57 protein-coding genes and 1 pseudogene (1 of these 58 only partly in view) are annotated in these 55664 nt (G+C 53.6%); 30 read left to right on the top strand and 28 right to left on the bottom strand.

Annotated features, from left to right (window positions below):
• Window positions 1-139: 139 nt before the first annotated feature.
• Window positions 140-1018, top strand: a complete 879-nt coding sequence (gene cho, locus ACT9TW_RS14610; RefSeq protein ID WP_446492832.1) for an excinuclease Cho — start codon at window positions 140-142, stop codon at window positions 1016-1018.
• Here the strand turns inward: cho and ves are convergent.
• The 7 genes from ves to astC form a co-directional block, all read right to left on the bottom strand.
• Entirely contained in the window at window positions 996-1553 is a 558-nt protein-coding gene (gene ves / locus ACT9TW_RS14605) for an environmental stress-induced protein Ves (RefSeq protein WP_014069878.1), read from the bottom strand. The two genes, cho and ves, sit on opposite strands and share 23 nt — an antisense overlap.
• A 298-nt stretch (window positions 1554-1851) precedes the next feature.
• Complete coding sequence (spy, locus tag ACT9TW_RS14600) at window positions 1852-2349, bottom strand: ATP-independent periplasmic protein-refolding chaperone Spy (protein WP_315688374.1); 498 nt, start codon at window positions 2347-2349, stop codon at window positions 1852-1854.
• A gap of 371 nt (window positions 2350-2720) precedes the next feature.
• Window positions 2721-3686, bottom strand: a complete 966-nt coding sequence (gene astE / locus ACT9TW_RS14595; RefSeq protein WP_446492831.1) for a succinylglutamate desuccinylase — start codon at window positions 3684-3686, stop codon at window positions 2721-2723.
• Window positions 3687-3696: 10 nt separating this feature from the next.
• Complete coding sequence (gene astB / locus ACT9TW_RS14590; protein WP_315688372.1) at window positions 3697-5022, bottom strand: N-succinylarginine dihydrolase; 1326 nt, start codon at window positions 5020-5022, stop codon at window positions 3697-3699.
• The gene (gene astD, locus ACT9TW_RS14585; protein ID WP_446492830.1) at window positions 5009-6496 is read right to left on the bottom strand and encodes a succinylglutamate-semialdehyde dehydrogenase; all 1488 of its coding nucleotides are present in this window, start codon (window positions 6494-6496) and stop codon (window positions 5009-5011) included. The genes astB and astD overlap by 14 nt, the downstream gene beginning before the upstream one ends.
• Window positions 6493-7527 carry an arginine N-succinyltransferase gene (gene astA / locus ACT9TW_RS14580; RefSeq protein WP_446492829.1) on the bottom strand — a complete coding sequence of 345 codons (1035 nt, stop codon included), beginning with the start codon at window positions 7525-7527 and terminating at the stop codon, window positions 6493-6495. The genes astD and astA overlap by 4 nt, the downstream gene beginning before the upstream one ends.
• Window positions 7524-8744 (bottom strand): succinylornithine/acetylornithine transaminase, encoded by a 1221-nt coding sequence (astC, locus tag ACT9TW_RS14575; RefSeq protein ID WP_446492828.1) that lies wholly within the window; start codon window positions 8742-8744, stop codon window positions 7524-7526. The genes astA and astC overlap by 4 nt, the downstream gene beginning before the upstream one ends.
• A 433-nt stretch (window positions 8745-9177) precedes the next feature.
• Between astC and xthA the strand changes: the two genes are divergently transcribed.
• From xthA to ACT9TW_RS14545, 6 genes are all read left to right on the top strand, one after another.
• Complete coding sequence (gene xthA / locus ACT9TW_RS14570) at window positions 9178-9984, top strand: exodeoxyribonuclease III (RefSeq protein ID WP_446492827.1); 807 nt, start codon at window positions 9178-9180, stop codon at window positions 9982-9984.
• A gap of 6 nt (window positions 9985-9990) precedes the next feature.
• Window positions 9991-10671: a TVP38/TMEM64 family protein gene (locus ACT9TW_RS14565; protein ID WP_446492826.1), complete on the top strand. Its 681-nt coding sequence runs from the start codon at window positions 9991-9993 to the stop codon at window positions 10669-10671.
• A 22-nt stretch (window positions 10672-10693) separates the two neighbouring features.
• Window positions 10694-11857 carry an ABC transporter substrate-binding protein gene (locus tag ACT9TW_RS14560; protein ID WP_446493838.1) on the top strand — a complete coding sequence of 388 codons (1164 nt, stop codon included), beginning with the start codon at window positions 10694-10696 and terminating at the stop codon, window positions 11855-11857.
• Window positions 11830-13365, top strand: a complete 1536-nt coding sequence (locus tag ACT9TW_RS14555) for a thiamine ABC transporter permease (protein WP_446492825.1) — start codon at window positions 11830-11832, stop codon at window positions 13363-13365. Before ACT9TW_RS14560 ends, ACT9TW_RS14555 begins: the two co-directional genes overlap by 28 nt.
• Window positions 13365-13985 (top strand): ATP-binding cassette domain-containing protein, encoded by a 621-nt coding sequence (locus tag ACT9TW_RS14550; protein WP_446492824.1) that lies wholly within the window; start codon window positions 13365-13367, stop codon window positions 13983-13985. Before ACT9TW_RS14555 ends, ACT9TW_RS14550 begins: the two co-directional genes overlap by 1 nt.
• An 85-nt stretch (window positions 13986-14070) precedes the next feature.
• Complete coding sequence (locus ACT9TW_RS14545; protein ID WP_446492823.1) at window positions 14071-15378, top strand: sulfurtransferase; 1308 nt, start codon at window positions 14071-14073, stop codon at window positions 15376-15378.
• Here ACT9TW_RS14545 and ACT9TW_RS14540 read toward each other — a convergent pair.
• Both ACT9TW_RS14540 and ACT9TW_RS14535 read right to left on the bottom strand, forming a co-directional pair.
• Window positions 15375-15992, bottom strand: coding sequence for a CDP-alcohol phosphatidyltransferase family protein (locus ACT9TW_RS14540; RefSeq protein ID WP_446492822.1), 618 nt, complete (start codon window positions 15990-15992; stop codon window positions 15375-15377). The genes ACT9TW_RS14545 and ACT9TW_RS14540 overlap by 4 nt on opposite strands.
• A complete protein-coding gene (locus ACT9TW_RS14535) occupies window positions 15985-16554 on the bottom strand; it encodes a carboxymuconolactone decarboxylase family protein (RefSeq protein ID WP_446492821.1) in 570 nt (189 codons plus the stop codon). Before ACT9TW_RS14535 ends, ACT9TW_RS14540 begins: the two co-directional genes overlap by 8 nt.
• Before the next feature lie 75 nt (window positions 16555-16629).
• Between ACT9TW_RS14535 and ACT9TW_RS14530 the strand changes: the two genes are divergently transcribed.
• A complete protein-coding gene (locus ACT9TW_RS14530; protein WP_446492820.1) occupies window positions 16630-17040 on the top strand; it encodes a pyrimidine (deoxy)nucleoside triphosphate diphosphatase in 411 nt (136 codons plus the stop codon).
• Here ACT9TW_RS14530 and ACT9TW_RS14525 read toward each other — a convergent pair.
• Entirely contained in the window at window positions 17006-17278 is a 273-nt protein-coding gene (locus ACT9TW_RS14525) for a YnjH family protein (protein ID WP_446492819.1), read from the bottom strand. The genes ACT9TW_RS14530 and ACT9TW_RS14525 overlap by 35 nt on opposite strands.
• 227 nt (window positions 17279-17505) lie before the next feature.
• On the opposite strand from ACT9TW_RS14525, the gene gdhA reads away from it, so the two are divergent.
• A complete protein-coding gene (gene gdhA / locus ACT9TW_RS14520) occupies window positions 17506-18849 on the top strand; it encodes an NADP-specific glutamate dehydrogenase (protein ID WP_446492818.1) in 1344 nt (447 codons plus the stop codon).
• Between the two features lie 71 nt (window positions 18850-18920).
• Here gdhA and ACT9TW_RS14515 read toward each other — a convergent pair whose 3' ends face one another.
• The 3 genes from ACT9TW_RS14515 to ACT9TW_RS14505 form a co-directional block, all read right to left on the bottom strand.
• Window positions 18921-20828 (bottom strand): DNA topoisomerase III, encoded by a 1908-nt coding sequence (locus ACT9TW_RS14515; RefSeq protein ID WP_446492817.1) that lies wholly within the window; start codon window positions 20826-20828, stop codon window positions 18921-18923.
• A gap of 4 nt (window positions 20829-20832) precedes the next feature.
• Entirely contained in the window at window positions 20833-21876 is a 1044-nt protein-coding gene (gene selD / locus ACT9TW_RS14510; RefSeq protein WP_315688359.1) for a selenide, water dikinase SelD, read from the bottom strand.
• A 116-nt stretch (window positions 21877-21992) separates the two neighbouring features.
• Window positions 21993-22544: an NAD(P)H nitroreductase gene (locus ACT9TW_RS14505; RefSeq protein ID WP_446492816.1), complete on the bottom strand. Its 552-nt coding sequence runs from the start codon at window positions 22542-22544 to the stop codon at window positions 21993-21995.
• Between the two features lie 167 nt (window positions 22545-22711).
• Here ACT9TW_RS14505 and sppA point away from each other — a divergent pair, with 167 nt between their 5' ends.
• The 4 genes from sppA (at window position 22712) to ACT9TW_RS14485 (ending at window position 27900) form a co-directional block, all read left to right on the top strand.
• Window positions 22712-24568, top strand: a complete 1857-nt coding sequence (gene sppA, locus ACT9TW_RS14500; RefSeq protein WP_446492815.1) for a signal peptide peptidase SppA — start codon at window positions 22712-22714, stop codon at window positions 24566-24568.
• A gap of 60 nt (window positions 24569-24628) precedes the next feature.
• A complete protein-coding gene (gene ansA, locus ACT9TW_RS14495; protein WP_182060617.1) occupies window positions 24629-25645 on the top strand; it encodes an asparaginase in 1017 nt (338 codons plus the stop codon).
• 9 nt (window positions 25646-25654) lie between these two features.
• A complete protein-coding gene (gene pncA, locus ACT9TW_RS14490; protein ID WP_446492814.1) occupies window positions 25655-26296 on the top strand; it encodes a bifunctional nicotinamidase/pyrazinamidase in 642 nt (213 codons plus the stop codon).
• A gap of 344 nt (window positions 26297-26640) precedes the next feature.
• Window positions 26641-27900 carry a glycoside hydrolase family 18 protein gene (locus ACT9TW_RS14485; RefSeq protein ID WP_446492813.1) on the top strand — a complete coding sequence of 420 codons (1260 nt, stop codon included), beginning with the start codon at window positions 26641-26643 and terminating at the stop codon, window positions 27898-27900.
• A 56-nt stretch (window positions 27901-27956) separates the two neighbouring features.
• On the opposite strand, the gene ACT9TW_RS14480 is transcribed toward ACT9TW_RS14485, so the two are convergent.
• The gene (locus ACT9TW_RS14480) at window positions 27957-28235 is read right to left on the bottom strand and encodes a YeaC family protein (RefSeq protein WP_217187204.1); all 279 of its coding nucleotides are present in this window, start codon (window positions 28233-28235) and stop codon (window positions 27957-27959) included.
• Between the two features lie 41 nt (window positions 28236-28276).
• Window positions 28277-28690 (bottom strand): peptide-methionine (R)-S-oxide reductase MsrB, encoded by a 414-nt coding sequence (gene msrB, locus ACT9TW_RS14475; RefSeq protein WP_182060613.1) that lies wholly within the window; start codon window positions 28688-28690, stop codon window positions 28277-28279.
• A 340-nt stretch (window positions 28691-29030) separates the two neighbouring features.
• Here msrB and gapA point away from each other — a divergent pair, with 340 nt between their 5' ends.
• Both gapA and ACT9TW_RS14465 read left to right on the top strand, forming a co-directional pair.
• Window positions 29031-30026, top strand: coding sequence for a glyceraldehyde-3-phosphate dehydrogenase (gene gapA / locus ACT9TW_RS14470; RefSeq protein ID WP_182060612.1), 996 nt, complete (start codon window positions 29031-29033; stop codon window positions 30024-30026).
• A gap of 75 nt (window positions 30027-30101) precedes the next feature.
• The gene (locus tag ACT9TW_RS14465) at window positions 30102-30986 is read left to right on the top strand and encodes a D-hexose-6-phosphate mutarotase (protein ID WP_182060611.1); all 885 of its coding nucleotides are present in this window, start codon (window positions 30102-30104) and stop codon (window positions 30984-30986) included.
• A 51-nt stretch (window positions 30987-31037) separates the two neighbouring features.
• Here the strand turns inward: ACT9TW_RS14465 and ACT9TW_RS14460 are convergent, their stop codons facing one another.
• The gene (locus tag ACT9TW_RS14460) at window positions 31038-31892 is read right to left on the bottom strand and encodes an aldo/keto reductase (protein ID WP_446492812.1); all 855 of its coding nucleotides are present in this window, start codon (window positions 31890-31892) and stop codon (window positions 31038-31040) included.
• 89 nt (window positions 31893-31981) lie between these two features.
• Entirely contained in the window at window positions 31982-32728 is a 747-nt protein-coding gene (locus ACT9TW_RS14455) for a MipA/OmpV family protein (RefSeq protein ID WP_182060609.1), read from the bottom strand.
• A gap of 432 nt (window positions 32729-33160) precedes the next feature.
• Here ACT9TW_RS14455 and yeaG point away from each other — a divergent pair, with 432 nt between their 5' ends.
• On the top strand, window positions 33161-35095 hold the full coding sequence (yeaG, locus tag ACT9TW_RS14450; protein WP_182060608.1) for a protein kinase YeaG: 1935 nt from the start codon (window positions 33161-33163) through the stop codon (window positions 35093-35095).
• A gap of 95 nt (window positions 35096-35190) precedes the next feature.
• On the top strand, window positions 35191-36474 hold the full coding sequence (locus ACT9TW_RS14445; protein WP_166716914.1) for a YeaH/YhbH family protein: 1284 nt from the start codon (window positions 35191-35193) through the stop codon (window positions 36472-36474).
• Window positions 36475-36507: 33 nt separating this feature from the next.
• On the opposite strand, the gene ACT9TW_RS14440 is transcribed toward ACT9TW_RS14445, so the two are convergent.
• A complete protein-coding gene (locus ACT9TW_RS14440) occupies window positions 36508-37404 on the bottom strand; it encodes a diguanylate cyclase (RefSeq protein WP_446492811.1) in 897 nt (298 codons plus the stop codon).
• A 161-nt stretch (window positions 37405-37565) separates the two neighbouring features.
• On the opposite strand from ACT9TW_RS14440, the gene ACT9TW_RS14435 reads away from it, so the two are divergent.
• Complete coding sequence (locus ACT9TW_RS14435) at window positions 37566-38066, top strand: YbaK/prolyl-tRNA synthetase associated domain-containing protein (RefSeq protein ID WP_446492810.1); 501 nt, start codon at window positions 37566-37568, stop codon at window positions 38064-38066.
• Window positions 38067-38087: 21 nt separating this feature from the next.
• On the opposite strand, the gene yoaI is transcribed toward ACT9TW_RS14435, so the two are convergent.
• On the bottom strand, window positions 38088-38192 hold the full coding sequence (yoaI, locus tag ACT9TW_RS14430; protein ID WP_315688690.1) for a small membrane protein YoaI: 105 nt from the start codon (window positions 38190-38192) through the stop codon (window positions 38088-38090).
• A 149-nt stretch (window positions 38193-38341) separates the two neighbouring features.
• Here yoaI and ACT9TW_RS14425 point away from each other — a divergent pair, with 149 nt between their 5' ends.
• A complete protein-coding gene (locus ACT9TW_RS14425) occupies window positions 38342-38788 on the top strand; it encodes a DUF441 domain-containing protein (protein WP_446492809.1) in 447 nt (148 codons plus the stop codon).
• On the opposite strand, the gene ACT9TW_RS14420 is transcribed toward ACT9TW_RS14425, so the two are convergent.
• Window positions 38772-39563 carry an AraC family transcriptional regulator gene (locus ACT9TW_RS14420; RefSeq protein ID WP_446492808.1) on the bottom strand — a complete coding sequence of 264 codons (792 nt, stop codon included), beginning with the start codon at window positions 39561-39563 and terminating at the stop codon, window positions 38772-38774. The two genes, ACT9TW_RS14425 and ACT9TW_RS14420, sit on opposite strands and share 17 nt — an antisense overlap.
• Window positions 39564-39662: 99 nt before the next feature.
• On the opposite strand from ACT9TW_RS14420, the gene ACT9TW_RS14415 reads away from it, so the two are divergent.
• Complete coding sequence (locus tag ACT9TW_RS14415) at window positions 39663-40853, top strand: CynX/NimT family MFS transporter (RefSeq protein WP_446492807.1); 1191 nt, start codon at window positions 39663-39665, stop codon at window positions 40851-40853.
• A gap of 30 nt (window positions 40854-40883) precedes the next feature.
• Here ACT9TW_RS14415 and ACT9TW_RS14410 read toward each other — a convergent pair whose 3' ends face one another.
• Window positions 40884-41591, bottom strand: coding sequence for a CTP synthase C-terminal region-related (seleno)protein (locus tag ACT9TW_RS14410; protein WP_446492806.1), 708 nt, complete (start codon window positions 41589-41591; stop codon window positions 40884-40886).
• A gap of 145 nt (window positions 41592-41736) precedes the next feature.
• On the opposite strand from ACT9TW_RS14410, the gene ACT9TW_RS14405 reads away from it, so the two are divergent.
• A complete protein-coding gene (locus ACT9TW_RS14405) occupies window positions 41737-42090 on the top strand; it encodes a DUF488 domain-containing protein (RefSeq protein ID WP_446492805.1) in 354 nt (117 codons plus the stop codon).
• Here ACT9TW_RS14405 and ACT9TW_RS14400 read toward each other — a convergent pair.
• A complete protein-coding gene (locus ACT9TW_RS14400; RefSeq protein ID WP_446492804.1) occupies window positions 42083-42388 on the bottom strand; it encodes a hypothetical protein in 306 nt (101 codons plus the stop codon). The genes ACT9TW_RS14405 and ACT9TW_RS14400 overlap by 8 nt on opposite strands.
• 73 nt (window positions 42389-42461) lie before the next feature.
• Window positions 42462-42710, bottom strand: a complete 249-nt coding sequence (locus ACT9TW_RS14395) for a putative hemolysin (protein WP_446492803.1) — start codon at window positions 42708-42710, stop codon at window positions 42462-42464.
• A gap of 317 nt (window positions 42711-43027) precedes the next feature.
• On the opposite strand from ACT9TW_RS14395, the gene ACT9TW_RS14390 reads away from it, so the two are divergent.
• Window positions 43028-44050: a sensor domain-containing diguanylate cyclase gene (locus ACT9TW_RS14390; RefSeq protein ID WP_446493837.1), complete on the top strand. Its 1023-nt coding sequence runs from the start codon at window positions 43028-43030 to the stop codon at window positions 44048-44050.
• 45 nt (window positions 44051-44095) lie between these two features.
• Complete coding sequence (locus tag ACT9TW_RS14385) at window positions 44096-44194, top strand: YoaK family small membrane protein (RefSeq protein ID WP_014883431.1); 99 nt, start codon at window positions 44096-44098, stop codon at window positions 44192-44194.
• A 129-nt stretch (window positions 44195-44323) separates the two neighbouring features.
• Here the strand turns inward: ACT9TW_RS14385 and ACT9TW_RS14380 are convergent, their stop codons facing one another.
• Window positions 44324-44572 (bottom strand): GlsB/YeaQ/YmgE family stress response membrane protein, encoded by a 249-nt coding sequence (locus ACT9TW_RS14380; protein ID WP_315688345.1) that lies wholly within the window; start codon window positions 44570-44572, stop codon window positions 44324-44326.
• Between the two features lie 436 nt (window positions 44573-45008).
• Between ACT9TW_RS14380 and yncL the strand changes: the two genes are divergently transcribed.
• Window positions 45009-45101 carry a stress response membrane protein YncL gene (yncL, locus tag ACT9TW_RS14375; protein WP_446492802.1) on the top strand — a complete coding sequence of 31 codons (93 nt, stop codon included), beginning with the start codon at window positions 45009-45011 and terminating at the stop codon, window positions 45099-45101.
• A 34-nt stretch (window positions 45102-45135) separates the two neighbouring features.
• On the opposite strand, the gene ACT9TW_RS14370 is transcribed toward yncL, so the two are convergent.
• Window positions 45136-46668: an EAL domain-containing protein gene (locus tag ACT9TW_RS14370; protein ID WP_446492801.1), complete on the bottom strand. Its 1533-nt coding sequence runs from the start codon at window positions 46666-46668 to the stop codon at window positions 45136-45138.
• 259 nt (window positions 46669-46927) lie between these two features.
• Between ACT9TW_RS14370 and ACT9TW_RS14365 the strand changes: the two genes are divergently transcribed.
• Window positions 46928-48439 (top strand): EAL domain-containing protein, encoded by a 1512-nt coding sequence (locus ACT9TW_RS14365; protein ID WP_446492800.1) that lies wholly within the window; start codon window positions 46928-46930, stop codon window positions 48437-48439.
• Between the two features lie 321 nt (window positions 48440-48760).
• On the opposite strand, the pseudogene ACT9TW_RS14360 reads toward ACT9TW_RS14365, so the two are convergent.
• The 3 genes and pseudogenes from ACT9TW_RS14360 to icd all read right to left on the bottom strand — a co-directional run.
• Window positions 48761-49393 (bottom strand): annotated as a pseudogene (locus ACT9TW_RS14360) (hypothetical protein); the annotation flags it as partial.
• A gap of 261 nt (window positions 49394-49654) precedes the next feature.
• Window positions 49655-49900, bottom strand: coding sequence for a YmjA family protein (locus ACT9TW_RS14355; RefSeq protein WP_182060569.1), 246 nt, complete (start codon window positions 49898-49900; stop codon window positions 49655-49657).
• A gap of 134 nt (window positions 49901-50034) precedes the next feature.
• On the bottom strand, window positions 50035-51285 hold the full coding sequence (icd, locus tag ACT9TW_RS14350) for an NADP-dependent isocitrate dehydrogenase (RefSeq protein WP_063142859.1): 1251 nt from the start codon (window positions 51283-51285) through the stop codon (window positions 50035-50037).
• Between the two features lie 117 nt (window positions 51286-51402).
• Between icd and rluE the strand changes: the two genes are divergently transcribed.
• The 5 genes in view from rluE to purB are tightly spaced (at most 40 nt apart) and all read left to right on the top strand, a layout consistent with a single transcriptional unit that may run on beyond the window.
• Window positions 51403-52056 carry a 23S rRNA pseudouridine(2457) synthase RluE gene (gene rluE, locus ACT9TW_RS14345; RefSeq protein WP_446492799.1) on the top strand — a complete coding sequence of 218 codons (654 nt, stop codon included), beginning with the start codon at window positions 51403-51405 and terminating at the stop codon, window positions 52054-52056.
• A 9-nt stretch (window positions 52057-52065) separates the two neighbouring features.
• Window positions 52066-52539 carry an NUDIX hydrolase gene (locus tag ACT9TW_RS14340; protein WP_446492798.1) on the top strand — a complete coding sequence of 158 codons (474 nt, stop codon included), beginning with the start codon at window positions 52066-52068 and terminating at the stop codon, window positions 52537-52539.
• A gap of 40 nt (window positions 52540-52579) precedes the next feature.
• Window positions 52580-53692, top strand: a complete 1113-nt coding sequence (gene mnmA / locus ACT9TW_RS14335; RefSeq protein WP_446492797.1) for a tRNA 2-thiouridine(34) synthase MnmA — start codon at window positions 52580-52582, stop codon at window positions 53690-53692.
• Window positions 53693-53720: 28 nt separating this feature from the next.
• Window positions 53721-54350: a high frequency lysogenization protein HflD gene (gene hflD, locus ACT9TW_RS14330; RefSeq protein WP_014069825.1), complete on the top strand. Its 630-nt coding sequence runs from the start codon at window positions 53721-53723 to the stop codon at window positions 54348-54350.
• Between the two features lie 19 nt (window positions 54351-54369).
• Window positions 54370-55664, top strand: partial view of an adenylosuccinate lyase gene (gene purB / locus ACT9TW_RS14325; protein ID WP_446492796.1) — the 5' portion only. The gene runs 76 nt beyond the window's last position; only the first 1295 of its 1371 coding nucleotides appear in the window; its start codon is at window positions 54370-54372; its stop codon lies beyond the right edge, outside the window.

The following is a 55664-nucleotide window of genomic DNA, read 5'->3' as shown; positions in this document are numbered from 1 at the left end:
GCGCTTCGCTTGCACGGTCCTACTATATATAGGTCGGGTAAGCAAAGTGCCTCCCGGCAATTCCCCCTGCGCCACAGCCTCTTTTTTAACCACCCCACACCTGCTAGACTGTATGCATAAACAGTATCCGGAGTGCTATGTGAGCAGGCGTCAATCTGCCCCGCGTCTTGAGTTTGAAGCGGCGGCTATATATGAATATCCCGAACATCTTCGCCCCTGGCTTGAAGCATTACCGAAACAGCCGGGCGTGTATCTCTTTCACGGCGAAAGCGACACTCTGCCGCTGTATATCGGCAAAAGCGTCAATATTCGCAGCCGGGTTATGTCCCATTTCCGCACGCCGGATGAGGCGGCAATGCTTCGCCAGTCCCGGCGAGTCACCTTTATCAGGACGGCTGGCGAGCTGGGTGCGCTGTTGCTTGAGGCACGCCTGATTAAAGAACAACAACCGCTTTTTAATAAACGCCTGCGCCGCAATCGCCAGCTCTGCTCTTTACAGATACTCAACGGCAAGCCGCAGGTGGTTTACGCGCGTGAAGTCGATTTCGCTCATACGCCCAACCTGTATGGCCTGTTTGCCAGTAAACGTGCCGCGCAGCAAACATTGCAGACGCTGGCTGACGAACTCCAGCTCTGTTACAGCCTGTTGGGGCTTGAAGCCACAACCAGAGGTCGCGCCTGTTTTCGCTCCGCGCTAAAGCGCTGTGCCGGAGCCTGCTGTGGAAAAGAGAGTATTGCGGATCACCAGGCACGTTTGCTTGCCGGGCTGGCGGCCATCAGCATTACCTGCTGGCCGTGGGAAGGCGCCATTGCGCTAAAAGAAACCGGGGATGAAATGACGCAATATCACATCATCCGCAACTGGCTATGGTTGGGGACGGTCGACAGCGTAGACGATGCGACAACATTACTGCGCATACCCGCCGGATTCGATCACGATGGCTACAAAATTCTCTGTAAGCCATTATTCACCGGCGAGTATGAGGTTATTTCACTCAGTGACCTGCCAGCCAGATGATCTCACCAAACAGCAGCGTGCCTTCGGATTCAAGCAGACGCAGGGTATGCGTCCCGTCATCCCAACTGGCACCCTGATCCGCCGTCAGCAGTTTATCGCCAAGCTGCCATGCGCCGCTGAGCACAAACGCCACACCGCCGCGTGAAGCAAACGTGGTGAAGGTACGGTCGGCCACGCGCACTTTCGCTTTACAGCGATCGCGACGGGTCATGACGTTGAAGTCCATCGACATCTGGCCATCACTGAGCAGAGCCTTCACCGGCAGATCGCCTGTGAAGCTAAAGGGCTGGTGGTGCTTCAGGGTATGGCAAAATGCCTGACCGGCATCCAGCGTCACTTCTCCCCCTTCCAGCAGGGTAATAACCCGGTCGACCCCCGGGAAAGAAGAGAATTCGCCGTTGCTGGCGATAGTCGCAATACTGGCGCGCCAGGAAAAATCGCGCGTCGCGGGAGGAAAACAGCAAATTTCACGTGTCTCGCCGGCACCATTGCGCCAGAGACTGACCGGCATTTTACGGATATCAAAGAACTCCATCACCACTCCTGAAAGGCACAACATGTGCCAGGGCAGCAATATCGCTATCACTGCATTCTTGGTTGTTATCGTTGGGAACTCACAGACGTATTATCGGCAGCAGAACGCGCAGGCCTTAGACGGGCGGAAAGAAAAAAATAACGCCATGACTCTGCTGAACATTCTCTGGAGCGACTACAGGAGGATACCGCGCTTCTGGCGGCAGACAAGAGGGTATAAAAGAAAAAACCGCCGGTCCTGTCCACAGCGTTTGCGCTTTTGTGGACAGGATCCCGGCGGTCTTAAGATGTTGAACCGATTATTCGGTTGGTGCAGGCATTTTACCTTCCGGCGCCGGGCGTTCTGTCAGACGCTTCTCAAAATTGGCATTAAATTGTTTTTTCTGTTCCGGGGTCAGAATGTTGTAGATCTTGTTCTGGGTTTCCATGCGAGCCAGCATTCCTGCTTTGTGCTGCTCAGCCATTTTGTCGATCTGCGCTTCGGCTTTCGCTTTATCGAAGCTGTCGCTGGCGATGATGTCATGCATCGCGCGGCGTTCTTCCAGCGGCGGACGTTTCATCTGGTCACGCTGGCTTTTCATGATGTCGCGAACCTGCTGTTTCTGTGCATCGGTCAGGTTCAGATCATTGAACATCATCATGTCGTGGTGCATCCCCGGCTTGCCTTTATGATGCATCATCATTTTGCCTTCAGTTGGCGCGGCAGTCGTGGTGGTCGCGGTATCTGCGGCGAACGCCACGCTGGTAGCGCCCAGAGCCAGGGTAGAAGCAACAAACAGTGCAGTTAACTTACGCATAATTTATTTCCTTACTTTCAGTTATTCTTCGGCGCTATGCCGTGTTGACGAGATTAACTTTACGGGGTTTATCGTCAATAAGTCAGAGCAACGGTAAAACAATGAAAGTGTAAAAAACAAATTATCGCCAAATGTGGAGAAATTAAGGATAAAACGTGGAGAGTTGAAACAAAAATATACAACATGGTGATTTTAAAGAGATTATGAAGGAGTATATAGAATCGATGATTATTTTAAAAGCAAATAACCAGGAATAATCTGCAAAAAACAGCATTCCGCAATAATAGCTAAGAAAATAAGTTTGTCAGTGTCAGTGAAAATAACTATTCGGGACTGCGGCCCACAGCCTGCTGCTGAGGGCCACAACAGTATTAACGCATTTTTTCCAGCATCAGCCCTGCTCGCAGGCCAAATGCCACAGAAGGGTTTGGAAACAGCACATACTCTGTTGTTTCATGCACTTCATAACGTTCATCACCATCCTCTGCCAGTAAAACCCCCTGACGAAACGGCGTGAAGTTCAGCGTATGCGCGGCCATGTGCAACTGGAACGCATCGCTGCGCCGCGTGATCTGCTGTACCACCCGATAGCGCTCAACATGTTCCTGGCAATGTTCTGGCGAAGTGCCACCCAGCAACGCCCGCAGCGCCAGATGCGTAGGGGCAAAACGCGAGAGATCGTTCTGCCCGAACGGCAGCGCTTTGCCCAGCTCCAGCGTGCAGGCCAGCGCGCCAAATTTATCGCAGGTGAAGTGGGTAAAGGTCCCGCCAGGCGACTGATGGAACACCAGTGCCTCAAGGCCCGCATCGCCCAGCCAGGCCAGGAATTCCTCATCCCACGGCTGATTACGCTGCGGTAAAACGCCAAATCGCACATGGTATGAGGCGCGGATCGCCGTATGCAAATCGAGATGCCAGCGGTTTTCCCCGCCAGTGGCGAAAAAGTCTGTCACCACATTTTCCAGCCACTGCGCGCGGTCGGTTTCATCACTTTGCGGGAACTGCGACCAGCGGCCACCAAACATCCGGTTAATGTCGCTGACGACATAACGTTTGTTTTGCGCCAGCGCCAGCGGGTTTCCTAATACCACCAGCAGCCGACAATGCAGGGCGATATCACCGCCATACAGCGCGTGTAACAGCAAATCGACAATCTCAACCGGCGCGGTTTCGTTGCCATGAATACCGCAAGAGAGCACCAATGACCGCTCGCTTGTCTCCCGTGGCGTCAGTTCAAGAACGCCCCGCCCCAGCCACCGCCAGCGGAACGAGGGGCCGTCACCTTCTTGCTGCTCGGGTGTTTCATCCGCCAGCGTCAGCGCCAGTAAATTCTCCATAACTGCTCCTTTAACGCTGGAACGGGTAAACAGAGCCCAGTTGCAGAATGGTGGTGAGGTCATCCAGCGCCTCACGTCCTTCGCGCAACAGTTGTGGGTCGACCAGATCGGCCTGGGTTAACCTGTCGCGGTAGTAGCGATCCACCCAGTTATTCAGCGTGTTAAACAGATTTTCATTCATCATCACCGCGGGATTAACCGCCTGCATCTCCTGCTGGGTTAACACCACGCGCAGGCGCAGACATGCTGGCCCACCGCCATTTGCCATGCTTTCGCGCAAGTCAAACACCCGCAATTCATCGATGGGGTTATCCGCCTTCACCAGTTCGCTCAGATAGCGCCACACGCCAGCGTGATTGCGCGATTCTTGCGGCAGTACCAGCACCATACTGCCGTCATCCCGGCTCAAAAGCTGGCTATTAAAGAGGTAGGTTTCTACTGCATCCTGCACGCTTACCGCGTCTGTTGGCACCTGCACCGGCATAAAGCCTGGCACGCGTTCATGCAGCGTGGCCAGGAGTTTGTCCTGATGCGCAAATGCCTGTTCATGGCAGAACAACACCTGGCGGTTAGAGACGGCAATCACGTCGTTATGGAACACGCCCTGATCGATAACGTGCGGGTTTTGCTGGGCAAAAATCACCTGCTGCGGGTTAACCTGGTTCAGACGAGCTACCGCCTGGCTTGCCGCCAGCGTCTGACGCGCCGGATAGCGGGATGGTGCCGTACTGCCGCCCTCGTCACGCCCGTAAATAAAGAGTTGCAGACCCGGTTCCCCGTAATCCCCACCCAGACGATTGTGGTTAGCGGCACCTTCATCGCCAAACATCGCCACCTGCGGCAGCGCCGGATGCACACTAAAATGCGCATCATGGCTGAAAATGGCGCGCAGGACACGCTCGGTGGTTTCCGCTTCAGTGGCGCGATGGAATTTGTTATTCAGGTTTGCAACGGTCAGATGCACTTTACCATCCAGCGTATCTGCTGAAGGCGCGACGGTTGCGGCATTCGCCACCCACATCGAGGACGCGGAACTGGCGGCGGAGAGCAGATAAGGTGCCTGAGTTCCGGCTTTCTCGACAACCTGCTCATCACTGCCGCTGAACCCTAGTTGGCGCAATACCGGTACATTTGGGCGTTCCTGCGGCGGAATAACCGCCTGCGGGAACCCGGCATCCGCCAGGGCTTTCATTTTCAGAAGCCCCTGCTTCGCCGCCAGCTTCGGATTAGACATCTGAAAACGGTGCTTTGTAGAGGCCTCATTACCAAACGACAGCCCGGCGTAGTGGTGCGTAAGCCCCACAAGCCCGTCAAAGTTTACTTCACGCGCTTTCATGGCCATTCCCCTGCGTAAAATCCAGACCCGGGTTCAATGTTTCCGGCAGCGTCAGCGCTGGCGTTTCGAGGCTAGCCATCGGCCATGCGCAATAATCTGCGGCATACCACGCGCTCGCACGGTGGTTCCCCGACGCCCCCACGCCACCAAACGGCGCGGTGCTTGCCGCACCGGTAAGCGGTTTGTTCCAGTTCACAATCCCGGCTCGCGCTTCCAGCAGAAGCTGGTCGAATTTTTCACGCTGCGGCGAAATAAGCCCGCTCGACAGGCCATAACGGGTGTTATTCGCCATCACAATGGCGCTGTCAAAGTCATCGTAACGCCAGACGCACAGCAGCGGGCCAAAGACCTCTTCATCCGGTACGTTGCTCGTGCCGCTCATCTCAATAATGCCCGGCGACAACAGCGAGGTCCCCGCCTGCACCTGCCTGGGCTCCAGCAGCGTTTTCGCCCCACGCGCCACATGATCCTGCCAGGCTTTCAGCACGTTCAGCGCCGCGTGTTCAGAGATCAACCCGCCGATAAACGGCTGGGGATCGGCATCCCATTTCGCGGGCACCAGACGCGCAGTGACTTCAACCAGACGTTTCAGGAACGCATCACCTTGCGCGCCACGTTTTACCAGCAAGCGACGCGCACAGGTGCAGCGCTGCCCGGCGGTAATAAAGGCGGACTGAATGGTGAGATGCACTGCAGCATCGATATCATCAGGATCTTCAACAATCAACGGGTTATTGCCACCCATCTCCAGCGCAAGAATTTTTTCCGGCTGCCCCGCCAGCTGGCGATGCAACTGATACCCGGTTCCGGCGCTACCGGTAAACAGCAAGCCGTCGATATCGCTAAGCGCACTCAGCGCCTGGCCGGTTTCACGTCCGCCCTGCACCAGGTTCAGCACCCCTGGCGGCAGGCCAGCCTGCTCCCAGAGTTTGACCACGACTTCACCACTCAGCGGCGTTAACTCGCTGGGTTTAAAAATCACGCTATTGCCCGCCAGCAGCGCAGGCACGATGTGTCCATTCGGCAGATGACCCGGGAAGTTGTACGGCCCAAACACCGCCAGCACGCCGTGTGGACGATGGCGCAGGGTGGCCGCACCATCCGGCATCTCTGTCTGTTGCTCACCGGTACGGGTATGGTAAGCCTTCACTGAAATGGCGATTTTATTGATCATCGCTGTGACTTCAGTGGCTGCTTCCCAGCGAGGTTTACTGGTCTCTGACGCAATAATGCGCGTCAGCTCAGCTTTGTTGGCGTCGAGCAGTGCGGCAAATTTCTCAACCACCGCCTGGCGCACGGTAAAGGGCAGTTTGGCCCAGGCCGGGAACGCGCGTCTTGCCGCTCTACAGGCCTGTTCCACCTGCGCGGCACTGGCATCGTTCCCCTGCCACAGCACCTCTTTGCCCACCGGGTTGGTTTTAATGCGTTGTTCGCCTTCGCCCGTTACCCAGTCACCATTAATCCATAAACTCATGCTGTTTTCTCCTCAGGGCAGAGTCTCACCAGGCGAACCGTGTCGCCGGCATTACATTTCAGGGAATCCAGCTGCGCAGGCGTCAGCACCAGACGTTCACATTTCGGGTTGGTATGTACCAGCATGGCGCGGAAATTGTCATAGTGCTCGTTGGCAACCAGGCAGGCAGGCCACTCACCCGGAGCGGGCTGGCCTTCAGACACTTCTACCAGGCGGCTTTTGCGGATTGCACGAACCCGGTCGATATCGCACTCAAGCGTTGGCCCACCGTCGAAGATGTCCACATAGTTACGGTAGCGGAAACCCTCTTTCTCAAGCACTGCCCGGGCAGGCGCAGTTTGCGGATGCACTTGGCCAATCACCGCCTGCGCTTCGGGGCTTAAAAAATGGGTATAGATAGGATGTTTTGGCATCAGTTCGGCAATAAAGGCTTTCTGCCCGGTGCCGCACAGATAATCCGCACGGCTGAACGCCATCGAGAAAAAGCGCTCGCCCAGGCTTTCCCAGAATGGGGAATACCCTTTGTCATCGATAACACCGCGCATCTCGGCAACCACTTTTTCATTAAAACGATCGCGAAAAGCGGCCATAAACATAAAGCGCGACTTCGAGAGCAGATACCCGTTGCCCTCTTTGCGCCAGGCCGGATCCAGGAACAATGTGCAGAGTTCGCTTGCCCCGGTGTGGTCATTGCAGAGAAAAAGCGTTGGCAGCGCGTTATAAACGTTCAGCTCTTTCGATGCATGAACCATCGTGCCAACGCGGTAGTTGTACCACGGGTCGTTTAGCCCAACCGCCACCTCAATGGCGCAAATCCCGGCAACGGTTCCCGTTTCAGTATCTTCCAGTACGAACACATAGCCCTGTTCGCTTTTTGGCAACGTCCCCTGCCAGGTATGCAGGGCGCGCTCAATGCGCGCCGACAGCGTTTTTTCATCGGCAGGAAGCGAGGTCAGCCCGCCTCCCGTCTTTCCGGCAAGCAGCATGAGCCCGGCAAGATCGCCGCGCTCAACGGGACGGATGACCATCATGATGACACCCCGGATTTCACGTGTTCACAGGCCAGCGCAAAACGGTCTAAACCGGTTTTAACCTCTTCATCGCTAACGATAAGCGCAGGGGCAAACCGCACCACATTGGCACCGGCAATCAGCACCATCACGCCCATTTTTGCGGCTTCCTGTGAAATAAGTTTAGCTTTTCCGGCAAATTCAGGCATGAGTTCGCAGCCAATTAACAGCCCCAGACCGCGGATCTCTTTAAACAATCCCGTCTTGCTGTTGATGGCGTTCAGACGCTCAACAAACCAGTCATGACGCTGCTTCACGCCATTAAGCACTTCTGGCGTATTGATGATATCCAGTACCTGGCCAGCCACAGCAGAAGCCAGCGGGTTACCGCCGTAGGTGGTTCCGTGGGTGCCGACCGTCATCACGCTCGCACATTTATTGGTGGTCAGCATCGCCCCGACCGGGAAACCGCCGCCCAGTGCTTTAGCGGTAGAGAGTACGTCCGGCGTCACACCGTAGTGCATATAAGCATACAGTTCACCAGTACGACCAACCCCGGTCTGCACTTCATCGAAAATCAGCAGCGCGTTGTGGCGGTCGCACAGTTCACGCAAACCTTGCAGGAACGCTTTTTGCGCCGGAAGCACGCCGCCTTCGCCCTGCATAGGTTCAACAATCACCGCGCAGGTGGTATCGTCAATCAGCTCTGCGGCCGATTGCAGATCGTTGTAAACGGCGTGGCGGATATCCGGTGGCAGTGGCGCAAAATCTTGCGAATACGACGGCTGACCGCCTGCGCTCACTGTGAAGAGCGTACGGCCATGGAAGGCGTTCTTAAAGGCAACAATACCACTCTTATGCGCGCCAAATTTATCGTGGGCATATTTACGTGCCAGCTTCAGCGCCGCTTCGTTGGCTTCTGCCCCGGAGTTACAGAAAAAGACTTTTTCGGCAAAAGTGGCATCAATCAGTTTTTTCGCCAGACGCAGCGCAGGCTCGTTGGTATAGCCGTTACCGGTGTGCCAGAACTTCGCAGCCTGATCGTTCAACGCCTGACGCAGCGCCGGGTGCGCATGGCCCAGCGCGTTTACCGCAATCCCACCCGCAAAGTCGATATACTCTTTGCCCTGCTGATCCCACAGGCGCGAGCCTTCCCCACGAACCGGAATAAAAGCCGCCGGAGCGTAAACCGGCATCATCCATTCATCGAAATTTTCACGCGTAATTGACAGAGACATAGCGACCTCATCCGGTAAATAAAAGGTTGTTTAAATGTTAAATAATTGAGTGTTTGCACTGTGAATGTAGATTGCAGACTTCGTGCCAGCCAGCGATAAAAATGCATAAAAGGGGTGAGAGAACAGAATATCAATAAGTTATGATATGGAGTTATTCACTGTTATTGCATAAAAAGTGAATATTTTTACGATAAGCGGCGGTTTGCCGAACGAAAACATGAAAGACTATTCACAGGCCAAATATAATTCTGGAATTGTGATCGCCAGCGAAATTTATTGGCCATTTACGCACCGTTTGAGGGCGTGGCGCGTTGGAATGGTGCAAATTTTGCACCGTTGGCATTATCTGTCGCAGTTATTGGTCATACCCGGTAACAGATGCGCCAAATTCTGCTACCATCCATGCACTATTCACCTTGCATTGGCAGCGACTATGAAATTTGTCTCTTTTAATATCAACGGCCTGCGTGCCCGCCCTCACCAACTGGAAGCCATCGTTGAGCAACATCAACCGGATGTGATTGGCCTACAGGAGACAAAAGTTCACGACGATATGTTCCCTCTCGAAGAGGTAGCAAAACTGGGTTACAACGTCTTCTATCACGGGCAAAAAGGCCATTATGGCGTTGCGCTGCTGACCAAAGAAACGCCGGTTTCCGTACGTCGCGGTTTCCCGGGTGATGATGAAGAAGCCCAGCGCCGGATTATCATGGCGGAGATCCCTTCGCCGCAGGGAAACATCACAGTGATCAATGGTTATTTCCCGCAGGGAGAAAGCCGTGACCACCCAACCAAGTTTCCGGCAAAAGCGAAATTTTATCAGGACTTACAGGACTATCTGAACACCGAGTTAAACAAAACAAACCCGGTGCTGATTATGGGCGATGTGAACATCAGCCCAACGGATCTGGATATCGGCATCGGTGAAGACAGCCGTAAACGCTGGCTACGCACCGGCAAATGTTCTTTCCTGCCGGAAGAGCGCGAGTGGATGCAGCGCCTGATGGATTGGGGCCTGGTGGATACCTTCCGTGCAGCTAACCCGGAAACGCAGGATCGCTTCTCGTGGTTTGACTACCGCTCGAAAGGTTTCGATGACAACCGTGGTCTGCGTATAGACCTGCTGCTGGCAAGCCCTCCGCTGGCCGAGCGCTGCATTGAAACTGGCATCGATTATGACATCCGCAGTATGGACAAACCGTCTGACCACGCGCCGGTGTGGGCTAAATTCAAACTGTAACTGCATGTGAAAATTAGAAAAATCATCTTCCTGTGCGCCCTTCTGGGCGCCTTTGTTTTGGCATTTTCCTTTCTGCCGCCGGGAGTGCTTTCCCTCGATTCGGTCCGAACCCATCACCAGGCGTTGCAGGCAACGGTTGCGCACTCCCCGGCGCAAAGCGCAGCACTCTATTTCGCGGTGTACGTGGTGGTGTCTGCTCTGTCTATTCCCGGGGCGGCCATTCTGACGTTACTGGGTGGCGCGCTGTTCAGCTTATGGCAAGGGATTGTGCTGGTTTCGTTTGCATCCACGCTTGGCGCAACACTGGCGATGCTCGTGAGCCGTTACCTGCTTCGTGACTGGGTGCAGCGGCGCTTCGCCCAACAAATGAACACCGTTAACGCCGGTATGAACCGCGATGGCGCTTATTACCTTTTTGCGCTTCGCCTGATGCCGCTATTCCCCTTTTTCCTGGTCAACTTGCTCGCCGGGTTGACCCGTCTTGGCGTGTGGCGTTACTGGTGGGTAAGCCAGCTTGCCATGCTGCCCGCAACGGCTATTTTTCTTAATGCCGGACGCGAACTGGGAAAACTGACCTCCCTGCGCGATATTCTGTCGCCGGGAATGGTAATTGCCTTTACACTACTGGGGTTATTACCGCTGGTCACTCGCTGGCTATTTTCCCGCTACTTTCACTCTTTGCATTAAACAGGGAGGCATTATGCGCCGTGTGCGTTTTTGCGCGTTTCTGACAGGCCTGCTGCTGGCAAGCTCATCCTTTGCCGCGGATAGCTGGCAAGACACCCAACACCAGGCCAGAGGACAAACTGTCTGGTTTAATGCCTGGGGCGGCGACCCGGCGGTAAACCGCTACCTCGACTGGGTAAGCGGCGAGATGAAATCGCACTACGCCATCACCCTGAAAATCGTCCACCTGGCAGATGCGGCCGATGCGGTTAAACGTATCCAGACCGAACACGCTGCCGGACGGAAAACCAACGGGTCGGTCGATCTTCTGTGGGTGAACGGTGAAAATTTCCGCACCTTAAAAGAGGCCGGTTTACTGCAAACCCAGTGGGCGCAAACGCTCCCTGCGTGGCGATTCGTTGATACCCGCAAGCCGGTGACGGAGGATTTCTCCATTGCCACAGACGGCGCGGAATCCCCCTGGGGTGGCGCACAGCTGACCTTTATCGCCCGTCATGCAAGCACCCCGGCACCGCTACGCGATCCTCAGGCGTTGCTGGAATATGCAAAAAACCATCCTGGCAAAGTCACCTATCCGCGCCCGCCCGATTTTACCGGCACCGCCTTTCTTGAACAGCTTCTGCTGACGCTCACCACCCAACCCGATGCGTTAAAAACCGCACCGGATAACCGCACCTTTGCAGCAGTAACCGCTCCGCTGTGGGACTATCTCGATACACTGCACCCACTGCTGTGGCGTGAGGGAAAAGATTTCCCGCCCTCACCGGCACGCATGGATGCGCTGCTGGCCAGCGGTAACCTGAATCTGTCGCTGACGTTTAACCCCGCCCATGCCCGGCAAAAAGTGGCCAGCGGTGAGCTGCCTGCCGACAGCTACAGCTTTGGCTTTGAGCATGGGATGATTGGCAACGTCCATTTTGTTGCGATTCCGGCAAACTCCGCGGCCAGTGCGGGCGCGAAAGTGGTGGCGAACTTCCTGCTTTCCCCCGCCGCGCAGGTGCGTAAAGCCGATCCCGCCATCTGGGGCGACCCGAGCGTACTGGATGCCCGGAAATTACCGCCTGCGGATGCTGCGCAACTGAACGCCCACACCACTGACGGGCTACCGAATATGCTTGCAGAGCCGCACGCTGCCTGGGTTAATGCGCTGGAGAAGGAATGGCTGCGCCGCTACGTCACGCGCTGAGCGGCTTTGTCTGGCTGGCAATGGCGGTCATTTATGTGCCGCTGATCCCGGCTGGCGTTATGCTGATAACGCCAGCGTTTTCTGTTGCCAGCTGGCAATCCCTGCTGAATGACCCTCAGTTGCCCCAGGCATTTATCGCCACCCTGGTATCGACCCTGATAGCCACGGCAGGCTCACTGTTTATCGCCCTGTGTCTGGTTACCGCCCTCTGGCCCGGCAAGCGCTGGCAACAGTTAAGTACGCGGCTGCCGTGGATGCTGGCCATTCCTCACGTAGCCTTCGCCACCAGCGCCTTACTTGTTTTTGCAGAAGGTGGCCTGTTTTATCAGTACGTTACCTTTTTATCGCCGCAGCAGGACAGCGCAGGTATCGGATTAGGGCTGACGCTCGCCATCAAGGAGAGTGCGTTCATCCTGTGGGCCATTTACGCCGTGTTGCCAGAAAAACAACTGGCACAACAAAACGTGGTATTGCAGAGCTTTGGCTACGGGCGTATTCAGCGCCTGTGCTGGCTGGTTCTTCCGGCCATTGCTCCCGCGCTGGGAGCCGTGATGCTTGCCGTGCTGGCCTGGTCGCTATCGGTTGTTGATGTGGCCATCGTTCTCGGGCCTGGAAATCCTCCGACGCTTGCAGTTCTGGCCTGGCAGTGGCTGAATCAGGGTGACGCGGAACAGCAAATCAAAGGGACGTTATTATGTCTGCTGTTACTGCTGCTGCTGGCGATCCTGGCCACGGCGGGGCTGTGCCTCTGGAAAATGTGGCGGCGAACGCTGCCGGATGTAAGCGGTGTTCGTCATAGCAGCCATCACGCTTTGCCGGTAAAAACGCTAGGCTGGTTAGTGCCCGGCTGCGGGCTTTTTTGCACGCTGGTGCTCGTTTTACTCGCCAGGGGCAGTGATACCGCCATTGCCCCTTACGCCACCAGCTTCTCATTGGGTATGGTATCCAGCCTGATGGCGCTGATCATTCTCCTGTTCTGGCTGGAATGGGGGCCGCAACGTGGAGTCTTTTGGGTCTGGCTTCCCCTGGCACTTCCGGCATTACCGCTGGTGTTTGGGCAATACCTTGTTGCACTGCGACTCGGGATCGACGGGCAATATGCCGCAGTGCTGTGGAGTCATTTACTGTGGGTGATCCCCTGGATGTTGCTGGTGCTTCAGCCCGCCTGGCGCAGGATTGACCCGCGACTGATACTGATTGCCAGAACGCTGGGCTGGTCACGCGCTAAAATCTTCTTGTTAGTCAAATGCCCGCTGCTGGTTCGCCCGGCGCTGCTTGCCATCGCGACGGGGTTTTCCGTCAGCATGGCGCAGTACATGCCCACCCTTTGGGTGGGTGCCGGACGCTTTGCCACACTCACGACGGAAGCTGTGGCACTCAGCAGCGGAGGCAGCCCATCTATTCTCGCTAACCGCGCGCTTGGCCTGCTTTTTCTGACGGGCACGATATTTGGTATTGCCGCGCTCTTATCCCGGCTTGCGGGCCGCTACCGACAAGGATTACGTTAATGCTGAGCGTGAACAATCTCACCATAGAGCCACTCTTTCGCGAGGTTAACTTCAGTGTGCCGCGCGGAGAAATCGTGACGCTGATGGGGCCATCCGGCAGCGGAAAATCCACGCTTTTTTCGTGGATGATTGGCGCACAGTCCCCGGATTTTAAGGCTCAGGGCGAACTGTGGCTCGACGAAAAACGCTGCGACACACTCCCGGTCGAAAAGCGCGGTCTGGGAATTTTATTTCAGGACGCCCTTCTGTTTGACAGTTTTAGCGTGGGGAAAAACCTGATGCTGGCCCTGCCTTCGCATATTACCGGGCAACAGCGCAAGGACGACGTGCAACATGCGCTGCACTCCGCGGGGCTTGCCGGACATTACACCAGCGATCCTGCAACGCTTTCTGGCGGGGAACGTGCCAGGGTGAGCCTGCTGCGCGCTTTGCTTGCGCAACCGCAGGCCCTGCTGCTTGACGAACCCTTCAGCCGTCTTGATAAAACGTTACGCGCATCGTTTCGGGCATGGGTTTTCGCTGCCGTTCGTGCGCGCAACATTCCGGTGGTGCTGGTGACGCATGATGAAGAGGATATTCCGCCCGGGGGTGATGTTATCCAGCTCTCTCGCTGGCAATAAACGCCACGGCCCTGTGCTAACGCAAGGTTTTCTGTTTCAGGTGAGATAACAATGAGCCCCTCTTTTACTGACGTCAGGCTTTTCGATGAAACGTGTTTCTCAACTGACTGCGCTGGCCCTGCTTTGCGGCCTCGCTTCAATGTCCTCTCTGGCGGCTGAGATGCCCCATTCCTTTACACTGGAACAGATCCAGCAACAGCATGGCGCGGTGATTGATACGCGCGCCAGTTCCTTCTACAACGGCTGGCCGCAAACCCTGACCGGCACATCCGGGCATGAACCTGCGGCGCTCAACCTCTCTGCCTCCTGGCTTAGCGCGATGAGTGACGAGCAGCTTGCAAGCTGGGCGAAACAGCACCAGCTCACGTCTGAAACGGCTATTGCACTGTACGGCAGCGATGCCGATAACCTGGCAATAAAAGCACGCCTGAATAAAGCCGGGTATAGCCGTATCTCACTGTTAAGCGATGCGCTGCAAACCGCTGACCGCCTGCAACGTTTACCGCATTTTGAGCAGTTGGTTTATCCGCAGTGGTTACATCAGTTGCAGCAGAAAAAACCGGTTGTTGCCGCCCCGGCGGGAGACTGGAAAGTGCTTGAAGCAGGCTGGGGAGCACCGAAATATTACCTGCTGAGTCATATTCCAGGTGCCGGCTACCTTGATACCAATGAGGTTGAAAGCGAGCCGCTGTGGAATAAAGTTTCTGATGATAAACTCAAAGCGATGCTGGCCAAACACGGGATCCGCCACGACACCACAGTGATCCTCTATGGTCGTGACGTCTATGCCGCCGCGCGCGTCGCGCAGATCATGCTCTACGCGGGGGTGAAAGATGTGCGCATTCTGGATGGTGGCTGGAAAACCTGGTCAGACGCCGGACTGCCTGTTGAACGGGGTACGTCAGCCGACGTGAAACCCGCCCCCGACTTTGGTGCACCGGTACCCGGCCAGCCGCAGTTGATGGTCGATATGGAACAAGCCCGCGGAATGTTGCATCGTCAGGATGCTTCGCTGGTCAGTATCCGTTCCTGGCCTGAGTTCACCGGCGTCACCAGCGGTTACAGCTATATTAAGCCAAAAGGTGAAATCGCCGGTGCGCGCTGGGGCCATGCCGGGAGCGATGCAACACACATGGAAGACTTCCATAACCCGGACGGCACCATGCGCAGTGCCGACGATATTACCGCCATGTGGAAAACGTGGAATATCCAGCCAGAACAGCATGTTGCATTCTATTGTGGTACCGGCTGGCGCGCGTCAGAGGCCTTTATGTACGCGCGGGCGATGGGCTGGAAAAACGTCTCCGTTTACGATGGCGGCTGGTACGAATGGAGCAGCCATCCGCAAAACCCGGTTTCCACCGGAGAGCGCGGGCCGGAAAGTTCTCGCTAACGGGTGAGCGATTTTAACGTTACATAACCGCTCCAGATGCGCGTTGTGGTGGTAAGCCAGCACAACGCGCCAAATACCCAGGCGAAGAGTGAAAAGTGCGCCGGAAACAGACAGCAAAGCACGAACAGCGCGATAGTCTCCGTCCCTTCCGTTAAGCCACCAATGTAGTAAAACGATTTGTGCGCATAGCCGGGGTTATCAATATTGTGTTTTGCTGCAAGCGCCGCAAACGCCAGAAAACTGCTGCCCGTCCCCATAAAAGCAAACAACAGCCAGGCCGCAGCCAGCGCATTATCCGCAGGTGCCGCCAGCGCAAAGCCAAACGGCACCAGCGCGTAGAAAAGAAAATCGAGTGCAATATCCAGAAACCCGCCTGCGTCACTCAACCCGCGACGTCGTGCCAGCGCACCGTCAAGCCCGTCCAGCATGCGATTGAGTACAATCGCGACCAGCGCCGCAAAATAGCTGTTCAGCGCCAGAAAAGGTAGCGCCAGCACCCCAATGACAAACCCCGCCAGCGTTAACCCGTCCGGGGAGATAAATGGCCTGTCGAGCAGCGCCGCAAGCTGGTTCAGCATCGGTTTCACGCGCGGATGCAGATGTCGGTCAAGCATCAGGTTTCCCTTTGAACGTGGCGCAAAGCCCCTGCGCCGGGATATCCAGCGCGGCATTAAAGCGCGCGGATAAGTTCTGAAATGCAATCAGCGCCGTCATCTCAGCGATCGCCTCATCGGTATAGTGGCACTTGAGCTGCGTTTTTATGGCCGCATCCACCTGCGGCGGCGTGGCGGTTACCGCTTCGGCATAGGCCAGCGCCACGCGCTCCTCTTCACTGAAAATGTCGGCATCGTGCCAGTTGCTCACCGCCTGCACTTTATCCATCGCACCGCAGCGCTCGGCCAGACGCAGGCTATTGGCATCAATGCAGAAATCACAGTGGCAAATCTGAGAGACTCGCGTCATCAACAGGGAACGCAGCACAGGGCTCAGGCGCGCGTCACGACGCTCCAGAAAACCCACAAACAGGGCCACCAGCCAGAACAGGCGCGGCATTCGTCCCCACCAGCGGGTGGGATTAAGCACCGCGCCGTAGTGTTTTTTCTGCATCGCTGCGATCGGTTTTAAACTGACGGGAAGATTTTTTAAGGGGGCTACCCAGGCGGGCGTCTCTTTCACCTGACTCTCCTGATGGCTGGACTCTTTGAAAGGGCACGATAATATGTCGTTTTTCGTTATCAATTATTGACGACCATGCTGAAAACCATCGATGTAGTGGCTGCCATTCTTGAAAAAGAGGGCAAAATTTTGCTGGCACAGCGCCCGCCCCATGCCGATCAGCCCGGTATGTGGGAATTCGCCGGCGGGAAAGTGGAAGCCGGAGAAACGCAGCCCGAGGCGCTTGTCCGCGAATTACGCGAAGAGTTAGGCATTAACGCCGGGCCTGCACGTTATGTGGCAAGCCATCAGCGAGAAGTCTCCGGGCGGCTTATCCATCTTCATGCCTGGCATGTCCCCACATTCAGTGGCGAGCTGACGGCGCATTACCACAGCGCGCTGGTGTGGTGTACGCCGCAGGAGGCGCTAACTTATGCCCTGGCGCCTGCGGATATCCCGCTGCTTAACGCGTTTATCCTTTTACACGACGCCAGACCAACGGATTAGTGCTGACAGCCCGTTCATCACGCTGACACTGCAGCAGCACACCGTCGGCTTTCACCACGGCCCCTTCTGAATAGTTCTGATCCTGATAGATACAACACTGGTTGCAGGGCTGCGTACTTTGACCGCTGGAGCTAAATACCTCCGGCGGGACATTCACTTGCACATCCGGGCGAATACGGTCGGCCTGCGCGCTTGCGGATAAAAGGGCAAACAAAGCAGTCATCACATAACGGTTCATAGAAGTCTCTTCCTGTTGTCTCCTGATAATGACTATAACGGTAAACCCGGCAGAACCTTTAATTTCTCTCATCATCGTTTTTTGTTATGACCCGGGCGCAATGATGAATTTCCTTTTAGGGGGAAATTTCTGCTTGCCTCACAAAGCGGTACGGGTGATATAGTCAAAAAAACGTCATAAAACGTCTACGCAACACACATAAAATACAATAAGAGGTTCTTATATCTATGGATCAGACACGCTCTCTGGAAACCTTTCTTACCCACGTTCAACAACGCGACCCGCACCAGAGCGAGTTTGCTCAGGCCGTTCGTGAAGTCATGACCACCTTGTGGCCATTCCTTGAAGAAAACCCGCGTTATCGTCAAATGTCTCTGCTTGAACGTCTGGTCGAACCGGAGCGTGTGATTCAGTTCCGCGTGACCTGGGTTGACGATCGCAATCAAGTGCAGGTTAACCGCGCGTGGCGCGTGCAGTTTAACTCGGCAATTGGTCCGTTTAAGGGCGGGATGCGTTTCCATCCGTCCGTTAACTTATCCATTCTGAAATTCCTCGGCTTCGAACAGACCTTTAAAAACGCCCTGACCACGCTGCCTATGGGTGGTGGTAAAGGCGGCAGTGATTTTGATCCTAAAGGCAAAAGCGAAGGTGAAGTGATGCGTTTTTGCCAGGCATTAATCACTGAGCTGTATCGTCATCTGGGCCCGGACACCGATGTCCCGGCAGGTGATATCGGCGTGGGTGGCCGTGAAGTGGGCTTTATGGCCGGGATGATGAAAAAACTCTCCAATAACAGCGCCTGCGTGTTTACCGGTAAAGGCCTCTCCTTCGGCGGCAGCCTGATCCGCCCGGAGGCCACAGGTTACGGTCTGGTCTATTTCACCGAAGCCATGCTGAAACGCCATGGTCTGGGCTTTGAAGGGATGCGTGTCGCGGTGTCGGGCTCCGGTAACGTGGCGCAGTACGCTATCGAAAAAGCGATGCAGTTTGGCGCACGGGTTGTGACTGCCTCAGATTCCAGCGGGACCGTCGTCGACGAAGCAGGCTTTACGGCTGAAAAACTGGCGCGTCTTTGCGAAATCAAAGCCATCCGCGACGGTCGCGTAGCGGATTATGCCCGCGAGTTTGGCCTGACCTACCTCGAAGGCAAGCAACCCTGGGCTGTGCCGGTGGATATCGCGCTGCCGTGTGCGACCCAGAATGAACTGGACGTAGACGCCGCGCGCACCCTTATCGCCAACGGTGTGAAAGCCGTTGCCGAGGGTGCGAACATGCCAACCACCATTGCCGCAACCGATCTGTTCCTGGAAGCTGGCGTCCTGTTTGCGCCTGGCAAAGCAGCGAATGCAGGCGGGGTGGCAACCTCTGGTCTGGAGATGGCGCAAAACGCCGCACGTCTGGGCTGGAAAGCGGAAAAAGTGGATGCACGTCTGCACCACATCATGCTGGATATTCACCACTCCTGCGTGGAGTTTGGTGGCGAAGCATCACAAACCAACTACGTGCGTGGCGCGAATATCGCCGGGTTCGTGAAGGTGGCGGATGCGATGATTGGGCAAGGTGTGATCTAAAGTTACGATCGTGCGGCCGGGTGCCCTCACCCCGGCCCTCTCCCTGTGGGAGAGGGAGAAAACCGGAGGTATCAGGCTGCGCTCTTTTTCTTTTTGAACGGCTTCTTCGCACCGCCGCCCGGTGCAACCATTCCTCTGAACGTCTTCACCGGCGTACTGCGCGCCTGATCTATCAGCTGATAAAGCGTCCCCACCAGCGGCTGCATAAAGTCCTGGTAACGACACTGCTTCTCGCTGATTTGCGTCAGGATGGATTCCCAGTGCGCCGTCATGTCCGGCCTTGCTGCAAGCTCAGGCAGCGAGTGGATCAGCGCCCGTCCAGGTTCCGTCGAATGGATATAACGCCCTTTCTTCTCCAGGAAACCACGCTTAAACAGCAGTTCGATGATCCCTGCGCGGGTCGCTTCCGTACCCAGTCCGTCGGTTGCGCGGAGGATCTTCTTCAGGTCTTTATCCTGCACAAACCGGGCGATCCCCGTCATGGCTGACAGTAGCGTTGCATCGGTGAAATGGCGTGGCGGCTGAGTCTGACGTTCAATTACCTCGCCCTTTTCACACAGCAGTTCGTCATCTTTAGCCACAACCGGCAGCGGCGTGCCGTCGTTCTCTTCATCGCGCTCTTTATTGCCAAGCAGTGTGCGCCAGCCCGCTTCCGCCAGGAAACGGGCTTTGGCGACGAACTTGCCTTTGGCAATCTCCAGCTCGATGACGCATTTGCGGAACACCGCATCCGGGCAGAACTGCATCAGATACTGACGGGCAATCAGGTTGTATACCTTAGATTCGTTTTCCGTCAGGTTCACATTGCTGGTGCGTGCCGTGGGGATGATGGCGTGGTGAGCATCCACCTTTTTATCGTCCCAGCAGCGGTTACGCGTGTCCGGGTTGACGGCGGGCTGCGGTAACAGATCCGGCGCGTGGACGCCGATCGCGTTCATCACCAAATGGCGCCCGGCATAATGTTCTTCCGGCAGATAGCGGCTATCCGAACGCGGATAAGTGATCAGCTTATGGGTTTCGTAAAGCTTCTGGCAGATATCGAGCACGTTTTGCGCGCTCAGACCAAAGCGTTTAGCGGCTTCAATCTGCAACGCCGAAAGCGAGAACGGCAGCGGCGCAGGTTCTGATTCCCGTTTATCGTTATAGCTGGTGACGATAGCGGGCTGCCCGGTAATGCGGTTGACCACGTGCTCCGCCAGCGGGCGATGCAAAAGGCGGCCTTCTTCATCCTGATACGACTCACAGGCATCGCTTGGCTGCCAGGTTGCCGTAAAACGTTCCTCTTTTGGCGTCACGATGTGCGCTTTGACCTCAAAGAAGTCTTTGGCGACAAAGTTTTCGATCTCTTCATCGCGACGCACCACCAGCCCCAGCACCGGGGTCTGCACGCGTCCGACCGAAAGCACGCCCTGATACCCGGCGTTACGCCCCAGAATGGTATAGGCGCGGGTCATGTTGATCCCGTACAGCCAGTCGGCACGGGCGCGCGCCAGTGCGGAAACGCACAGCGGGATAAACTCACTGTTGGCGCGCAGACGCGAAATCGCGCGCTCCACGGCCTGCGGGTTGAGGTCGTTAATCAGGCAGCGCTGTACCTGCTGACGCTTTGCCGGAGCCAGCTCCAGGTAATCCAGCACCTCGTCCACCAGCAGTTGCCCTTCTCTGTCCGGGTCACCCGCGTGGATAACTTCAGAGGCCTCATGCAGGAATCGCTTAATGACATTGAGCTGTTTGGTGACGGACGGACGTGGTTGCAGACGCCATTTTTCCGGCACGATAGGCAGGTCGTTCAGATTCCAGCGGGCGTAGCGGCTGTCGTAGACATCCGGCTGCGCCTGCTCGAGCAGGTGACCAATACACCAGGTGACCACCTGCCCGTTACCGCACTCGATAAAACCATCGCCCTTGCGGTGCGGCTTAGGCAACACATCGGCGATGGCACGGGCCAGGCTCGGCTTTTCGGCAATAAACAACCGCATCGAATTAACGGATCTCGATCATCGGGCGGCCACCGCGGGCGTCCACCAGTTCGCCGATGGCCGTCAGAGTGATACCAAACTCCGCGGCCGTTGCCTGTACTTCTGCTTCTGCATCCGGCGTTACCGCCAGCAGCAGGCCGCCAGAGGTTTGTGGATCGCACAGCAGATCGCGCCACGCTTCTGGCATGTCGCCCATCAGATGCCCATAGCTGGCAAAGTTACGCTGAGTGCCGCCTGGCACCGCGCCCTGGGCAATGTAGTCTTCCACGCCCGGTAGCTTCGGCACGTCCTGATACCAGACCTTCGCCTGCACGCCCGCGCCCTGGCACACTTCGCTCAGATGGCCAAGCAGACCAAAGCCGGTAACGTCGGTCATCGCCTTCACACCATCGATATTGGCAAACGCCGCACCGGCGAGGTTCATCTGGCACATCACTTCCGTTGCCAGACCAACGTGTTCTGGTTTAAGCAGGGATTTTTTCTCGGCGGTAGTGAGCACGCCAATGCCCAGTGGCTTGGTGAGGAACAGTTTGCAGCCTGCCTGCGCCGTACTGTTGCGTTTAACGCGCTCGGTTGGTACCACGCCCGTTACGGCCAGGCCGAAGATAGGCTCCGGGGCATCGATAGAGTGACCACCAGCCAGCGCAATTCCCGCTTGCTGACAGGCAAAGCGACCGCCTTCAATCACTTCTCGGGCGATTTCCGGGGCCAGGGTGTTAATTGGCCAGCCCAGAATGGCAATCGCCATAATCGGCTTACCGCCCATCGCGAAGATATCACTGATGGCGTTGGTGGCCGCAATACGTCCGAAGTCGAACGGATTGTCGACAATCGGCATAAAGAAGTCAGTGGTGCTGATAATGCTGGTGCCGTTACCTAAGTCATAAACCGCTGCATCGTCACGCGTTTCATTACCGACAAGCAGGTTCGGGTCGACAAACTTCGCCTGTTCACTGTGCAGGATGGTTTCCAGCACTTTTGGGGAAATTTTACAACCGCAACCGGCTCCGTGGCTGTATTGCGTTAAACGAATGGTTTGCTCGCTCATGGACATCTCCTGTCATTGCAATCGCGCTATGGTAGCGCTCATTCCATAAAGAGGTAAGTATGACTGTCTGAATTCTGCGGCAGATGCTCAGAATCCAGACAGTTTAGCGCGCGTTATCAGAAACGGCTGACGAATGGCGTAGTGTCCGGCACATTTATCGTGCTGGATGCTTTAAGCTGTGGGGTACCGAGATAGAGGAAGCCAACAATTTTGTCGTGCTCGCCGCAGGACAAACCTTCACGGACGACCGGGCTTTCGGTGAGTGCGCCAGTACGCCAGATGCCGTTAAAGCCCTGTGCGACAGCGGCCATTTGCATCGCCATTACGGCACAGCCCGCAGACATTTCCTGTTCCCAGACCGGCACTTTATGCTCAGCCTGACATTTTGCGACCACCGCGATTACCATCGGCGCACGGAACGGGCCGGTACGGGCTTTCTCGATACCCTTCTCGTCCAGACCCGCGGCTACCGCACCCTGCTCCAGCAACGCGCTGAAGCGATCGCGGCCTTCGCGTTCAATAATAAAGAAGTGCCACGGCTGTAATGTGCCATGATCTGGTGCGCGCATTCCGGCACGCAGAATGTTTTCCAGCTGCTCGCCCGCTGGTGCCGGTTCGGCCAGGCGCGAAGCACTACGACGGTTAACAAGCAGTTCAAGTGCGTCCATTGGTTAACTCCTGTCTTGAATTTTCCTAACAAAATTAACACGGCGGCAGATTTTGTTACAGCGTGGCGGGCGATTCCTGCTGACAAGTGGCGGTCGGGTCATTACGATAACCCCACATTGCCGTCCACTGGCGACGGATACAGTCATTTTCTGGTTAGGGAGTATACATGCGAACCCTTTGGCGAATCTTTGCCGGTTTCTTTAAATGGACGTGGCGACTGCTCAACTTTGTCCGCGAACTGGTGATGAATGTGTTTTTCATCTTCCTGATCCTGGTTTGCGCAGGCATCTGGATGCACATCAGCAGTACAAGCCAGGCGCAGCATTCCACGCGCGGGGCATTGTTGCTGGATATCACCGGGGTCGTCGTCGATAAACCCTCCACCAGCAATCGTCTGGGCGTGATTGGCCGCCAGCTGTTTGGCGCGACATCCGATCGCCTACAGGAAAACTCCCTGTTTGATATCGTTGAAACCATCCGCCAGGCAAAAGACGATCGCAACATCACCGGGATCGTGCTTGATCTGAAAGATTTTGCCGGTGGCGACCAGCCCTCCATGCAATACATTGGTAAAGCCCTGCGCGAATTCCGCGACAGCGGCAAGCCGGTTATTGCCGTGGGCGACAGCTATTCCCAGGGTCAATACTACCTGGCGAGCTTTGCCAATAAAATCTGGCTCTCCCCGCAGGGCACGGTGGATTTGCACGGCTTTGCAACCAATGGGTTGTACTACAAGTCGCTGCTCGACAAGCTGAAAGTCACCACCCACGTCTTCCGCGTGGGCACGTATAAATCCGCCGTTGAGCCATTTATCCGTGACGATATGTCCCCGGCTGCCCGGGAAGCTGACAGCCGCTGGATTGGCGAGCTGTGGCAAAACTATCTGGGCACGATCGCGGCCAATCGCCAGATTACGGCTGAACAGGTGTTCCCTGGCGCTCAGGGGATGCTCGACGGCCTGCGCAAGGTTGACGGCGACACCGCCAAATATGCGCTTGAGAACAAGCTGGTTGATTCGCTGGGTAGCAGTGCAGATATCGAAAAAGCCCTGACCAAACAGTTCGGCTGGAGCAAAGAGGACAAAAACTACAGCGCTATTAGCATGTATGACTACACGACGAAAAAACCGAGTGAAATCGGTGATAGCGTGGCGGTGGTCTTTGCTAACGGGGCGATCATGGACGGTCAGGAAACGCCGGGGAACGTAGGCGGTGATACCACGGCTTCGCAGATCCGCGATGCGCGTCTTGATCCGAAAGTGAAAGCCATTGTTCTGCGCGTCAACAGCCCTGGCGGCAGCGTCAGCGCATCGGAAGTGATCCGCGCTGAACTGGTTGCGGCACGTGCTGCGGGCAAACCTGTGGTTGTCTCGATGGGCGGTATGGCGGCCTCCGGTGGTTACTGGATCTCAACGCCGGCTAACTACATCGTTGCCAACCCAAGCACGTTGACGGGCTCAATTGGTATTTTCGGGGTCATCAACACGGTGGAGAACAGCCTTGATTATCTGGGTGTTCATACCGATGGTGTATCAACATCACCGCTGGCGGATGTGTCCGTGACCAAATCCCTGCCGCCGGAAGTGTCAGAGATGATGCAGCTCAGCATCGAAAGCGGCTATAAGCGCTTTATCACTCTGGTTGCCGACTCGCGTAAGAAGACGCCAGAGCAAATTGACCAGATTGCTCAGGGCCACGTCTGGACCGGACAAGATGCCAAAAACAACGGTCTGGTGGACAGCCTGGGTGATTTTGATGACGCCGTCGCGAAAGCAGCTGAACTGGCAAAACTCAAGCAATGGCATGTTGAGTATTACCAGGACGAGCCATCGTTCCTCGATTTGGTGATGAATAGTATGTCTGGCTCCGTGCGCGCCATGCTGCCAGAAGCCATTCAGGCATACTTACCTGCGCCCGTCGCCACCGCAGCTAAAGCGATGAAAGCCGAGGGCGATAAGCTTGCCGCCTTTAACGATCCACAAAGCCGTTACGCATTTTGCCTGACCTGCGCTAACGTCCGTTAAAACCTGTCCCCTCTTCTCATGAAGAGGGGATTTTTCTTTGAAGCAAAAGAACTCACTATCATGCAGAAGAAATCAATTTATGTAGCCTACACCGGCGGTACCATCGGGATGCAGCGCTCTGAAAATGGCTATATCCCTGTGTCCGGTCACCTGCAACGTCAGCTGGCATTAATGCCAGAATTCCATCGCCCTGAAATGCCTGACTTCACGATCCACGAGTATGAGCCGCTGATGGACTCCTCCGATATGACGCCGGAAGACTGGCAGCATATTGCAGACGATATCAAAGCGCATTACGACGAATACGATGGCTTTGTGATCCTGCATGGCACCGACACCATGGCGTTTACCGCATCGGCGCTCTCCTTCATGCTGGAAAACCTGAGTAAACCGGTTATCGTGACCGGCTCGCAGATCCCACTGGCGGAACTGCGCTCTGACGGGCAAATCAACCTGCTTAACTCTCTGTACGTGGCGGCTAATTACCCGATCAATGAAGTGTCGCTGTTCTTCAACAACCGTCTGTACCGTGGCAACCGTACGACCAAAGCCCACGCGGATGGCTTTGATGCTTTTGCTTCACCAAACCTGCAACCGCTGCTGGAAGCAGGTATCCATATTCGTCGCCTGGGAACCCCGCCTGCACCGCATACGGCGGGTGAACTGGTTGTTCACCCGATCACCCCGCAGCCGATTGGCGTGGTCACCATTTATCCGGGGATTTCTGCGGATGTGGTGCGTAACTTCCTGCGCCAGCCCGTTAAAGCGCTGATCCTCCGTTCCTACGGTGTGGGCAATGCCCCGCAGAACGGTGAGTTCCTGAAAGAACTACAGGAAGCGAGCGAGCGCGGGATTGTGGTGGTTAACCTGACCCAGTGTATGTCCGGTAAGGTCAATATGGGTGGTTATGCCACCGGTAACGCCCTGGCTCATGCCGGTGTTATCAGCGGTGCCGACATGACCGTCGAGGCCACGCTGACTAAACTTCACTATTTACTGAGTCAGGATCTGGATGTTCAGGCCATTCGTACCGCGATGACACAAAACCTGCGCGGCGAACTGACGCCAGACGAATAAGGAGTAAGTATGGCCCTACGTGCTCTGTTACTGGTTGATCTACAAAATGATTTCTGTGCGGGCGGCGCGCTGGCCGTGGCGGAAGGCGATAGCACCATTGATGTGGCTAATTCGCTGATCGCCTGGTGTAAAACGCGTGGTGACGCCGTTGTGGCAAGCCAGGACTGGCATCCAGCCAACCACGGTAGTTTCGCCAGCCAGCATAATGTTGCGCCCTACAGCCAGGGCCAACTCGACGGGCTGGCGCAAACCTTCTGGCCCGATCACTGCGTTCAGCAGACTGAAGGCGCGGAACTGCATCCGTTACTGAATCAGAAGGCCATTGATGCTGTTTTCCACAAAGGGGAAAACCCGTCCATCGACAGCTACAGCGCGTTTTTTGATAACGGTCATCGTCAGAAAACAGCGCTGGATGAGTGGTTGCGTCATCATGACATTGCCGAACTGATTGTGCTGGGGCTGGCGACCGATTATTGCGTGAAATTTACCGTGCTGGATGCGCTGGCGCTGGGTTACACCGTTAACGTGATCACCGACGGGTGTCGCGGCGTGAACATTCAACCACATGACAGCGCGCTGGCGTTTATGGAGATGTCCACCGCCGGTGCGACGCTGTATACGCTCGAAGACTGGCTCGAGACGCAGGCGTAGTCTTTTTAGCCGGGTGGCGGCTTCGCCTTACCCGGCCTACTTTCTCTGGTTTTGTAGGCCGGGTAAGCGCAGCGCCACCCGGCAATCCCCTCTCCGATCTCCCATAAAGTGAACTCCCTCGCATCACAAGCGCAGCGGCAATGCTATTCTCTTCAGGTTGTTTTTTCGCCACGCCTTTTCCGTGGCGTGGTTATCCCCTAAATAATTCGAGTTGCAGGAAGGCGGCAAAGGAGTGAAGCCCAGGAGCTTACATAAGTAAGTGACTGGGGTGAACGAGTGCAGCCAACGCACCTGCAGCTTGAAGTATGACGGGGATACTTTTATTAGGTCAAAGAGGAACTTATATGAAACGTATGCCATTGCTGGCAGCATTACCCTTGCTTTGCGCGTCAGTTGCCTCCGCCAATACCCTGATGTCCGTGGGCTACTTTAACGGAGGTGGCGATGTTACCGCCGGCCCGGGCGGGGATATCAATAAGCTCGACGTTCGTCAGATAACACACCTGAACTACTCGTTTGGCCTGGTCTATAACGATGAGAAAGATGAAACCAACGCTGCACTCAGAGATCCGGCAAAACTTCATCAAATCTGGTTATCGCCCAAAGTGGCCTCTGATCTGGCGTTGATCCCTGTCCTGCGTAAACAGAACCCCAATCTGAAAGTGTTGCTTTCCGTCGGTGGCTGGGGGGCTCGCGGTTTTTCTGGCGCGGCGGCCACCAAAGAGACTCGCGCCGTGTTTATCCGCTCCGCGCAGGAGATTGTCGACAAATACGGCCTGGACGGGATCGATCTCGACTGGGAGTATCCTGTGAACGGCGCGTGGGGACTGGTCGCAAGCACGCCCGCCGACCGGGATAATTTCACCGCGCTGCTAAAAGAGATGCGCGAGGCCTTCGGGCATAAAAAGCTGGTTACCATTGCGGTAGGCGCTAATGCGGAAAGTCCAAAAAGCTGGGTGGATGTGAAAGCCATCGCCCCGCTGCTCGATTATATCAACCTGATGACCTACGACATGGCGTACGGCACGCAGTATTTCAACGCCAACCTGTATAACTCCAGCGCCTGGCCGACCGTTGCTGCCGCCGATAAATACAGCGTGGATTTCGTGGTAAACAACTATCTTGCAGCAGGGTTAAAACCCAAACAGATGAACCTCGGGATTGGTTTCTACGGACGCGTACCGAAACGTGCGGTTGAGCCAGGCATTGACTGGACGAAACCGGATGCGCAAAAAAATCCGGTAACGCAGCCCTACTTCGGACCTCAGGAGATAGGTTTGTTCAAGGCACTGGGTTACGACCTGACCAAAGACACCTACGTGAAGTACAACGACATCGTGAAAAAACTGCTGAACGACCCGCAGAAACGCTTTACCGAACATTGGGACGATCAGGCAAAAGTGCCGTGGCTTTCAGTAAATTCTGCCGACGGCAAAGCGCTGTTTGCCATCTCTTACGAGAACTCACGTTCAGTTGCCATCAAAGCGGACTACATCAAGGAAAAGGGGCTTGCCGGGGCGATGTTCTGGGAGTACGGCGCAGATGACGAAAACCTGCTAGCAAAACAGCTGGCGGAGTCGCTGGGGATCCCACATAAGCAGTAAGACATCAAGCCCTCTCCCCGTGGGAGAGGGTTGGGTGAGGGCATCAACCCGCACCGTTATTGCATTTTCATCGTCGCAATCGGCTTCGGCGTAATGCCGAAGTCTTCTTTTAGTTCGCGCTTGCTCTTCATCACCATCTGACCCTGGGTGTCAATGGTCATGTGCTGGGCGTCGGTGTTGTTACGTGCCTGCCACAACATCACCAGCTGCAAACTGTTCTCTTTTTGATCCGGGGTAAGGGCTACACCATCAGGCCATTTTCCCAGTTCAACTGCCGTCACCAGACGCTGATAAACTTCCGGTGTCATGCCACTTATCATGTCATCAATATTCATGATGTCTCCCTTTCAAAGGAATAATTTGCTGAATCGTTTTTTCAGCCTTTAGTCTGGTCGCCATTTTCGTCATCAGTGAAGCTTAATGACGCTGAATTGACGCAGAACCGTTCGCCCGTTGGCTGAGGGCCGTCCGGGAAAACATGCCCCAGGTGGGCATCACATTTACCACAACGAATTTCAATACGTTGCATCCCATGTGATGAGTCATCAATGTAGCGGATCGCGTCATCGCTGACCGGCTCGTAAAAGCTCGGCCAACCGCAGCCAGAATCGTATTTAGTCTGGGAGTTGAACAGTGGCGCATCGCACACCAGGCAGTGATAGACACCGTCTCGCTTATTGTGCAGCAAGCGCCCGGTAAATGGGGGCTCAGTCCCGTGATTCTGAGTCACGTAAAACTGCATTTCTGTCAGGTTATTTTTCAGTTCATCAGGGTTACGTTGGTTCGACATATGCTTACATCTCGCTGTAGAAACAGGCATCTTTACCCCAGATTCTAACAAAACATTAACACCCACGCGTGCACTTTTGTTCTAAACTTATGTGTCGCAAAAAGGTGGTCGGCCAAATGTGATCAATTTCACATTTTTATACAGGCAGGCCTTTAAAATTCCGGGCGCAGCCCCCATGTGGTTGCTAGCTCAAAGGGAAAGTGAGGCGAGTCAGTCGCACAAACGTTAGTCACAGGATTGATTTGTCGCAATGATTGACACGATTCCGCTTGACGCTGCGTAAGGTTTTTGTAATTTTACACGCAACCTTTTATTCACTAACAAATAGCTGGTGGAATATATGACTATCAAAGTAGGTATCAACGGTTTTGGCCGTATCGGCCGTATTGTTTTCCGTGCTGCTCAGAAACGTTCTGACATCGAAATCGTTGGTATCAACGATCTCCTGGACGCTGAATACATGGCGTACATGCTGAAGTACGACTCAACTCACGGTCGTTTCGACGGCACCGTTGAAGTGAAAGACGGCCACCTGGTTGTTAACGGCAAAACCATCCGCGTTACTGCTGAGAAAGACCCAGCTAACCTGAAATGGAACGAAATCGGTGTTGACGTTGTAGCTGAAGCTACCGGTATCTTCCTGACCGACGAAACCGCGCGTAAACACATCACCGCTGGTGCGAAAAAAGTTGTTCTGACTGGTCCATCCAAAGACAACACCCCAATGTTCGTACGTGGTGCTAACTTCGAAAAATATGCTGGCCAGGACATCGTTTCTAACGCATCCTGCACCACCAACTGTCTGGCTCCACTGGCTAAAGTTATCAACGACAACTTCGGTATCGTTGAAGGCCTGATGACCACCGTTCACGCAACTACCGCTACTCAGAAAACCGTTGATGGCCCGTCTCACAAAGACTGGCGCGGCGGCCGTGGCGCAGCTCAGAACATCATCCCATCTTCTACCGGTGCTGCTAAAGCTGTAGGCGTTGTACTGCCAGAGCTGAACGGTAAACTGACTGGTATGGCGTTCCGCGTTCCAACTCCTAACGTTTCCGTAGTTGACCTGACCGTTCGTCTGGAAAAAGCTGCTTCTTATGAAGAAATTAAGAAAGCAATCAAAGCTGCTTCCGAAGGCGCAATGAAAGGCGTTCTGGGTTACACCGAAGACGACGTTGTTTCTACCGATTTCAACGGCGAAATTTGCACCTCTGTGTTCGATGCTAAAGCTGGTATCGCACTGAACGACAACTTCGTTAAACTGGTATCCTGGTACGACAACGAAACCGGCTACTCTAACAAAGTACTGGACCTGATCGCTCACATCTCCAAATAAGTTGAGATGAGAAACTGATCCAAAAAGGCGACTTCGGTCGCCTTTTTTATTGCTTTAAAGACAGAGGATTGCGTAATGATTAATAAAATTTTTGCACTTCCGGTAGTCGAACAACTTACCCCTGTGCTCTCCCACCGCAAAATCGATGATGCCGATATTATCGTTGTTGATCACCCACGCGTTAAAGCGTCAGTTGCGCTCAACGGTGCTCATCTGCTCTCCTGGAAACCAGAAGGTGAAGCAGAAGGTCTGTGGCTGAGCGATATTACCTCGTTTAAAAAAGGCGCTGCGATCCGTGGTGGCGTACCGATCTGCTGGCCTTGGTTTGGCCCTGCCGCTGAACAAGGCCTGCCGGCTCACGGTTTTGCACGCAATCAGCAGTGGACGCTGAAAGCGCACAATGTAGATGACAACGGTGCGGTATTGACCTTTGAGCTGCACAGCAACGATGACACCCGCAAACTCTGGCCACACGACTTCACGCTGTATGCGCGCTTCAAATTGGGTAAAACCTGTGAAATTGAGCTGGAAGCCCACGGTGAGTTCGAAACATCTTCTGCCCTGCACACCTATTTCAACGTGGGTGACATCAGCGCAGTAAAAGTCAGCGGACTTGGCGATACCTTTATCGACAAAGTCGACAACGCGAGAGAAGGGAAACTGAGCGATGGCGTGCAGACATTCCCGGATCGTACAGACCGTGTTTATCTGCACCCGGAAGCGTGCAGCGTGATCCACGATGCAAACCTCAATCGCCGGATTGAGGTTATCCATCACCACAACAGCAACGTTGTGGGCTGGAACCCGGGCCCTGCGCTCTCTGTGAGCATGGGTGACGTGCCGGATGACGGCTATAAAACCTTTGTGTGTGTCGAAACCGCCTGCGTTTCACCTCTGCAAAAAGCCAGTGCCGAGAAGCCTTCTCGTCTGGCGCAGACCATTAGCATTGTTAAAGGCTAATGGTCTCGAGCAGCCTCTCTCCCCATTGGGGGGAGAGGAAACCCCACACCGTTAAACCATATCTAATGGCGTTTTATGAGCGGGTGCCGGGAATGCACGCTCCAGTTTGAGCAGATCCTGCGCGGTAAGCGTAATGTCTAACGCCCCTGCATTTTCTTTTACATGCTCCGCTGATGCCGCTTTCGGTATCGCAATCACGCCCTGATGGCTAATCACCCATGCCAGCAGAATTTGTGCGGCGGTGGCGTGATGGTCGCGGGCAATCTCATTAACCACCGGATGATTCATTAACCCGCTGCGTAAGCGTCCGGCCTGGGCTAACGGGCAGTAAGCCATCACCGGCATTGCCTGTTGCTGAGACCAGGGCAGTAAATCATATTCAATTCCGCGTGAAGCAAGGTGATACAGCACCTGATTAGTGGCACAGGCAGCGCCGCCCTCTTCGCGCCACAACTCCTGCATGTCGTCATAATCCAGATTCGACACGCCCCAGCGGCCAATTTTTCCCTGCCGCTGGAGTTTCTCCATCAGTGCAATCGTGTATTCCAGGCTAAATCCGCCTCGCCAGTGCAGCAGATACAGGTCGATGCGTTCGGTGCCAAGTCGTTGCAGGCTGGCTTCACATGCCGCCATCCCCTTCTGCCCTCCGGCATTCCACGGATAGACTTTAGACACCAGATACACGTTATCGCGCAGGCCTTTGATTGCTTCGCCGACAACCTCTTCAGCCCCGCCTTCAGCATACATCTCTGCGGTATCAATCAACGTGAGTCCAAGGTCGATGCCCGCTCGCAGCGCATCCGCTTCGGTTTTACGCAGGCTTGCCTTTTCGCCCATATACCAGGTGCCCTGCCCGATTGCCGGAAGGGTATGTGCATCGGAAAATGTCACCGTTTTTGCGCTCATATCACTCTCCTGTTATCTGCACCACCGTAAAGCAAACGGGGCGCAAGCGCCCCGTTATGATGCATAGATTGCACTGTGAAAATGCACAATCAGAATTTGTAGCTCACACCGACTGAGAAGATACCGGACCAGGATTTGTCGACCATCGGGCTATCTTTAACTTCATCGCTCAGGCGCACATAGCGGCCAGTGCCGAATACGCTCCAGTCGCCGAGGAAGTTATAGCTTGCGGTGAGTTCCAGGTACGGATCCCAGCCGTCATCAGCACCGTAGGTTTTCAGGCCGCTACGACGAGACTCGTTTTTGGACACGCCATAATAGTAGTCGTTGTAGTTCTCGCTGCTGTATTGCACGCCGATACCAGGCGTCAGGGTCAGCCCACCGTTGGTATAGCGGTACAGCCAGGCCAGATCCCAGATAAAGCCGTTGCTATTATCCAGCGTATCGCCTGCCAGCGCTGTACGCAGGAAACCATACTGGGTGTTATGCACGTATGAAAGCCCGGCCATCATGGAGCTTTTACGTTTGTCGAGGCGGCGCAGTTGGTTGTTATCGCTATCGCCTGGTTTGAAGTGCTTCGGATCGTAGTACGCCATGACAGAGAGTTTGTCGGCATTATCGTTCCACAAATAGTAGCCGCCGCCCAGGCCGCGGAACCAGAAGTTATCGCCTTCATAGGTCACAACCGGAACCGGATAAATCTCGCGGTCATACTGTTTGTATGGGCTGTTAATCACGCCTACGCCAGCACCAACAGTCCACTGATCCTCTGCCTGTGCGGCGCTAACTGAAGTGGCGGCAAGTACGCCTAATGCCAGAAGTTTGAGTTTGGTCACAATCCATTCTTTCCTGTAGTCAAATAATCAGCGGGTGAAGTGTAACCGCCCTTCCCCTACAACCCAAAGTTTTTTGCCTGCTAATGAGTTTGATAAACCCGGTATTTTCCATTTTTCAAATGACCGCCCGCTTTCATTTATGTGACGACAAGATGAAAAGCGCAAAAATGCCTTATAACAAAGGCGGAAATTTTTGGATGAGTTATTGATATGTCATTGAAATTAGATTTTCCCAACATGCAAGTTTTGCAAATGCCATCTACGCTTTAATTTAAGAGGAGAAATTCCTGAGCGCCCTGTGATCCCTGGCGACCGACCTGGCACACAGGTTGCTGCTCTGGCATTACGGTGCGAGAAATTCTCTTCCGGGAGCCTCCACTACTCATACGAACGGCTCTTATCATGTGCTAAAAAACGAAAGGACGGCATGCCATGAATATATTCGATCACTATCGCCAGCGCTATGAAGCTGCCAAGGACGAAGAGTTCACACTGCAGGAGTTTCTTACCATCTGTCGGCAAGATCGCAGTGCCTATGCCAATGCGGCAGAACGGCTATTGATGGCTATTGGTGAGCCAAACATGGTTGATACTGCACTGGAGCCACGGCTTTCCCGTCTATTTTCGAATCGGGTGGTCGCCCGATACCCGGCGTTTGAAGAGTTCTATGGTATGGAAGATGCCATTGAACAAATCGTCTCCTATCTGAAACATGCGGCTCAGGGTCTGGAAGAGAAGAAACAGATCCTCTATTTATTAGGCCCTGTGGGTGGCGGTAAATCATCGCTTGCCGAACGTCTTAAAGCGCTGATGCAGCGCGTACCTATTTATGTGCTGAGCGCCAACGGTGAACGCAGCCCGGTTAACGACCATCCGCTGTGCCTGTTCAACCCGCAGGAAGATGCGCAGATTCTGGATAAAGAGTTTGGCATCCCGCACCGCTATCTCGGCACCATCATGTCTCCGTGGGCCGCAAAACGTCTGCATGAGTTTGGTGGGGATATCACCAAATTCCGCGTCGTCAAAGTATGGCCGTCCATTCTGGAACAGATTGCCATCGCCAAAACGGAACCGGGTGATGAGAACAACCAGGATATTTCAGCTCTGGTGGGTAAAGTCGATATCCGTAAGCTGGAACATCACGCGCAAAACGACCCGGATGCCTATGGCTATTCTGGTGCGCTGTGCCGTTCGAACCAGGGGATTATGGAATTCGTCGAGATGTTTAAAGCACCGATCAAAGTGCTGCATCCGCTGCTGACCGCAACCCAGGAAGGGAACTACAACGGGACAGAAGGTATTTCCGCCCTGCCGTTCAACGGGATTATCCTGGCTCACTCGAACGAATCCGAATGGGTCACTTTCCGTAATAACAAAAACAATGAGGCGTTCCTTGACCGTGTGTACATCGTCAAAGTGCCTTATTGCCTGCGGATCTCTGAAGAAATCAAAATTTACGAAAAACTGCTCAACCACAGTGAGCTGGTTCATGCACCTTGCGCCCCGGGGACGCTGGAAACGCTGTCGCGCTTCTCTATCCTGTCGCGCCTGAAAGAACCGGAAAACTCCAGCATTTACTCGAAAATGCGTGTCTATGATGGCGAAAGCCTGAAAGACACCGACCCAAAAGCGAAGTCGTACCAGGAATACCGGGACTACGCCGGGGTCGACGAAGGGATGAACGGTCTGTCCACGCGTTTCGCGTTTAAGATCCTCTCCCGCGTGTTTAACTTCGACCATGCTGAAGTGGCAGCGAACCCGGTTCATCTGTTCTATGTGCTGGAACAGCAGATTGAACGTGAACAGTTCCCACAAGAGCAAGCTGAACGTTACCTTGAGTTCCTTAAAGGCTATCTGATCCCGAAATACGCCGAGTTCATTGGCAAAGAGATCCAGACGGCTTATCTGGAATCTTACTCGGAATACGGTCAGAACATTTTCGACCGTTATGTGACCTATGCTGACTTCTGGATCCAGGATCAGGAGTATCGCGATCCGGATACCGGCCAGTTGTTTGACCGTGAATCCCTGAACGCTGAACTGGAAAAAATCGAGAAGCCGGCGGGCATCAGCAACCCGAAAGATTTCCGCAATGAGATAGTCAACTTCGTGCTGCGTGCAAGAGCACACAACAGTGGGCGGAATCCGAACTGGACCAGCTATGAAAAACTGCGCACGGTTATTGAGAAGAAAATGTTCTCTAATACCGAAGAGCTGTTGCCGGTCATTTCGTTTAACGCCAAAACCTCAACCGATGAGCAGAAAAAACACGACGACTTTGTCGACCGTATGATGGAGAAAGGCTATACCCGCAAACAGGTTCGCCTGCTGTGTGAATGGTATCTGCGCGTACGCAAATCGTCTTAACACAAGTGCCCGGTGGCGCCTGCGCCTACCGGGCATACAAAAAATGTCCGGCATTTCAGGACACTGCAAGTTGGCAAATGCAGTACGGGGGGTATATGACCTGGTTTATTGACCGGCGTCTTAACGGCAAAAACAAGAGCACGGTGAATCGCCAGCGGTTCTTGCGCCGTTATAAAGCGCAAATTAAACAGTCGATCTCCGAAGCCATCAACAAGCGTTCGGTGACTGACGTCGATAGCGGTGAATCCGTTTCTATCCCGACGGATGACATTAGCGAACCGATGTTCCATCAGGGACGCGGTGGCCTGCGCCATCGTGTCCATCCAGGTAATGACCACTTCGTTCAGAACGACAGAATTGAACGCCCGCAAGGTGGTGGTGGTGGTTCGGGAAGCGGTCAGGGACAGGCCAGCCAGGACGGTGAAGGACAGGATGAATTTGTTTTCCAGATTTCGAAAGATGAGTATCTCGATCTACTCTTTGAAGATTTGGCGTTGCCGAATCTGAAAAAGAACCAGCACCGTCAATTGAACGAGTATAAAACCCATCGTGCGGGGTACACCGCCAACGGTGTGCCTGCCAATATCAGCGTCGTGCGTTCATTGCAGAACTCACTGGCGCGGCGTACGGCGATGACGGCAGGGAAACGTCGTGAACTGCGCGAACTGGAAACCAGCCTGAAAGTGGTTGAGAACACAGAACCCGCGCAACTTCTGGAAGAGGAACGCCTGCGTAAAGAGATTGCCGAATTACGTGCGAAGATCGACCGGGTGCCGTTTATCGACACCTTTGACCTGCGGTACAAGAACTATGAGAAGCGCCCGGAGCCGTCCAGCCAGGCGGTGATGTTCTGTCTGATGGACGTTTCAGGCTCAATGGATCAAGCCACGAAGGACATGGCTAAACGTTTTTATATCCTGCTCTATCTGTTCCTGAGCAGAACCTATAAGAACGTGGAAGTGGTTTATATTCGCCACCATACGCAGGCAAAAGAGGTAGATGAGCACGAGTTCTTCTACTCGCAGGAAACCGGGGGCACAATTGTATCAAGCGCCCTGAAACTGATGGATGAAGTCGTGAAAGAACGCTATGACCCGGCGCAGTGGAACATTTATGCGGCGCAGGCGTCCGATGGCGATAACTGGGCAGATGACTCGCCGCTGTGTCATGAAATTCTGGCGAAGAAAATTCTGCCTGTAGTGCGGTACTACAGCTATATCGAAATTACCCGTCGCGCCCACCAGACGCTGTGGCGTGAATATGAACACTTACAGTCGATGTTTGATAATTTTGCCATGCAGCACATCCGCGATCAGGATGATATCTACCCGGTGTTCAGGGAGCTTTTCCACAAACAAAGCACAACCAGCAACGCATAATCCAACAGCCAGCGACATCGCTGGCTGTTTTCTTTATTCGCTCACATTAAGACAATCCTGCCGCCTGTTAATCAGAATGGTGCAGTTGCGGCCGCTCTTTTTGCCTTTATACAGAGCCATATCCGCACGCTCCAGCACTTCCCGCAGCGATTCATCCCGATGAACACGCGTTAAACCCGCTGAGAATGTAATGCGAATACGGTGCTCGCCCGCCACGGTTTCCACTGCGGCAATCGCCCGGCGAAGGCGTTCTGCCGCGATGGTTGCTGCACGATCGTTTTCGGCCTTAAGCAGAATAATAAACTCTTCGCCCCCATAGCGATAAACGGACTCATCGCGGCGAATATTGTCTTCCAGATTAATCGCCAGCGATCGCAGCACCGTGTCACCTGCCAGGTGGCCGTGGGTATCATTTATCTTTTTAAAATGATCGACGTCGAGCAGCATCAGATATAACCCATTCTCACTGTACTGAGCATTCATACTGTCAAAAGACTCGTCCAGAATACGGCGCAGGGGCTGCCCTGTCAGCGCATCGTAGCTGGTTCGCAATTGCAGCAAATGCACTTTATAGCGCGTCAGCGAATCGGTGAACTCCAGTAGCGCAGTTTCAAACCGATCGAAATTACGCTGCCGTTGCGACGAATATTCCAGATCCGTAATAAGCTGACGACAGGCCTGATGCACCGCGATATGTTTTTTATTAATATCGAGAAGGTAATTTCTGTCCACACCTTCCGCGGCGAGCTGTTCATTTAGCCAGCCTCCGAATTCGCAGTGATTATGTGCTTCACCGCAGGTGATTTCTGGCAGGTCAACATCACGGCTGGCCACAAAACGTAGCACCTTCACCAGCCATTTAAAATGGGCATCGGTCGCGCGATTCAGCCCCCGAATAATTGCGTCTATCTCCTTGTATTTCCTGTTCATTACTTCACCACTCCTGTGATAATACCGGAGATTGATAATAACAAAATGAATTTCAACTTTTGTCACTCTGCGTATATAACCGCCAATTCTGAGGTACGCACCAGCGAAAAAATCTGTGTTAATGTACAACGCTGCGATTGGCATAAAACAGGTAAAACGCGATGTCTGATGAAGTAAAAGGTACTGATACCCACCAGCAACTTATCGCATTATTAACCCAGCAACAGGCGCAGTTTCGCGTGGTGGAACATGATGCGGTGGGAAAATGCGAAGCAGTAAGCGAGATCCGCGGTACCGATCTTGGACAGGGTGCAAAAGCGCTGGTCTGTAAAGTGAAGGGAAACGGTATTAAAAAGCACGTGCTGGCGATCCTGGCCGCCGATCAGCAGGCCGACCTCAGCCAACTTGCCAGTCATTTTGGCGGGCTTAAAGCATCTCTTGCCAGCCCGGCGGAAGTGGATAATCTGACAGCCTGCGTCTTTGGCGCTATACCGCCTTTTAGCTTCCACCCGGATCTGACGCTGGTCGCCGACCCGCTGCTGTTTGAGCGTTTTGACGAAATCGCCTTCAACGCGGGTTTACTGGAGAAATCCGTGATTATGAATACCCAGGATTACCTGCGCATTGCGCGGCCTGAGCTGGTTGCTTTTCGGAAAATATAACGACTGCGGCTGGCGAATCAGTCAGCCATGTTTTTCCAGAAAAATAACTGACGCCACCAGAATGATTGCAATGGTAAAAAATGAAGACGAGATAATCAGCGTTTCGATAAACATTTGATCGTTCATCATGCATACCCTTTTGCTGTGACTGGTACTTTTTTATCCTCCGCAAATGACAGAGACATGACAGCGATAAGATCTTTTTATAAAGGCTGTTTGTCGGAATTTTTACGCGTAAAGTAAGCAGGCTTACTTTTTTTTGGCAAGGATGACACATGTTCGACCCTACCCTGTTAATTCTTATGGGGCTCGCTGCACTGGGCTTTGTTAGCCATAACACCACGGTTGCCGTCTCAATACTGGTGCTTATTATCGTGCGCGTCACCCCGCTAAATACCTTTTTCCCCTGGATTGAGAAACAAGGCCTGACGGTCGGGATTATCATTCTGACGATTGGGGTGATGGCGCCGATTGCCAGCGGCACGCTTCCGGCGTCGACGCTGCTGCATTCGTTTGTGAACTGGAAATCGCTGGTCGCCATTGCCGTCGGTATTTTTGTCTCCTGGCTTGGCGGGCGCGGGGTAACGCTGATGAGTTCCCAGCCATCGCTGGTAGCCGGGCTTCTGGTGGGTACCGTCCTGGGCGTGGCTCTGTTCCGCGGCGTGCCGGTTGGCCCGCTGATTGCCGCAGGCCTGGTGTCACTGTTTATTGGGAAGTCCTAGAAAGCCCCGCCACATAGCGGGCAGGTGTTTGCCCTAACCCTTTTCTGAACATCGTGATAAACGCGGTGGTGGAGTCATAGCCAAGCGACTGCGCCACCTGTTGCACGGAACGCCCGCTAATCAGCAGCTGTAGCGCCACAATAAGCTGTAGCTGATGCCGCCAGCGTCGAAAGCTCAGCCCGGTTTCTTTTACCACCAGCCGCGCCAGGTTGCGTTCGCTCATCGCAAAATGGTGTGCCCATTGCGCCAGGGTCTGCCATTCGGCGGGCTCCTCGGCCATTCGTTCACTCATAAAGCGGATTTTAGGATGCGGTGATACCGGCAGTTGCAGGTGTTCCTGCGGCTGTTGCAATAGTTCGTCAAACAGCACCTCGACGAGCCTTGAGGTGGCCGGCAGCTGAAGTTCTTCGCGGGTTCTGGACGCAAGGGACAGAATAAGCTCCCGCACCAGCGGTGATATCTTGAGCGTGCTGCAGCGGTCCGGCAGGCTGACCGCGCCGGGTTCGATAAACAAAAAACAGAGCTGGGCGCTTGGCGTGGCTTTATTGCTGTGGGGAACCTGGCCCGGGATCCACACGGCATATTGCGGTGGTACCATCAGCATGGCGTTTTCAACTTCGCAGGTAATTGCACCACCTAACGCCAGAATCAGCTGCCCTTTGCGGTGCTGGTGTCGCGGTATGTGTTGTTCTTCTGCTACCACACGGATTCGAAACGCCACCGCAGCATCATGCTGGCTGTCAGGGTCGTAACCATCAAGTCCCAGGCCGATCATTAAGTTGTCCGATATTAGCGATAAACTGTCATTTTAGCTTGATTTCAACCCGCATAAAAATCGGTATCGTGTGCCCTCGCCTCAACGTTAGAGAAAATAATGACGACTGCTGAAATTCGACCTTCAGGGAAACAGGGAGCACTGCTGATCGCAGGTATCCTGATGATTGCCACCACGCTGCGCGTGACCTTTACCGGCGCGGCCCCCTTGCTTGACACTATTCGCCATGATTACGGGCTGAGCACCGCACAAACCGGCCTGCTCACCACCCTCCCGCTGCTGGCGTTTGCGTTAATCTCCCCGCTGGCTGCGGGTCTTGCCCGGCGTATTGGTATGGAGCGGAGTCTCTTTATCTCCCTGCTGCTCATTTGTGCGGGTATTGGCATTCGCTCTTTGCCTTCTGCTGCCCTGCTGTTTACCGGCACCGCGATTATTGGTTGCGGTATTGCGCTTGGAAACGTGCTACTGCCCGGGCTTATCAAACGTGATTTCCCCGGCCAGGTCGCCAGATTAACCGGCGCTTACTCCCTGACCATGGGCGCATCGGCAGCACTTGGCTCAGCGCTGATTGTTCCCCTGGCTCTGGGAGACGCAGGCTGGCACGGCGCATTACTCATGCTGATGACCTTCCCGTTGGTGGCCTTGCTGCTCTGGCTGCCGCAGTGGCAACGCACTCCCGTCGCCACGGTGACCGGCGCGGGGGCTCTGCAAAACCGCGCGATCTGGCGCTCTGCCCTCGCCTGGCAGGTAACCTCATTCCTTGGTATCAACTCACTGATTTATTATGTGATTATTGGCTGGCTGCCTGCCATTTTGCAAAGTCACGGCTACAGCGAAACGCAGGCAGGCTCCATGCATGGCGTGTTGCAGCTTGCCACCGCAGTGCCGGGGCTGGCCGTGCCGCTGATCCTCCCCCGTCTGAAAGATCAGCGTGGGATCGCAGGATGCGTGGCGTTGATGTGCGCTGTCAGCGCGGCGGGTTTCTGGTTTGCGCCCGGACTTGCCCTCATATGGACAGTGATATTTGGCTTTGGCTCAGGAGCCACAATGATCCTCGGCCTGACGTTTATCGGCCTGCGCGCCAGCTCGGCGCACCAGGCAGCGGCATTGTCGGGGATGGCACAGTCGATTGGTTATCTGCTGGCAGCGTGCGGCCCGCCGCTGATGGGGAAAATTCACGATTCGGCGGGCGACTGGCGAATTCCCTTGATGGCCTGTGCGCTCGCCTCCATCGTGATGGCCGGATGCGGCGTACTTGCCGGGCGCGATCGGGAAATCACGCCCCGCTAAGCACAAGGCAGACCGGGAGGTCTGCCTTATTTATCCACGCGCTGCGCGCAGCATGGCCTGCGCCAGCACCACAGGGCGGCCATCCAGCGCCGCGCGTTCGTGCTGGAACAGGGTGATCACGAAGAACGGATGCGTGACCAGCTCTGCCGCGCGAATTTCGCCCTGTTCGTCCCAGCCCGTGACGCGCATATCGCCACTTTCAAGCTCCTGGGCGAATTCTGGCGAGACACCGTAGTTGCAGTGATACCCTTCTTCAATCTCAGGTTTACCGTAGGCTTTTGCAATAAGTGTATTGTTGCGTAGTTCGATGGCGTCGGTTTTTTCCACCAGCGAGCAGGTTAATGGTGCAATCACCATCGTACCTTCGGTATCGGTTTCCGCATGTCCGGCGTCATCCCAACCCAGGACGTTGCGGGCATACTCAATTAGCGCGTGCTGGAATCCACCGCATGTCCCGAGGAAAGGCACGCTGTTTTCACGTGCATAACGCGCGGCAATAAAGGCGGCTTCAGCATTTTTATACGGGCTTGCAGGTACCAGCCAGATGGCATCGTAGCCCACCAGGTCTTCCGGACTGGTTAAATCCGTTGTGGCAAGCCAGTCGTAATCGGCGGTGAGTTCAAGTACAGCGGCAGCGTCATCAATTGCCAGCGGGATCGCCTGATGCGCAATCACGTCGGGATTGTAGTCGCCGACCAGGGCAATACGTAGCGTGGTTTTAACCGGGGAGTGTTCCATGAGAGGTTCCTTATGCCAGAGTATTATCAGATAACATAAGGAACCTCAGACTACCGATCTTTTGCAATAATCACAATACCTTAAAATTAGTTGGTAAAAACCAGAGTGCTATAGTGTGTAGGCCTACACATCATGGAGAGAGACGATGATTCAATGCAAACGTGTTTACGCCGAGGCAAGTTCAGAGGACGGTTATCGGGTTCTGGTAGACAGATTATGGCCTCGCGGGATCAAAAAAACAGACATCTCCTGCGATGAATGGTGTAAAACGTTGACGCCATCCAGCGAGCTGCGCAAAGCATTTCACAGCGAGAGCATTGATTTTGCTGCCTTCAGCCAGGCGTATCGGGAAGAGCTGGCGCAGCATCAGGACGAAGGACTTCGCCTTGCCGAACGGGCAAAAAAACAGACCGTCACGCTGCTGTATGGCGCTAAAAATACTGAACAGAATCACGCCCTGGTGTTAGCCGACTGGCTGCGCCATCTGAAAATCAGCTGATTGCCAGCTCGCTATGGGTTTGCGGCGCTTCGTCAGGCTGAAGTGGCATCAGGTGTTCGGGGCGCACGAACGCAAAACCATGCTGATTGTCGAAAGCGTAGACATCACCCGTCACCAGCCAAAGCGCTCGGTCTGCTGTCGCCGGCAACTGGGTCATTACGCCGTTTACCGGATTCACAAAACGTAAGCCAGGCTGGCACAGACCAAACAGCTCAACAGATTTACCGATATTACGACGACCAGCGGTGGTGCGCGCGCCAATGATCATGGCCAGGCTGCCCGGTTTTAACTGAAACATACTTCTCTCGCAGTGAGTATTGTTAGGTAAGAATAATCCTAAAGAGAAGTGTATCTCAGTCCTTATACTGCTGTCACCTGGCAGGTTGCGGGTGGTCGCGACGATACAGATCCCATTCATCAATCACTTCGCCGCCCGGTAATTTGCACTCCGTGCGTACCCCTTGTGGGCTTTGCACCGGAACCTGCTCTCCCCCTTTTTGCAGGCAGTAAACCGAGGCAGGATTAGCCATCCCCGTCTGCGGCGGTTTTGGGGCGTCTGGTGGCGTTGCTGTTGAGCAGGCCGCAAGCGGCAGCATCAGCGCAAGTAACAGATATCTCATTCTTTATCCTTTTTTTATTTACGAAACCTTAGCCTAATCAACTGGCGCTACTTTCTCCATGATTTCTCCATTAAACCTGCACTTTTCAACTTTATAGTGTGCTGGTTCTCGATATGACCAGAGAACATCATTCCGTAATCAAGATGTCTTTGCCCCGGTCTCAACAACGGGGCTTTTTTTTCGCCCTTTTTCCCGTCACCGTCTCCCATCAGATATATATTAAATTTCGTATATTCATGTTTTACTATGGCTGGAGCCGAAAATTTCAGCATAACATGCAGATGCAGACGTCTTCTGCATGGGAGTCTACCTACGTCATGTCAGATATCATCCTTGCCCGTGTTTCAGAAACTCTCGCCACGGAACAATCCCTGGAAAGTCTGGTACGTCAGTTACTGGAAATGCTGGAGATCGTGACCGAAATGGAGTCGACCTATCTGACGAAGGTCGATATCAGCGCGCGATTGCAGCATATTTTGTATGCCCGTAACAGCAAGCAGATGCAGATCCCGGAGGGGCTGAGCGTTCCCTGGGGAGACACGCTGTGCAAGCGCGCGATTGATAGCGATACGATTTTCAGTAACGACGTGGCCGAACGCTGGGCGGACTGTGATGCCGCAAAAGCCCTTGGCATCACCACTTACATGAGTATTCCCATCCATCTGGCTGACGGTTCGCTTTACGGCACATTGTGTGCAACCAGCACCCAGAAAAAACAGCTCAGCGATCGCGGCGAGCAGGTGCTGAGATTGTTTGCCGGGTTGATTGCCCAGTACATTCAGAAAGAGTCCCTGGTCGCTCAGCTGCGTGAAGCCAATGCGGCCCTGATTGCACACTCGTATACGGACGCCCTCACCGGCTTACCTAATCGTCGTGCTATTTTTGAAAACCTCACAACCCTGTTTTCGCTGGCGCGTCATCTTAATCGCACCGCCATTATCGCCTTTATCGACCTGGATAACTTTAAACTCATTAATGACCGTTACGGCCATGAAACGGGCGATCAATTCTTGGTTGAGGTGGGAAAAAGGCTGACTCAGAAACAGTCCCAGGACGAAATCATCGGCCGACTGGGTGGTGATGAATTTCTGGTTGCCTGTCTGAGCAAAGGTGAAAGCGATCACGCGCAGATAAACATACTCAAATCCCGTATCGGCGCCAGGATAGCCGGAGAATACTGGTTGGGAGACGTCCATATTGTTTATCCTGGCGCCAGTCTTGGCGTGGTGGAAGTTGACCCCAGTAGCACGGATGCCGACAGCGCACTGCGCGCCGCAGACGTCGAGATGTACCAGGATAAAAAAGGAAAAAGCAAAACTCGCTTTCTCACTATGGATTAAGCCCGTACACTCTACGGCGTTATGTAAACCGAGACAGGTGATGGTATGAGAATTGGAATACTCTTCCCGGTCGTTATTTTTATAACGGCAGTGGTTTTTTTAGCATGGTTTTTCGTCGGCGGTTATGCCGCGCCGGGGGCTTAAATGAGAAAAACAACCATCATTATGTTGATCATCGCCATCATGGCCGTCGCCGGGACACACTTTGGCTGGTGGTAATGCCGCACAGTAAAAAGGCCGCCAGTAGGCAGCCTTTTTTAACGCATGTCAGCTTTAGCTTTTGACTTTTCTGTAGATAAACAGAACAACCAGCGCGCCAATCACCGCAACGGCAAAGCTGCCAAAATTGAAACCATCAACTTTACCAAAACCGAAGAAGGTGCTGATCCAACCCCCAACGACCGCGCCCACTATCCCCAGGACTATGGTTACGATAAAACCACCGCCATCTTTGCCTGGCATGATCCACTTCGCCAGAATCCCCGCAATCAGCCCAAAGATAATCCAGGATATGATTCCCATAGCTTTCCTCTCTGTATGATTTTTTGTCATTAAATCAACGACACGGAAAAGGATAGCACAGGATGAGAGAAAGGAAATTTGTGATAAGCATCACGAATGGCATTTTGGTGGGTAAACCCTTCTTTACATGCCAGCCACAAGACGAGGGGTAACATCTCTTCTGGCAAACACACAATAAACGCGGGGTTGCATCTTTTGTTGAGAAAGATTATCTTTCTCAATACTGAATAGTTGAGCAAAACACTCAGGTATTCAGTACGACATTGCTCACATTGCTTCCAGTATTTCTTGCCCACTTTTGAGTGGGCTTTTTTTTTGCGTTCAGCACACCCCTTCTCTGACTGGCCTGCGCAAAACCAATGCGGTTAACCGTTTATTCTCTCGGAGTTTGGCGCTATCCTTAGCGACCTGTGCACAATGGAATGTCTTTGATAACATGAATGTATCAAGCAAGTTTGTGATTTACCTTAACCTTGTTTCTGCCAGCACGCTACTTCTGTTGCTGTCTGCCAGGTTTGAGTGGTTCTGAGCCGCCAACGCCCGGGCTAAACTCCGCCCGGCGTTCAGACTTTTTCTTCCTCATACACCCTGATCTCCTCTTTGGGTTTCGAGAGCAGAAATTTAATGAACTCAACATACGAAACGGGTTTACCGAAATAGTACCCTTGCAACAGGTTGATTTGGTTGCGGTTCAGATACTCTAACTGCTCTTTTGTTTCAACGCCTTCCGCCACAATGCTTAACGACATTTTCTTCGCTATCTCAATGACACAGTCCAGCAGAATGGTCGAATCTTTCTGTTCCGATACCCGGCTGACAAAACTTTTATCGATTTTGATGTAGTCAATGGCCAGCGCATCAAGGCATGAAAGTCCTGAATAACCGGTACCAAAATCGTCCAGGGCAATCACAAACCCCGAATTATGCAGCGTATTAAGATTTTCGATAAGTTCAGGGTTATCAAGCAAGGGCTCCCGCTCTGTCACTTCCAGAACCAGCTTGATCTTTTTCCCCTTGAATCCCTGGCCAAAGGTGTTGCAGTCCCCGATAAATGTCGGGGAATTGATATGCCGGGCGCTAATATTCACCCCAATATGAAATCCATCCGGTAATTTAGGTAACAGCGGTTTTAGCTGGCTGACCACTTTTTCCATCAACCCTTTCGTCAGCGGAATAATTAAACCACTGCGTTCAGCAATAGGGATAAATACGTCTGGGGGAATATAGCCTGATTTCGGGTGTTTCCACCTGGCCAGCACCTCGACACCGTATAGCCCACCGGTCTTTCCATTCATAATCGGTTGATAGAAAGGAACAATATCGCCTTTGATGATGGCTTTACGCAGGTCCTCTTCAAAGGATGTGCTTTTACCCATATAGCGACGCCACAAAATACCCACCGCGACGGAGAGGAAAAAGACTAACAGCATAAGGCTCCACCCCTGCTGGACCAGTCGCGTTATGTTGAAGAAAACCGGTGCCTGCCAGGCCATGCTGAAGGGAAAGCGCGCAGATGGCGCAAGCATTGTCGATGAATGCGATGACGGTAGCGGGCTAACATCACCCGCGCGCTCAAGCCGCTGTTGATTCACCACCAGCGCAAGGTTTTCGGACGTCCCCGCGATCACGTCACGTAAATGCGCATCGCTAACGCTAATCATGACCCGTCCGCCAGGTATCGGACGCTGAAAAACAAGCACCGGGATACCATTAATTAATCGGTTCCCGGGCAGCAGCATTAATTTTTCGTCCGGTAAGGTCATAGGATGAATAATTAACACCCCATTGCCCGGCAAAGAGGTACACATAATAGTACCGCCCTGCTGGATCATAATTGCACGCAGATGGGGTTTAAGCGCAGCCTCAGTGCCTAACTCCAGTTGCCCACCGCTGGTACAACCCTGCGCTGCAACACGTTGAGCAGTATCAGCTGCACTCACCGCTTCATTAAGGATGGTATCTATTTTAAGGGCGCTGGATTTGGCTGCCCCGGCAGCGTTTACCGTCGCCATGTGCCACAGCTGCCAGTTTATAATCAGCATCCCCGCCAGAAAGAGGAATACTGCACTCAGGATTGGGATAAAAGCGTTGCGCACGATTTTTCCTTAAAAAAAGAAAAAACAAGCATTTAGTTTTGTTGAATTAGAGGATTAGGCTAACTCAGCGCCGCTTATGAAGATGAATACAGCATAGCTGATATCTCACCCGCGAGCCCCGGGACAACAGGAAAAGTGATAGCGCCATCGCGAAACAAAACACCATCGCGTAAAGTAACCTACCGTTATTACCAGGCTTGTGCCTTTTACTGCCTGTGTTAAGATTCGAGAAATCAGGAGGCAGAAGGGACGCAGAAAAATGAAAAAGATCATTGCGCTAGCGCTCATTTCAACCTTTCTGGTGCTTCTGTCTTTTTATGCTATTAATGCCATTATTCTGGAGCAACAGAAAAACAAGCAGCTTGAGATTTCAGATACCCTCCTGCAATACTCCGAAGGTTTATCCCAAAGCGTAGCAACTGCACTAAAAAGTGTGACCACACAGGGATGTGATAAAGCAAGCCTGGATAATTACCGAAAGTTAAAACTTGAAAGCCTCTACTTCGGTGATATTGGTTTTATTGAGAACGGTAAAATTACCTGCACCGCATTCTGGGGAAAGCTGACCACCCCAGTTAACCTTCCCTCTGAATTACATAAAACACCTAATGGTTTTATCCTGGCGCAATTTTCGCAAAAAGATTTTTTTATCGGCAACGCCGCGATTTATAACAATATTATTATATTCACCTCACGACACGCCTACGATAAATTTACACCCGTCACCGCAAGCTACTCATTAAGTTCTACCACCAAAGACTTTGGCAGAACATTTTTTACCGTCAATCCGGTAATCGATAAAAGCAGCTGGCTGCCCTCCCGATTCTTTACCCTGACACTGACCCAATGCAGCTCACGGTGGGATTTATGTGTGATTGTCAAGCATCATGATACGGGCCTGGCGTCGTTATCGATTGCGATATTTATCCTGCTGACGGTCGTCTTATACTTTATCTGGATATCTATTTCTCTCTATTCGTTCAGGCTTTACGAGGATCGTTTCTCACTGGAAAAGACGCTAATCAAAGCCGTGAAAGCAAACACCATTGGTGTACATTACCAGCCCATCGTTCGCCCGGGCGATAAAAAAATAGTCGGCGTTGAGGTGCTTTCCCGCTGGCGGGACAGTAACTTTATAGATGTTTCACCCGAACTGTTTATCCCTCTCATAGAGAAGTTCGGTCTTTATGATAATTATTATACCAATATTATTAAGAAATCCTTCGCAGAGATATCCAGCCTCGCGAATGAACATCAGCTATTAATTTCATTGAACGTCGGACGCATTGAAATTGAAGACGGGATGTTCAGTAAAATTTTGCGCCGCGAGTGTCTGCTCAATAATATTCCGTTGTCGCTGATAAAAATCGAACTTTCTGAAAAAGCAGTTGCCCATCACGGTATTCTTATTGATTTTTGTAAAGAGTTAAAATCGATGGGAGTTAAAATATCTATCGATGATTTCGGTGTACAAAACTCGAATATTGCAAGGTTAGCCAACCTCGAATATGACGAAATTAAAATAGACAAGTCCCTCGTAGACGGCATCAGTGAAAGCTATAAAAAAGATATCTTCGTTATCTTTTGCGATGCACTTTTAAAGCTAAACAAAACGCTCGTTTTTGAAGGGGTGGAGAATGAAACACAATATGCGTTTATCTCTTCACGCTACCGCGATTCGCTGATCCAGGGCTGGTATTTTTCAAAATCACTCAGCCGAAACGAACTGTCGAAAATCCTCACAGGCTCAGTCAACTCCCCTAGTCGCTAGCGTAACGGGGTAACAACGCGTCCAGTTGTAATTGATGCGCACCAGTTTGAGTTTTCCTGCAACCTCTCCGTAACGCTGTGATTCACGCTCGAGGAAGAATGACCTCAGGGACTCGGGTAAGCGTTCCGCCCCATAGCGCAGCAAGGTTGTATGCCAGAATGGCGCAGGTAACAGTGTGTGTGCATGGCGCAACAGCAGTTCGTCTTTCCAGGGGGAATGAAGGACTTCCTCGCAAAATGTCTGGCGAAGTGCTGCCGCTGGATCTTCGGGAATTCCGGCGAGAAGTAACTGCCCCGGCAAGGCCACCAGCCGTAAATCCCGGATTTTGAGTTTTCCTGCAACCTCTCCGTAACGCTGTGATTCACGCTCGAGGAAGAATGACCTCAGGGACTCGGGTAAGCGTTCCGCCCCATAGCGCAGCAAGGTTGTATGCCAGAATGGCGCAGGTAACAGTGTGTGTGCATGGCGCAACAGCAGTTCGTCTTTCCAGGGGGAATGAAGGACTTCCTCGCAAAATGTCTGGCGAAGTGCTGCCGCTGGATCTTCGGGAATTCCGGCGAGAAGTAACTGCCCCGGCAAGGCCACCAGCCGTAAATCCCGGATAGTGATGCGTAAACCATCAAAAGGTGTCCAGGCTCCGATCAGCTGATCTGTTTTTGCCGGTAGCTGTTCATTTTCTTCATACAAGGGCAGCGTAAGTGGCACAAATGTGAAATGAAAACCATTTACCGGCTGAAGGTCGGCCTGCCTGTCGTTTCGGGTTAAAGACTGTAGTTCACTGAACAGCGATTCAATGCACCCGGACATCTGCGGCTGAAAACCTGTCGCCAGAGCAAACTTCTGCGGTGCATAATACGCTTGTATCGGGTGACCCGTATCTATACTCTCACGCCAAATCGCCCGCGTTTTCAGGTTAGTTGAGCTGTAGAGGTTGTCTAACGCAGGTGTTTGCATTTCATATTCCAACAATAAAGCCGTCATATTCAGGCTGTAGATTAGCCTGGCAAAATCACTCATTTGGTAAAAACGTGAAACTATCTTCAGCGGTTCCCTTGATACTCTTTTTTCTGACGCTTATGTTCGCCCTGTTCGTCGAACAGCCCTCTTCGCACGTGGTACGAAAAAAATGCCTGTGGTCCGATAGCGTCATGCTGAGCTGTATAGCAAAACATCAGGGCAAAACGTTTTAAAGGTACGACCCGGCGTTTTTTGCCGTTACTCGTTGCCCCATTGATTCAGGAAGTTGGCGATATCATCAATGCGCAACGCATTAATGCCAGCTTCACTGGCCATCTCTTGCTGCGCTTCTTCGCTAATTTCTTCGTTGTTCATTAAACGGGTGAGCAGCAGCTGGAAATAGTTCGCAAGCGAGTCACGCTCTGCCTCGCTCACCGTCTCAGCGGCCTCAGTCGAATACTCATCTACGATGTCGTAGTATTTCAGGGGGATGTCGTTGTTCATCTTGTCTCTCGTCTGGCGATTAGCAGGTTCTGCAGTGCGCATCTTAAGGGTAAACGTCTGCTTCTTACAGATAAACGACAAGAAAAAAAACGGGAACCCATCGGCTCCCGTTCTTGTTTAACCCAGAGTCTGGATTACATGTTCGCGATAATCGCGTCGCCAAACTCTGAACATTTCAGCAGCTTAGCGCCTTCCATCAGACGTTCGAAGTCATAGGTAACGGTTTTAGCGTTAATCGCGCCTTCCATACCTTTAACGATCAGGTCTGCGGCTTCGAACCATTCCATGTGACGCAGCATCATTTCTGCGGACAGGATGATAGAGCCTGGGTTCACTTTGTCCTGGCCTGCATATTTAGGCGCAGTACCGTGGGTCGCTTCGAACAGTGCGCACTCGTCGCCAATGTTAGCACCAGGGGCGATACCGATACCGCCAACCTGCGCCGCCAGGGCGTCAGAGATATAGTCGCCGTTCAGGTTCATACAGGCGATCACGTCGTACTCAGCAGGACGCAGCAGGATCTGTTGCAGGAACGCATCGGCGATCACATCTTTAATGATGATCTCTTTGCCGGTGTTAGGGTTCTTAATCTTCTGCCATGGGCCGCCGTCGATCAGCTCGCCGCCGAACTCTTCAGTCGCCAACTGGTAGCCCCAGTCTTTGAATGCGCCTTCGGTGAACTTCATGATGTTGCCTTTGTGAACCAGAGTCACAGAGTCACGGTCGTTGGTGATAGCGTATTCGATTGCTGCACGCACCAGACGTTTGGTCCCGTCTTCGGAGCACGGCTTAATGCCGATACCGCAATGTTCAGGGAAGCGGATTTTCTTCACGCCCATCTCTTCACGCAGGAATTTAATCACTTTTTCTGCGTCAGCAGAGTCAGCTTTCCATTCGATACCTGCGTAGATGTCTTCTGAGTTTTCACGGAAGATAACCATGTCGGTCAGTTCCGGGTGTTTCACCGGGCTTGGGGTACCCTGGTAGTAACGCACAGGACGCAGACACACATACAGATCCAGTTCCTGACGCAGAGCCACGTTCAGGGAACGGATACCGCCGCCGACAGGGGTAGTCAGTGGGCCTTTGATAGCAACACGGTAATCGCGGATCAGGTCCAGCGTCTCTGCTGGCAGCCAAACGTCCTGGCCATAAACTTGAGTAGATTTTTCACCGGTGTAAATTTCCATCCAGGAAATTTTACGCTCGCCTTTGTAGGCTTTCTCAACAGCGGCATCAACCACTTTCAGCATTGCCGGGGTAACGTCTACGCCGATACCGTCACCTTCGATGAACGGGATAATCGGATTATGAGGAACGTTAATTTTGCCGTTTTGCAGGGTGATCTTTTTACCTTCCGCCGGAACAACTACTTTGCTTTCCATTAACCTCTCCTTCGAGCGCTTCTGGTTGTTACTGATCTTATGTTAATAAATTGTAATGAGCCTTTCGATAGTACCTGATTGTCCTGCGCCATGAAAGGTCTTCGTTATTAGGCTATAATGCGGCAATTGATAACGCCTGAAAATACCATGAAGAAAACTTCTTTTACAAAACACCGGGTTGAGCGATTCAGCTCGCGACAACCAGCCAGAAGACCACAGGAAAACCAGCCGAAGCGGGTTATTTTGTTCAATAAACCCTACGATGTTTTGCCGCAGTTTACCGATGAAGCCGGGCGCAGCACGTTGAAGGACTACATTCCTGTTCATGGGGTCTACGCGGCCGGACGTCTGGATCGGGACAGTGAAGGTCTTCTGGTCTTAACCAACGACGGCGCGTTGCAGGCGAAACTTACGCAACCCGGGAAACGCACCGGCAAAATTTACTACGTACAGGTGGAAGGCGAGCCGGATGACGAGACGCTGGCAATATTACGCAGCGGCGTCACGCTGAACGACGGGCCAACCCTGCCGGCAGGTATTGAACGCGTGAATGAACCAGAGTGGCTCTGGCCGCGTAACCCGCCCATCCGCGAACGTAAATCGATTCCGACAAGCTGGCTCAAAATCACCCTCTATGAAGGCCGCAACCGTCAGGTTCGGCGCATGACGGCCCACGTCGGCTTCCCTACCCTACGTCTGATTCGCTACGCCATGGGCAACTACACTCTGGAAACGCTGGCGAACGGCGAATGGCGAGACGTTGCCCCTTAAGGAGAAAACATGTTTAAACCTCATGTCACCGTTGCCTGTGTGGTGCACGCGCAGGGTAAATTCCTGGTCGTTGAAGAAACCATCAACGGAAAGGCGCTCTGGAACCAGCCTGCCGGCCATCTTGAAGCGGACGAAACACTGGTTGAGGCAGCACGCCGCGAGCTGTGGGAAGAAACAGGCATTTATGCAGATCCGCAGCATTTCATTCGTATGCATCAGTGGATTGCCCCCGACCGCACGCCGTTCCTGCGCTTCTTATTTGCCATTGAGCTTAACGAAACGTGCGCCACTGAACCGCATGATGACGATATCGATCGCTGCCTGTGGGTCACTGCCGACGAGATCCTGAACGCGCCAAACCTGCGTTCACCGCTTGTTGCTGAGAGCATTCGTTGTTATCAGAACGGAAACCGTCTGCCGCTAGAGATCGTTGCAGAATTTAACTGGCCGTTTACAGAGGGTGTCAATGGTGGGGGCGCGTGATAGAATATGCCGCCTTGAAGTTCAATGTCGTGAGTATTCCATGTCAGATAACAGCCAGAAAAAAGTGATCGTCGGCATGTCCGGCGGTGTCGACTCCTCCGTTTCCGCCTACCTGTTGCAACAACAGGGCTATAAGGTGGAGGGCCTGTTCATGAAGAACTGGGAGGAAGACGATGGCGAGGAATACTGCACGGCCGCAGCGGATCTTGCCGATGCGCAGGCCGTGTGCGATAAGCTCGGCATCGAACTGCATACCGTTAACTTTGCCGCAGAATACTGGGACAACGTGTTTGAACTCTTCCTTGAAGAGTACAAAGCCGGTCGTACCCCAAACCCGGACATTCTGTGCAACAAAGAGATCAAATTTAAAGCCTTCCTGGAGTTCGCCGCAGAAGATCTGGGCGCAGATTACATTGCGACCGGGCACTACGTGCGTCGCGCAGATGTGAATGGCAAAAGCCAGCTGCTGCGTGGCCTGGATGGCAACAAAGATCAGAGCTACTTCCTTTATACACTTAGCCACGAGCAGATTGCCCAGAGCCTGTTCCCGGTCGGCGAGCTGGAAAAACCAGAAGTGCGTAAAATTGCCGAAGAGCTTGATCTCATCACCGCGAAGAAAAAAGATTCCACCGGCATCTGTTTTATCGGCGAGCGCAAATTCCGTGAGTTCCTCGGTCGTTATCTGCCTGCCCAGCCGGGTAAAATTGTCACCGTTGACGGTGAAGAGATTGGCCAGCATCAGGGCCTGATGTATCACACTCTCGGCCAGCGTAAAGGTCTGGGTATCGGCGGTACAAAAGAAGGTAGCGAAGATCCGTGGTACGTCGTCGACAAAGATGTTGAAAACAATATTCTGATCGTGGCTCAGGGCCATGATCACCCGCGTCTGATGTCTGTTGGTCTTATCGCCCAGCAGCTGCACTGGGTGGATCGTGAGCCGGTAACAGGCACGCTGCGTTGCACCGTAAAAACACGCTACCGTCAGACCGATATTCCTTGCACTGTTACCGCACTGGATGACGATCGCATCGAAGTGCGTTTCGACGAACCTGTTGCTGCCGTCACCCCGGGTCAGTCTGCCGTTTTCTATAGCGGTGAAGTTTGCCTGGGTGGTGGGATCATCGAACAGCGCCTGCCGCTGCCCGCTGTTTAACAGCGATTGCACACATAAAGGAGAACGTGTGGCGAAGAATTATTACGACATCACCCTGGCACTGGCGGGAATTTGCCAGTCAGCCCGTCTGGTGCAACAGCTTGCGCATCAGGGTCATTGCGACGCTGACGCCCTGCACGTTTCACTGAACAGCGTTATCGACCTTAACCCTGGCTCTACGTTGGGTGTTTTCGGTGGCAGTGAAACCAATCTTCGCCTCGGTCTTGAGACGCTGCTCGGCGTACTTAACGCCAGCAACCGTCAGGGTTTAAACGCGGAACTGACTCGTTACACGCTAAGCCTGATGGTACTGGAACGAAAATTAAATGCCGCCAAAGGGGCTCTGGATACCCTCGGCGACCGCATTGGCGGGTTACAGCGTCAGCTCGATCACTTCGATCTGCAATCTGAAACCCTGCTGAGCGCCATGGCAGGCATCTATGTTGATGTGGTAAGCCCACTGGGGCCGCGCATCCAGGTCACCGGCTCCCCTGCCGTACTGCAAAGTCCACAAGTGCAGGCGAAGGTTCGCGCCTCGCTGCTGGCTGGCATTCGTGCTGCCGTTCTGTGGCATCAGGTCGGCGGAGGCCGCCTGCAATTAATGTTTTCTCGTAATCGCCTGACAACTCAGGCAAAACAAATTCTTGCTCATTGTTAACCTCCCGGAGTTGCGAATTATGGAATTATCCTCACTGACCGCCGTTTCCCCTGTCGACGGACGCTACGGCGATAAAGTCAGCGCGCTGCGCGGGATCTTCAGCGAATATGGCCTGCTGAAGTTCCGTGTACAGGTTGAAGTACGCTGGCTGCAAAAGCTGGCCGCCCAGGCAGCAATCAAGGAAGTTCCTGCTTTTGACGCCCAGGCAAACGATTACCTTGATAAAATCGTTGCTGACTTCAACGAAGAAGATGCCGCGCGCATTAAAACCATCGAACGCACCACCAACCATGACGTGAAAGCGGTTGAGTATTTCCTGAAAGAGAAAGTGGCCGCCGTGCCTGCTCTGCACGCGGTGTCTGAATTCATTCACTTCGCCTGCACATCAGAAGATATTAACAACCTGTCTCACGCGCTGATGCTCTCTACCGCGCGCAAAGACGTGGTTCTGCCTTACTGGCGCAAAATCATCGATGCGGTGAAAGCTCTGACCGTTGAATATCGTGATATTCCGCTGCTTTCCCGTACCCACGGCCAGCCAGCCACCCCATCCACCATGGGTAAAGAGATGGCAAACGTGGCGTACCGTATGGAGCGCCAGTACCGCCAACTGGAGCAGGTTGAAATTCTGGGTAAAATCAACGGTGCAGTCGGTAACTACAACGCCCACATCGCCGCCTACCCTGAAGTAGACTGGCACCAGTTCAGCGAAGAGTTCGTCACGTCTCTTGGGATCCAGTGGAACCCGTACACCACCCAGATCGAGCCGCACGACTACATCGCCGAGCTGTTTGATTGCATCGCTCGTTTCAACACCATTCTGATCGACTTCGACCGTGACGTATGGGGTTACATCGCGCTGAACCACTTCAAGCAGAAAACCATCGCCGGTGAAATCGGCTCTTCCACCATGCCGCATAAAGTGAACCCAATTGACTTCGAAAACTCCGAAGGCAACCTGGGACTGGCAAACGCCGTACTGCAACATATGGCGAGCAAACTGCCGGTTTCTCGCTGGCAGCGTGACCTGACCGACTCCACCGTTCTGCGTAACCTGGGCGTGGGTATCGGCTATGCGCTGATCGCTTACCAGTCCACCCTGAAAGGCGTGAGCAAACTGGAAGTGAACCGCGATCGTCTGCTGGACGAACTGGATCACAACTGGGAAGTACTGGCAGAGCCAATCCAGACCGTAATGCGTCGTTACGGCATTGAGAAGCCATACGAAAAACTGAAAGAGCTGACCCGTGGTAAACGCGTTGATGCTGAAGGTATGAAACAGTTTATCGACAGCCTGGAACTGCCGGAAGAAGA

The sequence above is a fragment of the Enterobacter sp. C4G1 genome (genome assembly GCF_052886895.1).
Note: the sequence above shows the minus strand (reverse complement) of the source record. Positions and strands in the feature narration are given on the sequence as shown.

What these genes read in the sequence shown, in the direction of transcription:
- yoaI (WP_315688690.1), bottom strand. Translation starts at nt 38,192, where the DNA reads ATGAACGATCAAATGTTTATCGAAACGCTGATTATCTCGTCTTCATTT.
- ACT9TW_RS14540 (WP_446492822.1), bottom strand. Translation starts at nt 15,992, where the DNA reads ATGCTTGACCGACATCTGCATCCGCGCGTGAAACCGATGCTGAACCAG.
- ACT9TW_RS14440 (WP_446492811.1), bottom strand. Translation starts at nt 37,404, where the DNA reads ATGAACAGGAAATACAAGGAGATAGACGCAATTATTCGGGGGCTGAAT.
- ACT9TW_RS14390 (WP_446493837.1), top strand. Translation starts at nt 43,028, where the DNA reads ATGTCAGATATCATCCTTGCCCGTGTTTCAGAAACTCTCGCCACGGAA.
- ACT9TW_RS14545 (WP_446492823.1), top strand. Translation starts at nt 14,071, where the DNA reads ATGAAACGTGTTTCTCAACTGACTGCGCTGGCCCTGCTTTGCGGCCTC.
- ACT9TW_RS14405 (WP_446492805.1), top strand. Translation starts at nt 41,737, where the DNA reads ATGATTCAATGCAAACGTGTTTACGCCGAGGCAAGTTCAGAGGACGGT.
- sppA (WP_446492815.1), top strand. Translation starts at nt 22,712, where the DNA reads ATGCGAACCCTTTGGCGAATCTTTGCCGGTTTCTTTAAATGGACGTGG.
- ACT9TW_RS14425 (WP_446492809.1), top strand. Translation starts at nt 38,342, where the DNA reads ATGTTCGACCCTACCCTGTTAATTCTTATGGGGCTCGCTGCACTGGGC.
- spy (WP_315688374.1), bottom strand. Translation starts at nt 2,349, where the DNA reads ATGCGTAAGTTAACTGCACTGTTTGTTGCTTCTACCCTGGCTCTGGGC.
- ves (WP_014069878.1), bottom strand. Translation starts at nt 1,553, where the DNA reads ATGGAGTTCTTTGATATCCGTAAAATGCCGGTCAGTCTCTGGCGCAAT.
- astB (WP_315688372.1), bottom strand. Translation starts at nt 5,022, where the DNA reads ATGAAAGCGCGTGAAGTAAACTTTGACGGGCTTGTGGGGCTTACGCAC.
- ACT9TW_RS14485 (WP_446492813.1), top strand. Translation starts at nt 26,641, where the DNA reads ATGAAACGTATGCCATTGCTGGCAGCATTACCCTTGCTTTGCGCGTCA.
- xthA (WP_446492827.1), top strand. Translation starts at nt 9,178, where the DNA reads ATGAAATTTGTCTCTTTTAATATCAACGGCCTGCGTGCCCGCCCTCAC.
- ansA (WP_182060617.1), top strand. Translation starts at nt 24,629, where the DNA reads ATGCAGAAGAAATCAATTTATGTAGCCTACACCGGCGGTACCATCGGG.
- ACT9TW_RS14480 (WP_217187204.1), bottom strand. Translation starts at nt 28,235, where the DNA reads ATGAATATTGATGACATGATAAGTGGCATGACACCGGAAGTTTATCAG.
- ACT9TW_RS14380 (WP_315688345.1), bottom strand. Translation starts at nt 44,572, where the DNA reads ATGGGAATCATATCCTGGATTATCTTTGGGCTGATTGCGGGGATTCTG.
- icd (WP_063142859.1), bottom strand. Translation starts at nt 51,285, where the DNA reads ATGGAAAGCAAAGTAGTTGTTCCGGCGGAAGGTAAAAAGATCACCCTG.
- ACT9TW_RS14525 (WP_446492819.1), bottom strand. Translation starts at nt 17,278, where the DNA reads ATGAACCGTTATGTGATGACTGCTTTGTTTGCCCTTTTATCCGCAAGC.
- astA (WP_446492829.1), bottom strand. Translation starts at nt 7,527, where the DNA reads ATGATGGTCATCCGTCCCGTTGAGCGCGGCGATCTTGCCGGGCTCATG.
- mnmA (WP_446492797.1), top strand. Translation starts at nt 52,580, where the DNA reads ATGTCAGATAACAGCCAGAAAAAAGTGATCGTCGGCATGTCCGGCGGT.
- astC (WP_446492828.1), bottom strand. Translation starts at nt 8,744, where the DNA reads ATGTCTCTGTCAATTACGCGTGAAAATTTCGATGAATGGATGATGCCG.
- ACT9TW_RS14460 (WP_446492812.1), bottom strand. Translation starts at nt 31,892, where the DNA reads ATGAGCGCAAAAACGGTGACATTTTCCGATGCACATACCCTTCCGGCA.
- ACT9TW_RS14400 (WP_446492804.1), bottom strand. Translation starts at nt 42,388, where the DNA reads ATGTTTCAGTTAAAACCGGGCAGCCTGGCCATGATCATTGGCGCGCGC.
- msrB (WP_182060613.1), bottom strand. Translation starts at nt 28,690, where the DNA reads ATGTCGAACCAACGTAACCCTGATGAACTGAAAAATAACCTGACAGAA.
- yeaG (WP_182060608.1), top strand. Translation starts at nt 33,161, where the DNA reads ATGAATATATTCGATCACTATCGCCAGCGCTATGAAGCTGCCAAGGAC.
- ACT9TW_RS14435 (WP_446492810.1), top strand. Translation starts at nt 37,566, where the DNA reads ATGTCTGATGAAGTAAAAGGTACTGATACCCACCAGCAACTTATCGCA.
- ACT9TW_RS14385 (WP_014883431.1), top strand. Translation starts at nt 44,096, where the DNA reads ATGAGAATTGGAATACTCTTCCCGGTCGTTATTTTTATAACGGCAGTG.
- selD (WP_315688359.1), bottom strand. Translation starts at nt 21,876, where the DNA reads ATGAGCGAGCAAACCATTCGTTTAACGCAATACAGCCACGGAGCCGGT.
- ACT9TW_RS14530 (WP_446492820.1), top strand. Translation starts at nt 16,630, where the DNA reads ATGCTGAAAACCATCGATGTAGTGGCTGCCATTCTTGAAAAAGAGGGC.
- gdhA (WP_446492818.1), top strand. Translation starts at nt 17,506, where the DNA reads ATGGATCAGACACGCTCTCTGGAAACCTTTCTTACCCACGTTCAACAA.
- ACT9TW_RS14355 (WP_182060569.1), bottom strand. Translation starts at nt 49,900, where the DNA reads ATGAACAACGACATCCCCCTGAAATACTACGACATCGTAGATGAGTAT.
- ACT9TW_RS14420 (WP_446492808.1), bottom strand. Translation starts at nt 39,563, where the DNA reads ATGATCGGCCTGGGACTTGATGGTTACGACCCTGACAGCCAGCATGAT.
- ACT9TW_RS14340 (WP_446492798.1), top strand. Translation starts at nt 52,066, where the DNA reads ATGTTTAAACCTCATGTCACCGTTGCCTGTGTGGTGCACGCGCAGGGT.
- ACT9TW_RS14415 (WP_446492807.1), top strand. Translation starts at nt 39,663, where the DNA reads ATGACGACTGCTGAAATTCGACCTTCAGGGAAACAGGGAGCACTGCTG.
- ACT9TW_RS14505 (WP_446492816.1), bottom strand. Translation starts at nt 22,544, where the DNA reads ATGGACGCACTTGAACTGCTTGTTAACCGTCGTAGTGCTTCGCGCCTG.
- ACT9TW_RS14465 (WP_182060611.1), top strand. Translation starts at nt 30,102, where the DNA reads ATGATTAATAAAATTTTTGCACTTCCGGTAGTCGAACAACTTACCCCT.
- astE (WP_446492831.1), bottom strand. Translation starts at nt 3,686, where the DNA reads ATGGAGAATTTACTGGCGCTGACGCTGGCGGATGAAACACCCGAGCAG.
- ACT9TW_RS14445 (WP_166716914.1), top strand. Translation starts at nt 35,191, where the DNA reads ATGACCTGGTTTATTGACCGGCGTCTTAACGGCAAAAACAAGAGCACG.
- pncA (WP_446492814.1), top strand. Translation starts at nt 25,655, where the DNA reads ATGGCCCTACGTGCTCTGTTACTGGTTGATCTACAAAATGATTTCTGT.
- ACT9TW_RS14515 (WP_446492817.1), bottom strand. Translation starts at nt 20,828, where the DNA reads ATGCGGTTGTTTATTGCCGAAAAGCCGAGCCTGGCCCGTGCCATCGCC.
- ACT9TW_RS14555 (WP_446492825.1), top strand. Translation starts at nt 11,830, where the DNA reads ATGGCTGCGCCGCTACGTCACGCGCTGAGCGGCTTTGTCTGGCTGGCA.
- yncL (WP_446492802.1), top strand. Translation starts at nt 45,009, where the DNA reads ATGAATGTATCAAGCAAGTTTGTGATTTACCTTAACCTTGTTTCTGCC.
- rluE (WP_446492799.1), top strand. Translation starts at nt 51,403, where the DNA reads ATGCGGCAATTGATAACGCCTGAAAATACCATGAAGAAAACTTCTTTT.
- ACT9TW_RS14365 (WP_446492800.1), top strand. Translation starts at nt 46,928, where the DNA reads ATGAAAAAGATCATTGCGCTAGCGCTCATTTCAACCTTTCTGGTGCTT.
- astD (WP_446492830.1), bottom strand. Translation starts at nt 6,496, where the DNA reads ATGAGTTTATGGATTAATGGTGACTGGGTAACGGGCGAAGGCGAACAA.
- gapA (WP_182060612.1), top strand. Translation starts at nt 29,031, where the DNA reads ATGACTATCAAAGTAGGTATCAACGGTTTTGGCCGTATCGGCCGTATT.
- ACT9TW_RS14410 (WP_446492806.1), bottom strand. Translation starts at nt 41,591, where the DNA reads ATGGAACACTCCCCGGTTAAAACCACGCTACGTATTGCCCTGGTCGGC.
- ACT9TW_RS14550 (WP_446492824.1), top strand. Translation starts at nt 13,365, where the DNA reads ATGCTGAGCGTGAACAATCTCACCATAGAGCCACTCTTTCGCGAGGTT.
- ACT9TW_RS14395 (WP_446492803.1), bottom strand. Translation starts at nt 42,710, where the DNA reads ATGAGATATCTGTTACTTGCGCTGATGCTGCCGCTTGCGGCCTGCTCA.